General features: G+C 42.7%; 50 protein-coding genes and 2 tRNA genes. 13 read left to right on the plus strand and 39 right to left on the minus strand.

What is annotated here, in order from left to right; genetic code table 11:
• The coding region (locus N2317_07135) for an indolepyruvate oxidoreductase subunit beta (GenBank protein ID MCX7817267.1) at nt 1–520 on the plus strand (520 nt) is incomplete at its 5' end.
• Between the two features lie 63 nt (nt 521–583).
• Nucleotides 584–1,522: a DnaJ domain-containing protein gene (locus tag N2317_07140; protein ID MCX7817268.1), complete on the plus strand. Its 939-nt coding sequence runs from the start codon at nt 584–586 to the stop codon at nt 1,520–1,522.
• Between the two features lie 45 nt (nt 1,523–1,567).
• On the opposite strand, the gene N2317_07145 is transcribed toward N2317_07140, so the two are convergent.
• The 6 genes from N2317_07145 to N2317_07170 form a co-directional block, all read right to left on the minus strand.
• Entirely contained in the window at nt 1,568–2,311 is a 744-nt protein-coding gene (locus tag N2317_07145; GenBank protein MCX7817269.1) for a UPF0280 family protein, read from the minus strand.
• A complete protein-coding gene (locus tag N2317_07150; protein ID MCX7817270.1) occupies nt 2,292–5,765 on the minus strand; it encodes a DNA polymerase III subunit alpha in 3,474 nt (1,157 codons plus the stop codon). Before N2317_07150 ends, N2317_07145 begins: the two co-directional genes overlap by 20 nt.
• Nucleotides 5,766–5,770: 5 nt before the next feature.
• The gene (gene guaB, locus N2317_07155; GenBank protein ID MCX7817271.1) at nt 5,771–7,231 is read right to left on the minus strand and encodes an IMP dehydrogenase; all 1,461 of its coding nucleotides are present in this window, start codon (nt 7,229–7,231) and stop codon (nt 5,771–5,773) included.
• Nucleotides 7,232–7,250: 19 nt separating this feature from the next.
• Nucleotides 7,251–7,733 carry a DUF1285 domain-containing protein gene (locus tag N2317_07160; GenBank protein MCX7817272.1) on the minus strand — a complete coding sequence of 161 codons (483 nt, stop codon included), beginning with the start codon at nt 7,731–7,733 and terminating at the stop codon, nt 7,251–7,253.
• Entirely contained in the window at nt 7,730–8,182 is a 453-nt protein-coding gene (gene dtd, locus N2317_07165) for a D-aminoacyl-tRNA deacylase (GenBank protein ID MCX7817273.1), read from the minus strand. Before dtd ends, N2317_07160 begins: the two co-directional genes overlap by 4 nt.
• 77 nt (nt 8,183–8,259) lie before the next feature.
• A complete protein-coding gene (locus tag N2317_07170; GenBank protein MCX7817274.1) occupies nt 8,260–9,222 on the minus strand; it encodes a MerR family transcriptional regulator in 963 nt (320 codons plus the stop codon).
• A gap of 308 nt (nt 9,223–9,530) precedes the next feature.
• On the opposite strand from N2317_07170, the gene N2317_07175 reads away from it, so the two are divergent.
• The 6 genes from N2317_07175 to N2317_07200 all read left to right on the plus strand — a co-directional run bounded on the left by N2317_07175 (nt 9,531) and on the right by N2317_07200 (nt 16,519).
• Nucleotides 9,531–10,919: an insulinase family protein gene (locus N2317_07175; GenBank protein ID MCX7817275.1), complete on the plus strand. Its 1,389-nt coding sequence runs from the start codon at nt 9,531–9,533 to the stop codon at nt 10,917–10,919.
• A gap of 11 nt (nt 10,920–10,930) precedes the next feature.
• The gene (locus tag N2317_07180) at nt 10,931–12,361 is read left to right on the plus strand and encodes an insulinase family protein (GenBank protein MCX7817276.1); all 1,431 of its coding nucleotides are present in this window, start codon (nt 10,931–10,933) and stop codon (nt 12,359–12,361) included.
• A 32-nt stretch (nt 12,362–12,393) separates the two neighbouring features.
• The gene (locus N2317_07185) at nt 12,394–13,638 is read left to right on the plus strand and encodes a M20 family metallo-hydrolase (GenBank protein MCX7817277.1); all 1,245 of its coding nucleotides are present in this window, start codon (nt 12,394–12,396) and stop codon (nt 13,636–13,638) included.
• Nucleotides 13,639–13,670: 32 nt separating this feature from the next.
• Nucleotides 13,671–14,645 carry a PhoH family protein gene (locus N2317_07190; GenBank protein ID MCX7817278.1) on the plus strand — a complete coding sequence of 325 codons (975 nt, stop codon included), beginning with the start codon at nt 13,671–13,673 and terminating at the stop codon, nt 14,643–14,645.
• A gap of 3 nt (nt 14,646–14,648) precedes the next feature.
• Nucleotides 14,649–15,113 (plus strand): rRNA maturation RNase YbeY, encoded by a 465-nt coding sequence (gene ybeY / locus N2317_07195; GenBank protein ID MCX7817279.1) that lies wholly within the window; start codon nt 14,649–14,651, stop codon nt 15,111–15,113.
• A gap of 125 nt (nt 15,114–15,238) precedes the next feature.
• The gene (locus N2317_07200) at nt 15,239–16,519 is read left to right on the plus strand and encodes an MATE family efflux transporter (protein MCX7817280.1); all 1,281 of its coding nucleotides are present in this window, start codon (nt 15,239–15,241) and stop codon (nt 16,517–16,519) included.
• On the opposite strand, the gene N2317_07205 is transcribed toward N2317_07200, so the two are convergent.
• From N2317_07205 to N2317_07350, 30 genes are all read right to left on the minus strand, one after another.
• Nucleotides 16,497–17,534 (minus strand): ATP-binding cassette domain-containing protein, encoded by a 1,038-nt coding sequence (locus N2317_07205; protein MCX7817281.1) that lies wholly within the window; start codon nt 17,532–17,534, stop codon nt 16,497–16,499. The two genes, N2317_07200 and N2317_07205, sit on opposite strands and share 23 nt — an antisense overlap.
• Entirely contained in the window at nt 17,494–18,483 is a 990-nt protein-coding gene (locus tag N2317_07210; protein ID MCX7817282.1) for an ABC transporter ATP-binding protein, read from the minus strand. The genes N2317_07205 and N2317_07210 overlap by 41 nt, the downstream gene beginning before the upstream one ends.
• Entirely contained in the window at nt 18,473–19,993 is a 1,521-nt protein-coding gene (locus tag N2317_07215; GenBank protein MCX7817283.1) for a leucyl aminopeptidase, read from the minus strand. Before N2317_07215 ends, N2317_07210 begins: the two co-directional genes overlap by 11 nt.
• A gap of 75 nt (nt 19,994–20,068) precedes the next feature.
• Nucleotides 20,069–20,144, minus strand: a tRNA-Cys gene (locus N2317_07220).
• A gap of 8 nt (nt 20,145–20,152) precedes the next feature.
• A tRNA-Gly gene (locus N2317_07225) sits at nt 20,153–20,227 on the minus strand.
• Between the two features lie 71 nt (nt 20,228–20,298).
• A complete protein-coding gene (locus tag N2317_07230) occupies nt 20,299–21,084 on the minus strand; it encodes an alpha/beta fold hydrolase (protein ID MCX7817284.1) in 786 nt (261 codons plus the stop codon).
• Nucleotides 21,085–21,097: 13 nt separating this feature from the next.
• Complete coding sequence (gene pgsA / locus N2317_07235) at nt 21,098–21,706, minus strand: CDP-diacylglycerol--glycerol-3-phosphate 3-phosphatidyltransferase (protein ID MCX7817285.1); 609 nt, start codon at nt 21,704–21,706, stop codon at nt 21,098–21,100.
• A 7-nt stretch (nt 21,707–21,713) separates the two neighbouring features.
• A complete protein-coding gene (fsa, locus tag N2317_07240; GenBank protein MCX7817286.1) occupies nt 21,714–22,361 on the minus strand; it encodes a fructose-6-phosphate aldolase in 648 nt (215 codons plus the stop codon).
• A gap of 284 nt (nt 22,362–22,645) precedes the next feature.
• Complete coding sequence (gene folK, locus N2317_07245) at nt 22,646–23,161, minus strand: 2-amino-4-hydroxy-6-hydroxymethyldihydropteridine diphosphokinase (GenBank protein ID MCX7817287.1); 516 nt, start codon at nt 23,159–23,161, stop codon at nt 22,646–22,648.
• A gap of 6 nt (nt 23,162–23,167) precedes the next feature.
• A complete protein-coding gene (gene dapB, locus N2317_07250) occupies nt 23,168–23,977 on the minus strand; it encodes a 4-hydroxy-tetrahydrodipicolinate reductase (GenBank protein ID MCX7817288.1) in 810 nt (269 codons plus the stop codon).
• A 10-nt stretch (nt 23,978–23,987) separates the two neighbouring features.
• Nucleotides 23,988–24,863, minus strand: a complete 876-nt coding sequence (gene dapA / locus N2317_07255; protein MCX7817289.1) for a 4-hydroxy-tetrahydrodipicolinate synthase — start codon at nt 24,861–24,863, stop codon at nt 23,988–23,990.
• A gap of 21 nt (nt 24,864–24,884) precedes the next feature.
• A complete protein-coding gene (gene lysA / locus N2317_07260) occupies nt 24,885–26,147 on the minus strand; it encodes a diaminopimelate decarboxylase (GenBank protein ID MCX7817290.1) in 1,263 nt (420 codons plus the stop codon).
• 273 nt (nt 26,148–26,420) lie between these two features.
• Nucleotides 26,421–27,800 (minus strand): argininosuccinate lyase, encoded by a 1,380-nt coding sequence (argH, locus tag N2317_07265; protein MCX7817291.1) that lies wholly within the window; start codon nt 27,798–27,800, stop codon nt 26,421–26,423.
• Nucleotides 27,801–27,826: 26 nt separating this feature from the next.
• Nucleotides 27,827–29,050 (minus strand): argininosuccinate synthase, encoded by a 1,224-nt coding sequence (locus tag N2317_07270; protein MCX7817292.1) that lies wholly within the window; start codon nt 29,048–29,050, stop codon nt 27,827–27,829.
• Nucleotides 29,047–29,967: an ornithine carbamoyltransferase gene (gene argF / locus N2317_07275; protein MCX7817293.1), complete on the minus strand. Its 921-nt coding sequence runs from the start codon at nt 29,965–29,967 to the stop codon at nt 29,047–29,049. The genes N2317_07270 and argF overlap by 4 nt, the downstream gene beginning before the upstream one ends.
• 5 nt (nt 29,968–29,972) lie before the next feature.
• Nucleotides 29,973–31,154: an acetylornithine transaminase gene (locus N2317_07280; GenBank protein ID MCX7817294.1), complete on the minus strand. Its 1,182-nt coding sequence runs from the start codon at nt 31,152–31,154 to the stop codon at nt 29,973–29,975.
• Nucleotides 31,151–32,041 carry an acetylglutamate kinase gene (gene argB / locus N2317_07285; GenBank protein MCX7817295.1) on the minus strand — a complete coding sequence of 297 codons (891 nt, stop codon included), beginning with the start codon at nt 32,039–32,041 and terminating at the stop codon, nt 31,151–31,153. Before argB ends, N2317_07280 begins: the two co-directional genes overlap by 4 nt.
• A 15-nt stretch (nt 32,042–32,056) precedes the next feature.
• Nucleotides 32,057–33,442, minus strand: coding sequence for an ATP-dependent protease ATPase subunit HslU (hslU, locus tag N2317_07290; protein MCX7817296.1), 1,386 nt, complete (start codon nt 33,440–33,442; stop codon nt 32,057–32,059).
• Nucleotides 33,443–33,444: 2 nt separating this feature from the next.
• On the minus strand, nt 33,445–33,981 hold the full coding sequence (hslV, locus tag N2317_07295) for an ATP-dependent protease subunit HslV (GenBank protein ID MCX7817297.1): 537 nt from the start codon (nt 33,979–33,981) through the stop codon (nt 33,445–33,447).
• Between the two features lie 13 nt (nt 33,982–33,994).
• A complete protein-coding gene (xerC, locus tag N2317_07300) occupies nt 33,995–34,888 on the minus strand; it encodes a tyrosine recombinase XerC (protein ID MCX7817298.1) in 894 nt (297 codons plus the stop codon).
• Between the two features lie 29 nt (nt 34,889–34,917).
• The gene (locus tag N2317_07305; GenBank protein MCX7817299.1) at nt 34,918–35,418 is read right to left on the minus strand and encodes a bifunctional nuclease family protein; all 501 of its coding nucleotides are present in this window, start codon (nt 35,416–35,418) and stop codon (nt 34,918–34,920) included.
• Nucleotides 35,419–35,428: 10 nt separating this feature from the next.
• Nucleotides 35,429–36,745 carry a tRNA (N6-isopentenyl adenosine(37)-C2)-methylthiotransferase MiaB gene (miaB, locus tag N2317_07310; GenBank protein ID MCX7817300.1) on the minus strand — a complete coding sequence of 439 codons (1,317 nt, stop codon included), beginning with the start codon at nt 36,743–36,745 and terminating at the stop codon, nt 35,429–35,431.
• 149 nt (nt 36,746–36,894) lie between these two features.
• Nucleotides 36,895–37,473, minus strand: a complete 579-nt coding sequence (locus N2317_07315) for a helix-hairpin-helix domain-containing protein (GenBank protein MCX7817301.1) — start codon at nt 37,471–37,473, stop codon at nt 36,895–36,897.
• On the minus strand, nt 37,470–38,693 hold the full coding sequence (locus N2317_07320; GenBank protein ID MCX7817302.1) for an aspartate kinase: 1,224 nt from the start codon (nt 38,691–38,693) through the stop codon (nt 37,470–37,472). Before N2317_07320 ends, N2317_07315 begins: the two co-directional genes overlap by 4 nt.
• Nucleotides 38,694–38,702: 9 nt before the next feature.
• Nucleotides 38,703–39,188 (minus strand): tRNA (adenosine(37)-N6)-threonylcarbamoyltransferase complex ATPase subunit type 1 TsaE, encoded by a 486-nt coding sequence (tsaE, locus tag N2317_07325; GenBank protein MCX7817303.1) that lies wholly within the window; start codon nt 39,186–39,188, stop codon nt 38,703–38,705.
• The gene (gene acpS / locus N2317_07330; protein ID MCX7817304.1) at nt 39,185–39,562 is read right to left on the minus strand and encodes a holo-ACP synthase; all 378 of its coding nucleotides are present in this window, start codon (nt 39,560–39,562) and stop codon (nt 39,185–39,187) included. The genes tsaE and acpS overlap by 4 nt, the downstream gene beginning before the upstream one ends.
• Nucleotides 39,563–39,565: 3 nt before the next feature.
• Nucleotides 39,566–40,777, minus strand: a complete 1,212-nt coding sequence (folP, locus tag N2317_07335) for a dihydropteroate synthase (GenBank protein MCX7817305.1) — start codon at nt 40,775–40,777, stop codon at nt 39,566–39,568.
• 4 nt (nt 40,778–40,781) lie between these two features.
• Entirely contained in the window at nt 40,782–42,611 is a 1,830-nt protein-coding gene (gene ftsH / locus N2317_07340; GenBank protein MCX7817306.1) for an ATP-dependent zinc metalloprotease FtsH, read from the minus strand.
• A gap of 60 nt (nt 42,612–42,671) precedes the next feature.
• A complete protein-coding gene (gene tilS, locus N2317_07345; GenBank protein MCX7817307.1) occupies nt 42,672–44,081 on the minus strand; it encodes a tRNA lysidine(34) synthetase TilS in 1,410 nt (469 codons plus the stop codon).
• Nucleotides 44,066–44,701 (minus strand): HAD-IA family hydrolase, encoded by a 636-nt coding sequence (locus tag N2317_07350; protein MCX7817308.1) that lies wholly within the window; start codon nt 44,699–44,701, stop codon nt 44,066–44,068. The genes tilS and N2317_07350 overlap by 16 nt, the downstream gene beginning before the upstream one ends.
• A 108-nt stretch (nt 44,702–44,809) precedes the next feature.
• On the opposite strand from N2317_07350, the gene N2317_07355 reads away from it, so the two are divergent.
• The 3 genes from N2317_07355 to N2317_07365 all read left to right on the plus strand — a co-directional run bounded on the left by N2317_07355 (nt 44,810) and on the right by N2317_07365 (nt 47,631).
• Nucleotides 44,810–45,706, plus strand: coding sequence for a DUF2520 domain-containing protein (locus tag N2317_07355; protein ID MCX7817309.1), 897 nt, complete (start codon nt 44,810–44,812; stop codon nt 45,704–45,706).
• Nucleotides 45,703–46,521, plus strand: a complete 819-nt coding sequence (gene panB / locus N2317_07360) for a 3-methyl-2-oxobutanoate hydroxymethyltransferase (protein ID MCX7817310.1) — start codon at nt 45,703–45,705, stop codon at nt 46,519–46,521. The genes N2317_07355 and panB overlap by 4 nt, the downstream gene beginning before the upstream one ends.
• Nucleotides 46,522–46,626: 105 nt before the next feature.
• Entirely contained in the window at nt 46,627–47,631 is a 1,005-nt protein-coding gene (locus N2317_07365; GenBank protein ID MCX7817311.1) for a M28 family peptidase, read from the plus strand.
• On the opposite strand, the gene N2317_07370 is transcribed toward N2317_07365, so the two are convergent.
• Nucleotides 47,603–48,403 carry an alpha/beta hydrolase gene (locus tag N2317_07370; GenBank protein MCX7817312.1) on the minus strand — a complete coding sequence of 267 codons (801 nt, stop codon included), beginning with the start codon at nt 48,401–48,403 and terminating at the stop codon, nt 47,603–47,605. The genes N2317_07365 and N2317_07370 overlap by 29 nt on opposite strands.
• Nucleotides 48,400–49,362 carry an asparagine synthase-related protein gene (locus N2317_07375; protein ID MCX7817313.1) on the minus strand — a complete coding sequence of 321 codons (963 nt, stop codon included), beginning with the start codon at nt 49,360–49,362 and terminating at the stop codon, nt 48,400–48,402. The genes N2317_07370 and N2317_07375 overlap by 4 nt, the downstream gene beginning before the upstream one ends.
• Before the next feature lie 390 nt (nt 49,363–49,752).
• On the opposite strand from N2317_07375, the gene N2317_07380 reads away from it, so the two are divergent.
• On the plus strand, nt 49,753–51,633 hold the full coding sequence (locus N2317_07380; GenBank protein ID MCX7817314.1) for a GNAT family N-acetyltransferase: 1,881 nt from the start codon (nt 49,753–49,755) through the stop codon (nt 51,631–51,633).
• 61 nt (nt 51,634–51,694) lie between these two features.
• On the opposite strand, the gene N2317_07385 is transcribed toward N2317_07380, so the two are convergent.
• Nucleotides 51,695–52,399, minus strand: a complete 705-nt coding sequence (locus N2317_07385) for a cytidylate kinase-like family protein (GenBank protein MCX7817315.1) — start codon at nt 52,397–52,399, stop codon at nt 51,695–51,697.
• Between the two features lie 105 nt (nt 52,400–52,504).
• Between N2317_07385 and N2317_07390 the strand changes: the two genes are divergently transcribed.
• On the plus strand, nt 52,505–54,552 hold a 2,048-nt coding region (locus N2317_07390; protein ID MCX7817316.1), incomplete at its 3' end, for an acetate--CoA ligase family protein.

A 54,552-nucleotide genomic window follows, 5' to 3' on the forward strand; every position in this document is an offset into this window, starting at 1 on the left:
CCTTTCTACGGTGTTGATGGCATGGGGTATGGATGTCAAAAAAAGTGAAGTGCATGGCATGGCGCAACGTGGTGGATGTGTTACAAGCCACGTGCGATTTGGTAAAAAAGTTTATTCTCCTTTGGAGAGAAAAGGTAACGTGGATATACTCCTAGCTTTTGAGAAACTAGAGGCAATCCGGTATTTGGACTTTCTGAAACCCAACTCGAGGCTAATTTTAAATGATCTTTCCATTTACCCACCTGCAGTCAATATGGGAGAGATGGATTATCCTGCGAACATAATCGATTTTTTGAAGGGGAAGTTCGAAGAAGTTGTGGTTGTCCCCGCACAGAGCCTCGCATCGCAAGCTGGTCATACGAGGTCAGAAAATGTAGTTTTACTTGGGGTTTTATCGCGGTGGCTGGAACCGGAAGAGAAAGTTTGGGAGGAAATTCTACAAAGCTTTTTCCCAGATAACCTTGTGGAGGCAAACATAACTGCCTTTCGTCTGGGTAGGTCCCTTTTTGATAAGTTCTGAAGCCTTGACTGAGATTCTTAAGCGCTTAAATTATTAAAAAATCTTGGACTTTTATAGGAGGTTATGGCTGAGGACTATTACAAGATTCTAGGTGTCGACAAAAATGCCACTTTAGATGATATAAAAAAAGCCTACCGTAAACTCGCCCTAAAGTGGCATCCAGACCGTAATCCCGATAATAAAGCTCATGCTGAGGAGATGTTCAAGAAGATCTCCGAGGCATACGCGGTGTTAAGCGATCCTGAAAAGCGTGAACAGTATGACAGATTCGGTTCTGCTGATCGGTTCCGACAGGCATACACGCAGGAAGAAATTTTCAGGAATTTCGATTTGGGAGAAATACTGCGGAGTTTTGGATTTTCCTTTGGAGGAGGCAGCTTCTTTACAGGAACAGGTAGGAAAAAAACTGGTACGCGCACAGGATTCGATATATTTGAAGAATTTTTCCGGGGTACTGGTGAAGACTATACTGTTCCCCAAAAAGGCCAGGATCTTCACTATAACCTTTCTATAACACTGGAAGAATCGGTTTTTGGAGTGGAAAAAAAACTAGCCATTCAAAAAGAAAATCGTGTTGAAGAAATCACTGTAAAGATCCCGCCAGGCATAAGCGCAGGGAAAAAACTCAGAGTAGCCGGCAAGGGAGGACCGGGCTACAACGGTGGTCCTCCTGGAGATCTATACCTAAACATAAACATCTTACCGCATCCCGTTTTTGCCAGAGACGGTAACGATATTTATTTAGAAAAGACCATCACTTTTTCCCAAGCAGTTCTCGGTACAACAATCGAGGTTCCCACAATTGATGGATCTATAAAACGCTTAAAAATACCCCCGGGAACACAGAACAACACTAAGCTCAGAATGAGGGGACTGGGTGTACCTTCACTCAAGGATGGGACAAGAGGCGATCAGTACGTAAAGATAAATGTTGAAATTCCAAGGAAATTAACAGACAAACAGTTAAAGCTGATCCGGCAACTCCAGGAGGAAGGCCTATGAGGTCAGTTATCTAAAATGTCGCATAAGAAATGTTATGTAAACTTTCTATAAAGCCCATTCAATTAACACATCTCCCCACATCCCCACCGCATCACCTATTACTACAACGACACCCATAATCCCTTCTATTTTTTTCGCCTCATTCAAAGTCTTTGTTATATCCTTTCTATCCTTAACCATGTTACCTAGATATGAAGCAACCGCATCAGCCAAAGCAGCGGACTTAGATATAACACTCACAGCGTCTGCTTTTCCAAAGCTCAGAGAATGTCCAACTGTCCCAGATGAGGTACAAACCCCCACAGGCATGTGCTCTTTTTTTATCGTTATGTTCAATCTATTGCTTAGAGGTGATTCTCCCGCATAAATACCGACTTTTGTTTCCCTCTGACAATCTATATATATATCACCACCATTCTCTACAATAACCTCTCTGCTGAACCTCCTCAGTTCTCGACCTACAAATTCTGCTATGGCACCTGCAACTGCTGCCATAGGACCCACTGAGGCTTCAATTCCCGCTCTTAGCATAGTTCTCACAATTTCAGGCGCGATAGGGTCGTATGGCAAAGGAGACAGAGAGGTCAGAAACAACGGCTTTTCCTTTATATACTCTTCTATCTGTCTCCTGTAGAAAAAAATGGCCTCTTGAGCTTCGCTTTTCAGATAGCTCTCAGCCGCTATCCAAAGATCGGTCTCTTTCACACACGCTTCGAATGTTACAAGGTGGCTGGGTGATAAGTGCCTACGGTATATCCGTTCACGATAATCAGTGGATGTGCGTTTCATCAAATCTCACAACAAGGTTTGAAATCTCTCCTTCAGATAAACAGTTCTTCACATGAGAAACGTCAAAATACAAACTATTACCCAGAAAAATGACAATCTCCGTTTCGCCATTCAGAAGATGGAGATATCCGAGATAAACCCCCCCTTCTTTTTCGGAAAGATCCTTAATTTTTTTCAGTATAGCAGTGTTTACATCTGGAGCGTTAATGTAAAAGTGTACAGCTCCAACGCCTATATTCCTTAAAGCTGAAATTAATGGCATTGCTTCATCCACCACCACATGGGTTGCTTCTTCCGATACATCAAGGGTTCCTCTAACAAATAAAGGTTCATCGAGATTGAAAAGATGTCGGGATTTTCTATATACCTCCGGAAAAAATATAAGCTCAACTGTCCCCTGGAGATCCTCAAAGCTCACATAAGCCATAACCTCCATTTTCCTTGTTGTTATCTCCCTTACATTCGCAATAATACCCACCAGACAAACTTCCTGTTTATCCTCCATAGTTTGAAGCTGAGAGGTATCGGCGTTCTTAATCAAAGGCAACCATTCTTTAAAACGAAGCAACGGATGGCCAGTAATGTAAAAACCCAAAGTTTCCTTCTCGAAAGATAAAAGCTCTCTGTAGTCCCATTCAGGAAGATTTTCAATTTCATACAATGGATTAACCGAAGCACTTTCAGGCTGCTCATTTAGATCGTCAAAGAAGCTCACCTGTAGACCTTCCCGCGGCTTGTTATGGTTCATGTGCATGATTCTCTCATACGACGCCAGCAGTGAGCGACGAGTATACCCGAGAGAATCAAATGCCCCGCATTTAATCAAACTTTCCATTACTCTTTTATTTACCCGACGAAAATCCACGCGGGAACAAAAATCAAGGAAAGATTCGAACTTTCCGTCACGCTCCCTTGCAGATATAATAGCCTCCACAGCGCTACTACCCACGTTTTTTACCGCTGCCAATCCAAAACGGATACTGTCACCAGAAATGGTAAAATCGATGTCCGACTCGTTTATATCAGGAGGAAGTACATTTATTCCCATTTCTTTACACTCGTTTATGTGCTTTATCATTTTATTCCTATTGTCCTTCTCACTTGACAAAAGAGCTGCCATAAATTCAACTGGATAGTGAGCTTTTAAATAGGCGGTTTGATAAGATATCATGGCATAAGCTGTGCTATGCGATTTGTTAAATCCATACTCAGCAAACGTTTCCATTTGTTCCCATATTTTTAAAGCCTTGCTCTCAGGTATCCGGTTCCTCTTCGCTCCAGCCAGGAAACGAGGCTTCTCTTTTTCCATCTCCTCCGGCTTTTTCTTGCTCATTACCTTTCGCAAAGTGTCAGCTTCAGCCATAGTATAGTTACCTATGGTAACAGCTATCTGCATAACCTGCTCTTGATAAACAATTACGCCATACGTCTCCTTTAAAATGTCCTCAAGTTGGGGAACCTCATAGGTTATGGGCATCTTCCCAGATTTTCTAGCAATGAAATCCGGTACCATTTTCATCGGTCCCGGTCTGTAGAGGGCAATGAGAGCTATAAGATCCTCTATGCAATCCGGTTTCATATTCACAAGAATCTCTTTCATTCCTGCACTTTCCAGTTGAAATATGCCATCCGTACTCCCATTCTGGAGAAGTTCGAAAGTTTTTTTATCATTCAGAGGGATCTTATCGAGATTAAGAACTATCCCCTTATTATTCTTTATGAATTCCAGTGCTTTGTTAATAACTGTCAATGTTTTCAAACCAAGAAAGTCAAATTTCGTAAGTCCTACTGCCTGCAGATCGTTCATTGCGTACTGCGTTATAATTTCATTCTTAGAACTTCTAAAAAGGGGAACTTTTTCCACGAGTGGTACATCCGATATTACCACCCCAGCTGCATGTTTAGATGCATGTCTGTGCAATCCTTCGAGAGCCTTGGAATACTTTATGAGTTTTGCTATTTTTTCACTCTTAACCATTTCTTCACGTAGACGAGGTTCCGCCTCAATGGCTTCGTCAAGGGTTATATCAATCCTGTTGGGGATCAGTTTCGCTATCCCATCGACTTCACTATAGGGGATGTTCATCGCCCTGCCCACATCTCTAATCACAGCTCTCGCCTGCATCTTTCCAAATGTTATTATCTGCGCAACATGATCACTGCCGTATTTTTGCGTAACATAATTAATGACCTCATCCCTGCCCTCCTGACAGAAATCGGTGTCAATATCAGGCATGCTGATGCGATCAGGATTTAGAAATCTTTCAAAAAACAACCCGTACCTGATGGGATCAATATTGGTTATACCTAAAGCATACGCTACCAGACTTCCCGCCGCTGAACCCCTCCCCGGGCCTACAGGGATTCCTCTTTTCTTCGCGTAATTTACAAAGTCAGCCACTATTAGAAAATACCCTGAAAACCCCATATCTTTTATCATCTCAAGTTCTTCATGTAAGCGTCTTTCGTATTTTTTGCGCAAGTCAGGCTTCTCTTTAAACTCGGATTTCTCATTAAACAATCTTTCCAGTCCTTCACGGGCAAGTTTCACTAATTGCTCATCTAATGTTAACCCCTCTTCTGATTTAAACTTTGGTAACTGGTACCTACCAAACTCTAAACTGAGATTACATCTCTCTGCAATGTAGACAGTGTTTTCCAGAGCCTCTGGACAGTACGAGAAAAGACGCTTCATTTCGTCGGGAGAACGAAAATAGAATTGATCGGTTTTGAACCTCAAACGATCTTCGTCCTCCACTGTCTTCCCCGTTTGAATGCATAAAAGGATATCATGTGCGACAGCATCCTCTATGTTCAAATAATGACAATCATTAGTCGCCACAAGGGGTATCCCCGTTCTACGACTGATTTCAATCAACCCCTCATTAACCTTCCTCTGTTCTGGGATACCATTCTCCATCACTTCAAGGAAAAAGCAATCATCTCCGAAAATTTCTCTGTAATATTCGGCACATGTAACAGCTTTTTCATGTTCACCTTTAAGGATTAAATCAGGTATTTCTCCGTGCAAGCACGCGCTTAAAGCGATGAGACCTTCACTGTGTTTCTTTAGAAGCTCTTTGTCCACACGGGGTTTATAGTAGAAACCTTCTAAATATGAGGCTGTTGTAAGGCGGATGAGATTTTTATATCCCTGTTGATTTTTAACCAGAACCACGAGGTGTCTCGATGTTTCGTTCCCCTGGGGTACGTTCCTGTCAAACCTGCTTCCCGGGGCTACATAGAGCTCGCACCCAATGATAGGCTTCACACCAGCTTTGTAAGCCTGCTGATAAAAATCAATGGCACCAAAAATATTGCCATGATCTGTGATTGCACAAGCAGGCATTTGATATTCTCTGGCCCTTTGGAAGAGATCTTTAATTCTGATCATCCCGTCCAGAAGACTGTACTGTGTATGAACATGAAGATGTACGAAGTCTGCGTGTTTCATATTGATCAATCCAGCCAATAATTGGGGGCTTCCTTGGTTATAATAACATCGTGAACGTGGCTTTCTCTCAAACCTGCCGATGTTATACGTATGAAACGCGCTTTTTTGTGCATCTCCTCGATTGTACGACATCCTATGTAGCCCATGCCAGCCTTCAATCCACCTACCAGCTGGTGAATGCTAGCCGACAGAGACCCTCGAAAGGGAACTCTCCCTTCAATTCCCTCAGGAACAAGTTTAACTGTACCTTCCAACTCATCTTGATAATAACGATCCCTGCTTCCAGCTTTTAACGCTTCCAGAGAGCCCATTCCCCTGTACACTTTGTAGCTCCTTCCCTGGTATAGCACCGTCTCCCCAGGACTTTCCTCTGTTCCTGCAAATAATGCTCCTATCATTACTGAATGGGCACCTGCTGCCAGAGCTTTGGTGATGTCCCCAGAAAACTTGACACCCCCATCAGCTATTACCGGTATGTTGTATTTTGAAGCGACTTTGTAGGCGTCCCTTATGGCTGTCATCTGTGGTACACCTACACCTGCGATGATTCTTGTTGTGCATATAGATCCGGGTCCAACACCCACTTTTACAGCATCAGCCCCCGCTTTGATTAAAGCCTCGGTTCCTTCTGCCGTAGCAACATTTCCGGCGATAACATCTACTTTCGGAAAATTAATCTTGGTGTCTCTTACAGCATCAAGAACCCTTTTCGAATGTCCATGGGACGTATCTATAACGATGACATCCACCCCTGCGCTGATAAGAGCTTGAATACGCTCCTCTCTATCGAGCAAACCCACAGCTGCTCCTACCCTCAGTCGACCTAATGCATCCTTACAGGCATTGGGATACTGCTTCAATTTCTCTATATCCTTGATAGTAATCAGCCCTTTCAGATTGAAATCATCATCCACAACAAGGAGTTTTTCTATTCTGTGCTTATGCAGCAACGCCTTCGACTCCTCAAGGGTTATGTTGCTACGCACGGTTACCAGATTTTCCTTCGTCATTACATTAGCCACCGGCTGATCAAGATCAGTTTCAAATCGTATATCTCTGTTTGTGAGAATACCAACTAACTTTTTACCTTTTACAACAGGTACTCCCGAAATCCTGTATTCGTTCATCAACCTCAGTGCTTCGTATACCTTCTGCTCCGGTTCCACCGTGATAGGATCCACTATCATACCGCTTTCAGATTTTTTGACCTTGTCTACCTCTAGCGCCTGGCGTTCTATACTCATATTCCTGTGGATAATACCTATACCACCCTCGCGAGCCATACAAATCGCCGTTTTCGATTCCGTGACAGTATCCATGGCAGCGCTAATCAATGGTATACGGAGGATGATATTATTGGTCAACTTAGTAGTAGTATCAACCTCTCCTGGAAGAACATCACTCTCCGCTGGAACAAGGAGTAGATCATCGAAAGTAAGGGCCTCCCTTATTGGTTCTTCAAACATTTTTTCACCTCAAAGTTTTTTACTGATTTTTCTGTTTAAGATAGAAGCGTTGACCCTTTATCTGAAGATAAAATCGATTTTCGTCCGCATCAAATTCAATGAAATTCGCTATTTGATAGTAGGCAGCTCGAGTGAACCTGGCCGGAAACTTTCCCGGACAAACCTTACAATACAATACATTATCTTCTCCAATCTCCAGAGTTTCTGGATCGAGTGTCTCTATAGTATCGTCAGAGAGCAACACCCTAAATCCCTCAACATACCCATCCCCTTTGCCAACTTGATACACAGCCTTTACCACATACGCCGTATCCTCCACATCTATGTAACAACGATCATTAGGAAATTCAATTAAGTAGCGACCACACTCATCCATTTTGAGATGTTTGTAGAATAGGTTCACTATATCTTTCCGAAACATCTCGGCTCCTCTGTAGTACCAAACACCATCTTTATCAATTCTTATATCACTTTTTGTAACATCCACCATTTTTCCACTCAAAAACTCCTTCTGCTATCCAAAAGGATCGTGACTGGACCGTCGTTCACAACATCTATCTTCATATCTGCCTGAAACTCACCCGAACCTATCCTCCCTGGCAAACTATTCTCCGCACGTTTCAGAAAGTACTCATAGAGCCTTCGAGCAAGTTCTGGCTCCTCTGCTTTAATAAAGGATGGGCGTCTTCCCTTACTGCAATCGGCCAGCAATGTGAATTGTGATATAATCATCATTTGGCCATTCATGTCAAGGAGCGAAAGGTTCATTTTTCCACCTCTGTCTTCGAAGATCCTCAAATTCAAAATCTTCTGCAGTAAATAATCAGCATCAGTTTCTTGATCACCTTTCTCAACACCAAGAAAAACAATAACACCCCTTCCTGTCTCGGATATCAAAGATCCGTCCACATGCACACTCACTTTATCAACTCTCTGGATAACCGCCCTCATAAAGCCTTACACCTTCCAAAATTTTCTATACATGTTAGCAAATAACGTTTTCCGCATTCAAGCAACCATTAGTTCCACTATTCAGTCAAGGGATAACCATCAAAGAGGGGATACCGGTAGTCTACAAGGCAGGTTACCCACACATTTGCCAGTTCGTCTTTCCATATCTCAGGTACAGATTTCTCTACGGTTTCTGTTGAACGCGCGAAAACATCATCAAACAAAGTTATTTTACCTTTTTCACTCTTTTTTATACCATATTTAAAAATGTTCCTTCTTTGGGGAGAGATCTCCATAATTGTCTCTCTTGTAGCAAAGATTTCACTATTGTTCGCCAGATGAGACAGATAGATCACATGGCTCATAATACCTCCACTACAGTTAACATCTGATGGTAAAAAATTTCTTCCATCCAAAGAAATGTATTTTCCATGGGAAATCGCTATACCAAAAAATATATCATATCCGATTTTTTTTCCCCATTCCTCAAGGATACTCATAATGTTCTGCCTGAGAGCAAATGCACACCTCAATGTCCTCTCTACATATTCATCACTTGAAAAAAACACGGATAAAAAAGTGTGCATCATATCCTTGATAAACAGACCCCCAAAATTAGCAACTGTGCTCTCGAAACTTTTTCGCACAGTATTCATAATCGAGACATAACCCTCAGGTAATACCCTACGACAGACTTCATCTCCATTCTGTATCGCTAAACCGAGCACACAAATGTTTACCCACTCTCCCGCCAAAAAACAAGTCGATGCTTCTTTAGCCTCCCAGGGAGTTATTTTGTTGAATTTTTCCACTATTTTGTCCATAGTTAAACCTTTTCTTTTAAGGTCCCTAATCTCTTTAATGCGATCAATTACCCAAACGGGAAAATAACCAAGTCTCCTAATCTGACCATGTCCCTTCACGCATTTCCTAACGTCGGGCACCGGAACCAAACCAAACTTAATGTAATTGTTTAATGTGGACCTAGATATACCCGTAATTGCTAAGACTTCTCTGCTCGAAATAAAATATCTATCCATAAATTGATCACCCAATTTGATTGTCCAATTAGAGTTTTCAAACATATTTTTGATTAAAAATCAATCAATTAGACTGTCTAATCTAAGGTAATAGATGAAGAAAAAATAATTCTTGCTGAAGATTTGTTTCTTGTATATAATATGAGTCTAATTTTCTGGATTAACCATTAATGATTTCTGCCGCCCAGTTAATGACCCATTCCCGAACTGTTATAGTACTTCTTTTTTTACTATTTTTCTTACCCTCACACTCCTATGGAAATGACAGATACACGTTAAAACTTTTAGAAAACGTTGAGGTCTTCACTTTGAAGAATGGTATAAAAGTCATTCTTCTGGAACGGAATACATCTCCAACAATCTCCTTCTACATCAGGTTCAAAGCTGGAGCGGCAAACGACCCTGCGGGAAAATCAGGAATGGCGCATCTCCTTGAACACATGTTGTTCAAAGGTACAAAAAGTATAGGTACTGTAAATTATAAAAGGGAAAGAGAGGTTCTTAAGAAAATATATAAAGTTGGGAGCGCTATCGATCGAGAACGCATGAAGGGTGAGCTGGCAGACAAAGACAAAATAGTCCTATTGCAAAGAAAACTTGAAAAATTGAATCAAAGGCACAGGAAACTCTACCGTTCAAACGAAATCGACCGAATATACACGGAGAATGGAGCCGAGCATTACAATGCAACCACAGGCCAGGACCTCATCACTGTTCATGTCAGTCTCCCCTCTAATCGTATGGAGGTATGGGCGCGTATAGAGTCCGATCGTATGTTCAACACTGTTTTCAGAGAATTTTACCAAGAAAGGAACGTCATACTCGAGGAACGCAAACAAAGAATAGAATCACGACCAGAAGGCAAATTGATGGAAAAATTCTACGCAGAAGCTTTCACTGTCCACCCATACAATAGGCCGATCATAGGCTACCAAAATGAAGTTGCATTCATTACACCCCACGATCTTCAAAACTTCTACAGAGAAACCTTATCTCCAGAGAAAACGATAATCACTGTCGTAGGAAATTTCAAATCATGGGAAGCTAAAAAAATAATACACAAATACTTTGGAAACCTAAAGACGAGTTCAGTAGTGGAAAAATCAGTAATTCTGGAACCTCCCCAGAAGAGTGAGAGGAAGTTTTGCCTGAATAAAATAGATGCAAAACCCCTTCTCGTCATAGGTTATCACAAACCAAACCCACCTCACGATGATGATTGTGTTTTTGATGTAATATCGACCATACTTTCAAGGGGAAGGTCTAGTCGGTTCTTTCAGGAAATCGTAGAGAAGAGAAATCTCGCAGAATCGGTAATAGCCATAAACGGCCTGCCAGGAGAGAGATATCCAAACTTATTTGTCATCTACGCCCAACCGCGAAGTTCCACAAAAATAGATGATCTCGAGAATGCTATATACTCCATTCTAGAAGATTTAAAAAACGGAAAAATCTCACAGGAGGAACTCAACAAAGCAAAAAATTATCTCCGGGTCGATGTCCTCCGATCACAAACAACAAATGAGGAAATTGCTGACATGCTCTCGTATTATGAGGCTCAAGTAGGCGATTTCAGGTACATCGAAAGATACCTACGTAGACTCGATTCAATTACACTAGAGGATTTGAGACGAGTTGCCCATGCTTATCTAAAGCGAGATAACAGAACAGTGGGGATGATCGCACAACGTAACTGAAGAAAATCATTATGACAACACGCAAGATCTTATTGATGACATTTGTGTCTGTTCTCTTCTCCCTTATTGGTACTACAGAAACCTTCCCTTGGATGGAACAGTACCGCCATCCAGACACGTTCTCCTTCAAACCTTTGAATTTCGTCCCCCCTAAGCCACACAGGTTCGTTCTAAAAAATGGTCTTACTATTTTTGTTATGGAAGATCACACCGTACCTCTCGTAGATATTCAGATTACCATAGGTGCAGGTTCATATTTTGAGCCAATCGGCAAAGAGGGTCTAGCCGAACTTACAGCGGAGGCGATAAAAACTGGGGGAACCAAAACGTTACCTCCACGCTCAGTAGACGAATTTCTCGATTTCACTGGAAGTACTCTTAAAACATCTGTGTCATATGAGATGGTAACATTTTCACTGAACTGTCTCCGCGAGGAATGGAAAAAGGGGATTCAGTTACTCTATGATATGATGAGTGCCCCCCTTATGGATGAAACACGTATTAAACTATCAAAAGAACTAATGATAGAAGATTTACTGCGTTTAAAGGATGATCCCTGGAGATTATCGTTCCGAGAATTCACTTGTGCACTATACGGATCAGACCCCAGGGGCAGAAAATCAACCCCAGAATCTATCAAAAACATAACGAGGGATGATCTTCTCAGTTTTCATCAGGAGTATTTCTATCCTGAAAACATGATCATTGCCATAACAGGTGATGTGACTGTATCAGAAGTCGCTACCGAATGTGAACGTCTTTTTGGTGGTCTAAAGTTGACAGGAAAGAGCAGAAAAGTGACTCCTCCCCCAGAAAAGACAAAACCTGGCATTTACTATGTAATAAAAGAGCTACCTCAATCAATCATAATAGCCGGTCATATTGCACCCGGCAAAAGTGATTCCTATTACTTCCCATTTAAGATACTCGACTTAATAGTTGGAAGTGGAGGTTTCACATCAAAGCTCACCCAAGAAATAAGAACGAGCAAAGGACTGGCTTATTCTGCTGGAAGCTTCTATAAAACCCGAGCTCATCACGGTGTATTCGCAGTATATGGCGCCACATCAAATGATAACACAGTAAAGGTGTTGCGCCGTATTATAGACATTCTTTCAGCAATAAAAGCAGGGCAGATCTCAAAGGTCGAAGTAGAAAAAACAAAAAAAACTTTTTTAAACAGATTTATTTTCGAGTTTCAGACTCCGAACCAGATCACTTACAGAGAATTAGTGCGAGAATTTTATGGACTTCCCGAAGATTTTTATAAAGTGTATCCCCTCCGCATTGAATCGCTGAATTTAAACGACATTATAAAAACAGCACAAGTTACAATAAAACCCACTGAATTAACAATACTCGTATTGGGTCCTGAAAGATACCTAAAACACCTCAAGGAGATTTTTAAAAACACATATGAATGCAGGGTTGTAGTACCTTGACAAACTGAACAAAAAGAGGGTAAAAGCAAAACATGTTTGATTACAATGTGTTCCGTAATTTATCAGAAAAAATTGAATCATACAGGAATGAAATGATCGACCTCCAAATTGCTTTGACTGCTATACCGGCTATTTCACCGGATAACGGCGGTGAGGGGGAGTATGAAAGGGGAAGGTTCATAAAACATATACTCGATACTATCCCCTTTGATCAGTGTTTTGAGATAAATGCCCCCGATCCCAGAGCAAAAGGGGGGTACCGTCCCAACATAATCGTGCGGCATAACGGCAGAAACAAAAGAACAGTATGGATTATAACTCACATGGACGTAGTTCCTCCTGGAAACCTAGATCTTTGGAAAACTGACCCTTTCAGAGCTGTTATTCAGGATGGAAAAATCTATGGTCGGGGCGTGGAGGATAATCAGCAGGACCTCATATCTTCACTTTTTGCAGCTCGGGTATGCTGTGAAGAAAAAGTGACTACACCTAACGCTGTGGGTCTTATTTTTGTCTCAGATGAGGAAACGAGAAGTCTGTATGGACTGGACTACGTATTGATTAATGAGAAAAATCCTATTCAGAGTGATGATATAATATTAGTGCCCGATGCAGGAAACAGCGATGGCACACTAATAGAGGTCGCCGAAAAAAGTATCCTATGGCTGCGTATTCATACCAGTGGAAAACAGTGTCATGGGAGCACTCCCCATCAAGGAAAGAATGCACATTTGGCAGCCTCACATCTTATTGTGCGTCTTCACAATGAACTCCATAAGTGTTTTGATGAAATTAACACCCTTTTTGATCCACCGGCGAGTACGTTCGAGCCCACAAAAAAAGAAGCCAATGTACCAAACGTGAATACAATTCCTGGCGATGACGTGTTTTACATGGACTGTCGGATACTACCCCAGTACGACCTGAAAATGGTTCTGGCGAAAATAAAAGAGGTCGCAAAAGAAATCGAAACGATCTTCGGAGTCTCAATTGAGGTAGAACCAATCCAGGAACTTCAATCCCCACCACCAACTTCTACCGATGCGCCAGTGGTAAAAGCCTTACAAAAGGCGATCCGAGAGGTGTACTCTGTTGAAGCCAAACCGCGAGGTATAGGTGCAGGAACAGTGGCTGCGTACTTGAGGAAAAGAGAATTTCCCGTAGCTGTGTGGTCCCGCACTGAGCATACCGCTCACCAACCAAATGAGTTTTGTTTAATTGACAATATGGTAGGAAATGCAAAGGTTTTTCTCCATTTATTCCTTCAGGATTATTAGAAAGGAGGGAGACTGTTACTAAAAAAGGAACTATGTGTGTAGAAAAGATTGTTTTCTCTGACCACACATTACTCAAAGTTCTATACGGTGAACACGACAAAAATCTACGTCTTATTGAAAAGCTAGATGGCGTAAGTATTGGGGTAAAAGGCAACGTTCTATCCATAAGTGGTGACCTCCCTTCTGTAAAACTCGCCAAAAATCTCCTCATGCAACTTTATCATATAGTTTCCAGGGGTTACCCTCTTTTTCATCAGGACGTGGATTTTGCACACCGGATGCTGGCTGAAAACAGCGAGGTGAACCTTGAGCAGATATTTCTAGATAAGGTCTTTATCTCATCGAAAAAACGAATAATTACACCCAAAAGTTTAGCACAGAAAGAGTACATTGAAGCCATACGAACCTGCGATATGGTTTTCGGAATAGGGCCAGCTGGCACTGGAAAAACTTATCTAGCTATGGCCATGGCCGTTTCCTATCTCATGGATAAAAAAGTGGACAGGATCGTGCTCGCAAGACCTGCAGTTGAAGCGGGCGAAAAACTTGGGTTCCTTCCAGGTGACTTAGCGGAAAAGGTAAATCCATACTTGAGACCCCTTTATGATGCCCTGTACGATATGATTGACTTTGACAAGGCAACCTCTCTAATAACCAGAGGAGTTATAGAGGTAGCACCCCTTGCTTTTATGAGAGGACGAACCCTCAATGATGCTTTCGTTATACTAGACGAGGCTCAGAACACGACGTCTGAACAGATGAAAATGTTTCTGACACGCCTCGGTTTCGGATCCAAAGCTGTGATTACTGGAGATGTGACTCAGATAGATCTGCCAGTGGAGAAACAGTCAGGGCTTATAGAGGCGGAACAAATATTAAAGAACACTAAGGGGATACGCTTCGTGTACTTCACAGAGGTCGATGTAGTTCGTCATCCTTTAGTACAGGAAATAATAAAAGCTTATAACAACCTTGATAAACGGCGACGTAAACGCGACGAGGGTTAATATTTGGGGTCAAAAAACAATATTTTTATAGCCAATTATCAACGGAAATTCAAGCTTAACAGGCGCAAGATCCTAAAAATCATCGACCAAATCCTCAATCTACTCCAGATCAGAAATAGCGAAATAAGTGTGCTTTTCCTTGATGACGAAAAAATAAGAGAGTTGAACAGATCATTCCTAGGTCGTGATCGACCCACAAACGTTATGGCTTTTCCTCAAAAGGAGGGCGAATCGCCGGAGACACAGTACAATCTACTGGGCGACGTGGTCATATCCGTGGAAACGGCATCAAGAGAAGCCCATGAAGCAGAGATACCTCTTGAAGACGAGTTAACATATCTGCTGATACACGGTATTCTACATCTTCTCGGTTATGATCACGAAAGTGGAGATGAAAAAAACGCCAAATTGATGAAGGACAAAGAATTTGAACTTTTCTATATGATCAAGGGATACGAACTGGAATAACCCACAGGATCATATCAACAATGCCTCCTAAACACTGTAATTTGGGATAAATGATTGTTCAGAGCAGGTTGAATCTTGATGAAGGCCCTATCCTCCCCTTGCTTTTAAAGATGAGCTGGCCTTCCATGATGGCTATGTTGTCTCTTGCTATCTACAATATTATGGACACCATCTGGCTCTCATGGATAAACCCTTATGCTGTTGCCGCATTTACAATCACATTCCCTTTACAGATGACCTTGGCAGCCATAGGTATTGGCACTGGAGTGGGTGCCGGCTCACTTGCGGCTCGGATGTTTGGGGCAAAAGACGAAAAAACACACATCATCGCAGGCCAAACAGTTTTTCTCTCAGTAACTATCTCATTACTTGTAATTCTAATAGTTCTCTTTTATGGAAGAGAGCTTCTAACCATATTTGGCGGTGAAGGTATAACCTTAGAGCTTTCCCTCAAATATCTTAACATAAGTATTATTGGTTCCCCATTTTTGCTTCTAATTCTAACTGGTACAAATCTTCTTCGAGCTGAAGGACGACCGGAACTAGCCATGTTTACCATTATAATCTTTACCATAACAGGGGCTGTATGCGATCCACTGTTTATTTTCGGATTGGGCCCTTTTCCTCAAATGGGCATCGTCGGCTCTGCGCTGTCTGCCGTACTAGGACAACTCACAGGTGGACTTCTTTTGCTTTATTTTTTGTCCAACCCTACATCACGATACCAAATGCGGTTACAACATTTACGTCCCAATCTCTACTTAATCAGAGAAATTTACAAAACCGGATTTCCCTCCGTCCTCATGAACCTGCTTGTAAGCGGGGTTATAACCGTTTATACAAACCTTCTTTCACATTACGGCCCGATGGCTCTTGCAACTCTAGGTATATGCTTCAGGGTCAATGGTCTTCTAGTTATGATGCTCTTCGGGATAGGACATGGCGTACTGCCGATCGTGGGTTTCAATTACGGGGCTAAACTTTATAAACGGCTGGTAACAACCATAAAAGTCGCGATTATCAGCTCAACAATTTTCGCCTCCTTCACATCCTTCATCGTACTAATACTAGCTGATTACATCGTTCTTATTTTCACGCAGGAAACCACCCTTTTTGAAATGTCTCGTATCGCCCTTCGCCTGTATATCTCATCCCTTGTATTCGCAGGACCCAGCATCGTTTTGATCAACATGTTCATCGGATTAGGCAAAGGAACTACATCAATGTGGCTCATGTTCATCAGAGACGGCGTATTACTCATACCTTTCCTTTACCTGTTTCAGTTTTGGATGGGATTCTGGGGGATATGGATCGCGCAACCTGTAGCCGCTGCATTAGCTTTTTTAATCATTTACAAACGAGCAAGAATGGAATTGGAAAATTTTAAGCAAATTGCAAATCGTTAATCTTGTGACAGGCCACATAATGCCCCTCCTGAAATTCTCTTAACGGAACCTCTATGAAAAGACAAACATCCTCTCGATAAGGACATCGATTAAAGTAAGGGCATGCAGAGCTATGCATAGCAACATCGTTGAAAAACATCTTTTCTTTTGTTCTTTTCTCCATTCTCTCCATCGAGAATGGAACAGGAACTGAATCCAAAAGTGTTTGTGTATAAGGGTGGAGGGGGTTCATAAACAGAACATCGCTTGTCGCCACTTCCACAATCCTTCCCATATACATAACAGCTACTCTATCGCTAATGAATTTTATAACACTCAGATCGTGAGAAATAAAAAGGTATGTCAGAGAAAATTTTTCCTGAATCTCTTTCATCAAGTTAAGAATCTGCGCCCTTATAGAAACATCTAGAGATGACACAGGTTCATCGGCAATAATAACCTTTGGTTCTAGAATCAATGCCCTGCCTATACACAGCCGCTGTCTCTGTCCTCCACTGAATTCATGAGGATAACGATCCAAAATTTCTCTTGGCAATCCCAGATCTTCTAGGAGAGCATAAACGCGCTCCTTTCTTGATTTATTATCGCCTATTTTATGGACGATTAGAGGTTCCTCTAGAGCCTGTCCGGCCGTTTTCCGAGGATTCAAAGATGCAAAAGGGTCCTGAAAAACAATTTGCACCAACCGTCTGTATCTCTTTAACTCCTCTCCGGTCAAAGTTTCCAAATCCCGACCCTCGAATAAAATCTGACCCGAGGTAGGTTTCTCTAAAAAGGCGGCAATTCTTGCTAGTGTAGATTTACCCGAACCACTCTCACCAACTACTCCAAGAACTTCTCCCTCGAATAGTTGAATATCTACACCATTGAGGGCAAACACTTTTCCTTTTCTGCTGAAAATACCAGTGTTTAAAGGGTATATCTTCCTGAGTTTTCTAGTCTCTAGAATAGAAGAGCTGAACATCCCCAAGCTGTCAGTTTGTTTTCCAGCAACGAACCATATGCCCGTCGCCACAATCTCTAAGAACCTGATTCTCTATTTTACAAGAAAGGGTAACCATAGGGCAACGATCTTGAAAGCGACAACCAACAAACTGGCCAACAATGGACAGTACATATCCATTTATTGTTTTGAGTCGATCTCTTTTCCCATATTTTCTCGTCCAAACGGGTATGGATTCCATTAATCCTATGGTATATGGATGCTTGGGGTTCGAAAACAGTTCTTTAACCACAGCGTATTCAACAACTTCACCAGCGTACATTACTGCTACAGCATCTGCCATCTCAGCGACAATACTCAAATCGTGGGTTATAAGTATAATTCCCAGTTCGGTTTTCTTCTGTATTTCCGCAAGCAAATCTAATATCTGTGCCTGTACAGTTACATCGAGAGCTGTAGTTGGTTCATCAGCTATGAGCATTTTAGGGGTGCATGCAATTGCCATTGCAATCATAACTCTTTGACGCATCCCCCCACTCAACTGATGGGGATAATTCTTTATTCTCTTTTCCGGCATAGAAATACCCACTCGTTTTAGTAGCTCTACGGTTATATCGGTGGCCTCCTTCGAACTTGCTCTACCATGAACTACTAATACCTCTTTTATCTGTTCTCCCACCGTTAAAACAGGATTCAACGCATTCATTGGTTCCTGAAAAATCATGGAGATCTCTTTCCCTCGTATCTCCCTCATAGACCTCTCATCCAGTCGAAGTAAATCTTTATTCTCAAAAAGAACAATTCCCGAAACTATTCTTCCGGCGGGTCTCGGGACCAGCCTGAGGATGGAGAGCGCTAACACTGTTTTTCCACAACCGGACTCTCCTACAACCGCTGTTGTTCCTCCTTTTGTTACTGCAAGATCGACCCCGTCGACAGCACGAACTACACCCCATGGGGTATCAAAATACGTCCTCAGATCATGAATTTCCAATAAAGGTGACGGAAATTCACGTCCCATCGGCCGCTTTTCTTTGCCACTCGGTAATTAATTCCACAAGCAAACGCACTCCTACACCTGATGCCCCTTTGGAAATATAACTTTTACCCTTTGAACGCCAAGCTGTACCCGCAATATCAAGATGAACCCAAGGGACATCACCTACAAAATGTTTGAGAAACAACGCTGCTGTGATTGCGCCTGCTTGCCTACCCCCGGTGTTTTTGACATCTGCAACTTCACTTTTGATGAGTTCCTCATAGGCATTCCAAAGTGGAAGTTCCCATACGAATTCACCCGTTTTTTCACCTGCCATTTTTATCCGACTTTTCAGTCTCTCATCGTTACCAAACATTCCCGTAAGGTCTTCTCCCAAAGCAACCACGCAGGCACCCGTAAGTGTCGCAATATCTATTATTGCCTGTGGTTTAAAACGATGCGCGAATGCAATTGCATCTGCAAGTGTTAGTCTACCCTCCGCATCGGTATTTATCACTTCAATCGTCTTTCCTGATAGAGACTTAAGAATATCACCTGGTTTGAGAGCACCACCTCCCGGTAAATTTTCAGTGGCCGCTATAAGACCAACTACGTTCACAGGAAAAGACAAATCTGACAATGCTCTTATCGTTCCAAGAACTGCGGCAGCACCTGCCATGTCTGATTTCATCTCTTCCATTTTTTCCGCCGACTTGAGAGATAATCCTCCACTGTCAAACGTAAGCCCCTTACCTATAAGGACAATTGGATCCTTATCCTCCCCCACCCCTCTATACTTAACAACTATAAGTTTTGGGGGCTCATGACTTCCCTTTGCTACACCCAAGAATGCATTCATGCCTAATTTTTCAATCTCATCTTTCTCAAGTATCTCAACCTCAACTTCCTTTCTGGACTTAGCAAGATCAATGGCCACATCAGCTAAATCTCTCGGTTTCATAAAATTTGCAGGCATGGACACCAAATCACGGGCAAAGTTTGTGGCTTCACATACTATTTCCGTTTTTCTTACCAGTGCTCTCAATTCGTCTAGAAAACTTTTCGTACCTGAGTAGACTGTAAGTTCCTCAATTTCATGTGTTTTATCTTTATCAGTTGTCTTGAATCTATTGAATGAATAGAACCCTAGACAAACACCTTCAACCAAAGCGACCAAAGCTTCGGCACGGGAAAGTTTACATAGTTCCTCATCAATCTCTGTTCCAACGTTTCTCGCCTTAAGATCTCTTGCTAGATTTACACCTTTGGCAAATACACCTCTTATCTTTTCCAGATCTATCTCGCTTTGTTTCCCCAATCCTACGAGGATTATGCGCTTTGAAAAATGCGAATCTGGCAGGTAAATCACAGCCGTTTCAAGAAACTTTCCCTGAAAATCACCCAGTTCGAGAAAATTACTTATTGAATTTGAAGTTGCATTATCGAAAAGTTTTGCAAACCCGGAGAGAGGGAGGGGATTTTCAGGCAAAGGAATAATAAAAGCATCCACAGGCTTTTCTGGATATAGGAGTGAGGAGACATTTATATTCATACGGGACCTCACTTTTCATAAACATAAAATAAAAAAGGGTTGTTCCCTTTGGGAACAATCCTCAAAATTTTCACATGGAGGCGGCAACCGGATTCGAACCGGTGAATAACGGTTTTGCAGACCGCTGCCTTAGCCGCTTGGCTATGCCGCCCTTTTCTCTGGAGCGGGCGAACGGATTTGAACCGTCGACGTCCACCTTGGCAAGGTGGCACTCTACCGCTGAGTTACGCCCGCTTGAAATTCAATTTTTAATTATAATAGACCTTTCTCTTTGTCAATAGGAAAAAAGTTAAGCCTTAGCAAGCTCAACTGCTTATTTTTTCAACGAGAGATGTCAAAGCTCTCAGATATTCCCCCATTCCGACAAAAAAGATATCATTATGATTTGCACCCATGATCTTAATCAGTACTTTGTCTAGTGCTCCACTTGCTTGAAACAGAGTCTCACCCTCCGAAAAAGGTATAATATGATCGTACTGAGCGTGAATTATCAGGGTGGGCTTCTTAAATAGGGCGATTTTCTCGGTGTGTTTGAATGGGTCTCCCAGTTTTTTTTCAAGTTCTCCCAAACCAAGAACTCGAAGTAGAGAAAAAAAATGGGCAAATCCACTCTCAACAACAAGAGCATCAACCATCTCTTGGTGAACAGAGGCGATTTCTAGTGCAGAAATCGATCCCAGTGATCTACCGTATACAATTATCTTTCTGGAAAAACTCTGTTTTTCCAGAAACTTCAATGTTTGGTTGAACACATCGTTGGAATCCCGCATCATGGAACTTACACTAGGCAATCCTCCTGACCTGCCATAACCTCTGTAATCAATTACTAAAAGATTTGCCCCTGCCTGTTTGAACATCAAAGCAATGTCGTGATAGTCCGCGGCTATTTCACCATTTCCATGGAAAAATAGCACTGTGGGACTCTGAGGCGAAAATATATGAAAGTACCCACAAAGTGCGACTCCGTCAGACATGGTAAACGATACCGACTGGCTTCCCTCTGGTGGTCTTAAATGAGGATATTCAGGTCGTGGATAGAATAAACGGACCAAAATCTCAGGTTTATCAAGTAGCGTGTAATTATCTTTCACCGTCCACCAAAACCTAACGTTTCACTTTTAGCGTACTGTTCCAAAACTTAACCATATAATCAACACCGGAGTAAATGCTGAGTATCAGTGCGAGGTAAAGAATTACTGTACCAACCACATGGGCATTTATTCCAAAAACGGGGTAGTGTATTATTAAAGCTGTTACCGCAACTACCTGACATAGTGTCTTTTTCTTACCCAGCGGACTTGCCTGAATTGTCACTCCTTCTGAAGCGGCAAAACTACGGATCCCATCAACTGCAAAATCTCTAATTATTATGAGAGCGACGATCCAAGCTGGGATTCGCTCTATTGGGATCATAAGTATCATAGCGGTATTTATAACTAACTTATCAGCTATGGGATCAAACAACTTACCCATAGGGGTCACGATATTGTAATACCTGGCCACGTACCCATCGAGAAAATCAGTCAGGTAAACCATTACAAACGCCAGCGCTATGAGGAGACTCGTAATCCTATCCGGAGAAGTAAGCAACAAAAAAAGAACAGGGATAATAAAAAGTCTAAAAAGTGTTATCGCATTTGGTAGATTCAAAATCCTTCTATTTTCAGGACTTATGGGGAGACTGTCGAAATAGTTTTTAAGTCTATCAATCATAAAAACATCACTTCTCTGGCACACGCTTCCAATCAGTTAGAAAGGTTTCTATACCTTTATCTGTCAGAGGATGATTTGCCAATTGCATGAGAACTTTAAATGGAATTGTTGCCACATGAGCCCCCAGTAGAGCTGCCTCCAAAACATGTTGTGGATGACGAACGCTGGAAACTATCACTTCGGTGTTATAGCCGTAACTATTAAAAATCTCTAATGTTTGTTCTACAATCAGCATACCACGATGTCCTACGTCGTCCATTCTACCCACAAAGGGACTCACGTAAGCAGCTCCTGCTTTTGCTGCAAGTAATGCCTGTAGTGGTGAAAACACTAGGGTTTGGTTAACAGGAATACCTTCAGCAGCAAATAGGCGGGTGGCCTTAAGACCTTCCGTCGTTAGTGGGACTTTAATCACCACTTGCTTGCCCATTTTGGCCAATTCTCTACCCTCTTCCAACATACCCTCCGCATCAGAACTTATAACCTCCACACTAACCGGTCCTTCAACAAGAAGAAGAATTTCCCTGATGAGATCTTTAAAACTCTTTCCTTCCTTGGCGATTAGTGTAGGATTGGTTGTCACACCATCAATGAGACCAAGACGTAACCCCTCCTTAATTTCTTCAATATTTGCTGTGTCGAGAAAGAATTTCATGATTACCTCCTGTTCTCAAATGTTCATCAACTTTCTAAAGCTTTCAAGACAACTTAAACTACAAAAGTAGTATCTTTTACCTCCAAAATCAAAGGAGTATGCACTGCTTATAGGTAAATAAGTATGACAATACGGATCCTCAACCAGATCTTCCCCATCGGTGCTTGTCTGTATCGTATAAGGAGGGGTATAATAACTCACCCTATCATGAGGAATAGAGAAGATTAGACGGACCAACCGGTACAGAATGTATAAAAGCAAAACACCAACTATGAGACGAATAATCAACATACTGCACAAGAACCCAGTCTTTGTACTCTCTGGGTCTCCCCAAGCTGGTCAAGCAACTCCTTTACGGTTAAACCAAATACAGGATGAACCAGTCCTGGCTCAATCTCACAGAGAGGCTCCAAAACAAATCTACGTCTGTGGCATTCAGGGTGAGGAATAACTAGTTGTTTTTCTTCAATAATGGCCCTGCCATAAAAAAGGATGTCCAGATCCATATACCGCGGACCCCATTTTATAGCCGTTCTCTCACCAAACGATCTCTCGATTATTTTCAACATGTTAAGTAGCTCTATAGGTTTGAGAGTAGTTGAAACTTTCAATACTCCATTTATGAAATCGTTTTGAGGTACACCTCCTACGGGCGCCGTTAAATACCATGATGACTGGGCTAAACACCTAATCTCTTCAACACGCCTAATAGTTGAAACAGCCTGTTCGCATTGCGCAAGCGGATCACCCAAGTTTGACCCTATACCTATAAACGCAATTTCCGAATCATCGTTTGCCATACTATCTTACCTTTGTCTCAAACCTAAAACATCCTGCATATCGTAAAGGCCATTTTTCTGGTTTACAACCCAGCGCGCCGCCTTTAGTGCACCACGAGCAAAATTGTCACGACTATGCGCCCTGTGAGTGAATTCCAATCTCTCACCATTTGTTACAAACATAACGGTGTGCTCTCCAACTATATCGCCTCCCCTGATGGTCTGGATACCAATTTCCTTCTTTGTTCGCTCACCGATAATACCCCTACGCAAATACACGGCGCATGTCTCCAGATCTCTGCTCAGACTTTTAGCAATGATCTCTGCCATTCGCATCGCCGTACCACTGGGGGCATCCTTTTTGAGGTTATGATGAGCTTCGATTATCTCCACATCATAGTCATCACCAAGTACACTTGCAACCTCGCCTAGTACCTTAAACAACAAGTTCACCCCAACACTCATATTTGGTGAAAGCACACAAGGAACAGAATCCGAAAGCTTCCTTATTTTTTCCATTTCATCCGCGGTGAATCCTGTAGTCCCTATAACAATAGGTTTCCCCTTCTCTGCAGCAACCCCCATATGGTAGACTGAAGCCTGATGATGGGTAAAATCTATGACCACATCTCCGTCATCAATGACTTTACTGATGTCGTCCGCTACCAAAACACCCATCTTACCAAGACCAAGCGCTTCACCCACGTCTTTGCCCACAAGATGATGGTCTTTCCTTTCAACCGCCCCGGCAACCTTCATATCATCAGACGCTGCAATGAGAGAAATTATCCTCCCCCCCATCCGTCCACCTGCACCAGTAACAATGGCCCTGATCATCTTCTGCCTCCTATTTTATGAGTCCATAATTGATCATCGCCTGTCTCAACTTATCATAGTTCGCATCGGAGAGTTTGCAAAGTGGCAGGCGAATCTCGTACTCAATCTTACCCATCATCGCCAATGCTGCCTTTACAGGCGCAGGGTTTGTCTCTATGAAAAGCATATCAATGAGGGGCACCATCTTGTAATGCAACTCTCTTGCCTTATTTATATCACCTGCCTCAAAGGCATCAATCATAGCCGCCATATCTGCGGGCGCTACGTTAGAAATCACAGATATTACGCCGTGGCCACCCAGACACAGCAAGGGGAACGTGAAAAAGTCATCACCAGAAAGAACAGAGAATTTATCCCCACAGAGGGCAATTATGTCATGCATCTGTTTAAGCGAACCTGAAGCTTCTTTCGTTCCAACTATGTTGGGAATCTTCGCCAGACGGGCGAGAGTTTCAGGTAGTAGATTTACGCCGGTTCTACCCGGTATGTTGTATATAATTATCGGTATAGGAACACGTTCGGCAATATACTTATAATGCTGATAAAGTCCCTCCTGTGTAGGACGGTTGTAATAAGGACACACCATTAACGCACCATCAGCACCTACCTCATAGGCATGCCGCGTAAGTCTCAATGCCTCCTCAGTGCTGTTGGAACCAGTTCCCGCTATTACTGGCACTCTCTTCTTAACAGCATCAACGGTAATTTCTATCACCCTATCATGTTCTTCGTGGGAGAGCACGGAGGACTCTCCCGTCGTGCCACAGGGAACTATGCCGTCCGTACCGTTTTCGATCTGAAATTCGATGAGTTCCCTCAATCTCTCTTCGTCAATCTGTCCATTTTTAAAAGGGGTAACAATAGCTACAATAGCTCCTTTAAACATACTTACCCTCCTTCATTTTTTTCAATCTTTACCTAGAAATTTAGGGATAATCTCCCCTCTCACTACGTCCTCATAGGTCTCCCTCTTCCTTATAACGTGAAAATCACGACCAGAAACAAGCACTTCTGCAATTCGTGGTCTAGAATTGTAATTTGATGACATCGAGAATCCGTATGCCCCAGCGCTCATAATAGCCATGAGTTCATCCCTATCAAAACGAGGAATTTGTCTGTTCTTAGCTAGATAATCTGCCGATTCACAAATAGGACCAACAATGTCAGCAACTATACTCTTTCTCCTTTTTTGCACCACTGGCTGAATAGCATGATAGGCATTGTACAAACTTGGGCGCATTAGGTCATTCATACCCGCATCGACAATTATAAAATTCTTTCCCTCTTTCTCCTTCGTATACAGCACCCTTGTCACAAGAATCCCCGCGTTTCCCACAATTACCCTGCCAGGTTCAAAGATAAAAGTAACAGGAAGATCACCAGCAGTTTCAATAATAGCTTGCGCGTACTCCTCAGGATGGGGTGGTTTCTCATCTCCGTAGGTTATACCCAGTCCACCACCAAAATCGAGGAACTTTATGTCAAATCCTTCGTTTTTCAGAATCAAGATCAGCTCTTTCAACTTTTTAAGAGCGTCAACAAAGGGAGATATCTTAACCAACTGAGAGCCGATGTGACAACTAACACCTATTATGTCTAAATTAGCCATTTTCCTAGCTTTTCTATACGCTTTAAGAGACGAAACCACATCAATGCCGAATTTGTTCTCTTTGAGGCCCGTGGATATATAGGGATGAGTTTCAGGGTCCACGTCGGGATTTATCCTAAGGGCAATTCCGGCTTTTTTCCCCATCCTCTTTGCACAGTCATTTATAACTTCCAATTCTTGAAAAGATTCCACATTGAACATAAGAATATCTTTCTCTAACGCTAACTCAATCTCATCCACTCTTTTGCCAACTCCCGAGTAAACCACCTTCTTCGGGTCAACACCAGCCTGCAGCGCCCTATAAAGCTCACCACCCGAAACAATGTCTACCCCACCCCCCTCCTTAATGAAAATCCTGAGGATCGCGATGTTTGAATTTGCCTTTGCAGCAAAACAAACAATATGGGGTATTTTTCTGAAAGCGTTGTCAAAAACGAGGAAATGATTTCTAAGGGTTTGATAACTGTAAAGATAAAAAGGTGTTCCTATTTCGGTTGCTATTCTCGAAACTGGCACCTCTTCACAGTAAAGCTCTCCGTTTACATACTTGAAATCATGCACAGGCCAAACTCCCTGTTCAATGAGTAGTTAATCATTTTCAAAAAATCCCGATTCAACGTCCACTATGTATAAATACGTCCACCCCAATAGATCCAACACAATCATTGAGAATATTGCACAACTAAAGGGCAACCCTTTGAACCTTCCCTCCGCCAACGATCTTCAACGATAATGACTTTTCCAGACCTTTCGGCACCGGATCAGCCTTTTTCCCACAGAACACCAAAAAAAACATTAACATAAATGCTAAAATAAAAAAGAGCGTTCTTCTCTTCATGAAAACAGCTTTCTCTCTTGTTCTTCTATGTAAATCCTCACTTCTTCCGGGGATGTTGAACCCTCGGTTACCTTTCTCCTAACTGAATCATCAGGAGAAAGATTTTTCAAAGCATCCTCATCAAAACAGTTATGGAATTCTTTAAATTCTTTCAAATCCAGTTCTGACAATGACTTTCTTTTTTCCAGACAGTAAGCCACTATTTCTCCAACAATTCTATGGGCATCACGAAAGGGCACACCCTTCATAACGAGGTATTCGGCAATGTCCGTAGCTATTGTAAAACCATAAGCAGCCTCTTTCATCCTTTCTCTGTTTATCTTCATGCCGTTTAGCATCCCTTTTGCGTTTTTAATCGAAGATTTAACTGTATCTACGGTGTCGAAAAGTGGTTCTTTATCCTCTTGCAGATCCCTATTGTACGTCATTGGCAAACCCTTTAGGGTAACAAGTAAAGACACCAAATTTCCGTAAACCCTACCCGTCTTGCCACGAATTAACTCAGCCACATCAGGGTTTTTTTTCTGCGGCATCATGCTACTACCGGTAGAATAGTCGTCAGAGAATTCAACAAATTTGAACTCATCAGTTGACCAGACGATAAGATCCTCGCAAAGGCGACTCAGATGCATCATGATCAAGGCACACGAGAATACGAACTCTACCACAAAGTCACGATCAGCTACGGCATCCATGCTGTTTTTTGTGATTTCCGGAAACTTTAGAATTTTCGCCAGGTATCTCCTGTCAAGGGGAAGATTTGATCCTGCTATAGCCCCCGACCCCAGTGGTAGAACATTAGTCCTCTCTCTACAATTCTCAAGCCTTTCAAGATCACGTGCAAACATACAATCATAAGCCATCAGATAGTGGCTAAAAAGCACAGGTTGAGCCCTTTGCAAATGAGTATATCCCGGCATAACAGTATTCAATTCTCTCTTAGCCAGTTGAATGAGCGTCCTCCTCAAATCTTTGAGTGTAACAATGATCTCATCGATTTCTTCTCTAACAAACAAACGCAAATCGAGGGCAACCTGATCATTACGACTCCTCCCCGTATGAAGTTTTTTCCCGACCTCACCAATACGAGCTATAAGCGCCTTCTCCACAGCCATATGTATATCTTCATCCCCTGGGTCAAAGTTGAATTTTCCCACTTCAATATCTTCAAGAATGGAATCTAACCCGGAGAGAATGATCTTCATTTCATTTTTGTCTATTAAACCCACTCTACACAGCATCTTTGCGTACGCTTTACTTCCGAGGATGTCTTGTCTGTAGAGTCGACGGTCAAAACTTAAAGAAGAGGTGAATATTTCAACCTCCCTTTGCGGTCTCTGAGTAAACCTTCCCCCCCACGGTTTATCTATCGCCATTTTGACCTCATTATTATCATCCCATATTACAACAAACCCGCCGCTTTCAAAGCCTGTATACGCAGCCGCAAAGCGTTTATTTTAATAAACCCAGAAGCATCTCTCTGGTCATAAATTCCTGAATCTTTTTCAAAGGTAGCCACACCCTCACTGTAGAGCGAAAAAGGCGACTTCCTACCAACAACTGTACAGTTACCTTTGTACAGCTTAACCCTAACAGTCCCGGTAACGTTCTCCTGAGTTGAGTCTACGAATTGTTGCAAAACTTTCATTTCAGGGGAAAACCAGAAACCATAATAAACAAGCTGTGCGTATTTTGGCATCAGCGTATCTTTTAAAAACATTACCTCTCTATCAAGTGTGATCGATTCCAGAGCCCTATGTGCAGTCCACAGCACCGTTCCGCCTGGTGTTTCATATACACCCCGGGATTTCATACCAACAAATCTATTCTCCACCATGTCAACTCGACCCACACCGTTTTCACCAGCTATACCGTTAAGGACATCCATCAGTTCTGCCGGGGACAATCTTTGTCCGTTTACGGCTACAGGATTTCCCCTTTCAAAATCAATTTCCAAATAAGTAGGCTTATCAGGTGCCTTTTCCGGTGCCACAGTTAGCACATAAATGTCTTCAGGAGGCTCCATCCAGGGATCTTCTAAAATACCACCCTCATGAGATATATGAAGGGCATTTCTGTCACTACTGTAAGGTTTCTCTCTGCTTACAAGGGGTACAGCTATACCGTGTTTCTCTGCGTACTCCAGTAGAGATTGTCTGGAGTCAAACTTCCAATTTGGATCTTTCCAGGCAGCGATAATCTTAATCTGTGGAGCTAAAGCTATGTACGTCAGCTCAAAACGCACCTGGTCGTTACCCTTTCCAGTAGCCCCATGACATACAGCATCCGCCCCCTCCATCTTCGCTATCTCGATTTGCTTTTTAGCAATTAGAGGACGGGCAAGAGACGTGCCTAGTAGATACATCCCTTCATATACCGCATTTGCTCTCATGGCGGGAAATACATAATCACGGACAAACTCTTCCCTTAAATCCTCTATGTAAACTTTACTAGCACCTGTGGCTAAGGCCCTTTCCCTTATCCCGTTGAGTTCTTCCTTCTGTCCCACATCCGCTACAAAAGCAACAACTTCACAGTCGTAAGCTTCTATAAGCCACCTGAGAATGACAGATGTGTCCAAGCCACCAGAATATGCCAGTACCACTTTCATCTTTTCATGTTTCATAAATTGTCCTCCGTCAGAAGCATTTCCAGAATAGCCTTCTGCATATGCAGGCGATTCTCGGCCTGATCAAGCACCACGGAATGTCTACCATCAAGAACATCGGAGGTTATTTCTTCGCCTCTATGAGCGGGTAAACAGTGCATGATCATAACATCCCGAGAGGCGTATGTTAGCAACTTAGAATTAACCTGGTACGACTGAAAAACCTGTATTCGTTTTTCATATTCTTCCTCTTTACCCATACTCGTCCAAACATCAGTATAAATTACATCAACATCCTGAACAGCTTCTTTAGGATCTCTACAAAGGACTATACCCTCTATAGCTTCACGTTGGGCCCTTCGAAAAATTTCTTGATCAGGTTCATACCCTTGGGGACACGCAATCCGAACATGAATGGGCAATATCGTTGCTACATTTAACCAAGAGTTTGCCACATTGTTACCATCCCCGATAAAGGCCAACTTCAACTTTTCATATGAACCCTTTTTTTCAACAATAGTAAATACATCACTTAACACCTGACAGGGATGCAAAAGATCTGTCAAACCGTTGATAACGGGTATGGTTGCATGTCTTGCGAATTCCTCTATAATCTCCTGAGCAAATGTTCTTATCATAATGGCATCCAAGTAGCGCGACATTACCCGCGCAGTATCAGCTATACTCTCCCCCCTTCCCATCTGAGTATCTCGACTGTTCATATAAATGGCATTTCCACCCATTTGAATCATAGCAACCTCAAAAGACAATCTCGTTCTTGTGGATGCCTTTTCGAATATCATACCCAAAACTTTTCCCTTTAAGGGCTTATACTCCCTCTTTTCTCGAAACCACTTCTTAAGCGTTCTAGCCCTCTCCACAAGATAATCAAATTGGGCTCGATTTAAATCTCGCTCACTCAAAAGATGTTTCATACCTTTTACTCAAGGGCCTGTTGAAGAACAGACACTGCTCTGTTACAATCACTCTCACTAATTATAAGAGGGGGAACAAGACGCACAACAGATGGACCCGCAGCTGCTACAAGCAGGCCTTTTCTAAAGCATTTTTCTACAACGCTAAACGCATCTCCATCTATTTCCACACCTATTAGAAGACCTAAACCTCTTACTTCTTTTACAATCCCATTTTTCTTCTGTAAGGAGGTGAGGCAATCCTTAAGGTAAATTCCCATTTTTCTTGCGTTTTCCACCAAGTTTTCCCGTATAAGCGTCTCTAATGTAGCTTTTGCCGCCGCCATAGCTAGAGGGTTACCCCCAAAAGTTGAGGCATGACTGCCCGGCTCAAAAGCTGAAGCTACCTTTTCTGTAGCAAGTACAGCACCGACAGGAAAACCGTTACCCAAAGCTTTGGCTAATGTTAATATATCAGGAGTTACCCCACTGTGTTCGTAAGCGAACAACTTCCCCGTTCGACCCATTCCAGTCTGAACCTCATCAAGTATCATGAGAACACCCTTCTCATCACATAGCTCTCTGACTTCCCTTAAGTAACCTTCATCAGGAACTTGAACACCTCCTTCAGCCTGTACTGGTTCTAACATTACTGCACATGTCTTATCCGTAATTGCATTACGGAGAGCGTTCACATCATTGAATATCACATAACGGAACCCAGTAGGCAATGGCTCGAACCCACGATGAAACTTATCTTGTCCTGTAGCAGCTAGAGTAGCCAGTGTCCTCCCATGGAAAGACCCTTTCATTGTGATAATCTCGTACTTCCCACCCAGTATCTCGTTACCGTATTTGCGTGCCAGTTTAATAGCTCCTTCATTGGCCTCTGCACCACTATTGCAGAAAAACACACGATCGGCGAACGAATGGGTAACTATAATCTCAGCTAATCTTATCTGAAGCTCGTTATGATAAAGGTTAGATACATGGCACAGTTCAGAGGCCTGCTCCTTTATAGCCTCAACTACAGTAGGATGGCAGTGACCGAGGCTGCAAACCGCAATACCCGCAACAAAATCCAAGTATTCATTACCCTCGATGTCCCATACTCTTGCACCAAACCCCTTCACAAGAACGACAGGAGTTCGCTTGTAAGTATTCATCAGATAAAGATCCGAAATTTTTATCAGCTCCTCGTTCTTCACATTACTATCTCCGTTCCAATTCCTTTGTCAGTGAATATTTCAAGTAGTATGGCGTGTTTGAGTCTCCCATCTATGATATGAGCCTTACCAACGCCACTCCTCAATGCCTTTAAACAGGATTTTATTTTGGGAAACATTCCACCGGAAATGGTACCATCCTCAATCAACCTTAAAGCCTGTTCATTGTTCATGGTGTGAATGAGTTTTTTGTTTTTATCCATAACACCAGCCACATCGGTTAATATTATTAGTTTCTCTGCCTTTAGAGTCGCGGCTACGGCACTCGCCACAACATCGGCATTTATATTATAGGTTTCTCCATTTTCGCCCACACCTGTGGGCGCAATTACCGGTATGAAACCACTACTCACAAGTGAAAGTATCAAACTTCCATTAATCTCCTTAACCTTCCCCACTAAACCTAAATCAATAATTTCAGGTGGTGTATTTTTTGCCTTCTCGGAGGTAAGATAATATTTTTCACCTTTTATTAGATTACCATCTTTCCCACTTAAACCTACGGCTTTGCCACCGTGGCGGTTTATAAGACCTACAATATCTTTGTTCACCCTTCCCACCAAAACCATTTCCACGATATCCATCGTTTCTTCGTCAGTAACTCTCATACCTTGAATGAACTTCGATTCCTTACCCAATGTTTTAAGCAAATCTCCAATCTGAGGTCCCCCTCCGTGAACAATCACAGGATGAATACCTATATACTTCATCATGACCACATCCTGGGCGAAGAGATCCTTCAGTTCTCCATCTACCATAGCATGGCCACCGTATTTTATCACCACAACGCGATCGTAAAATCTTTTTATGTACGGAAGCGCTTCCAAAAGAACGTTTGCTCTCTCCACTGATGCTTGAATATCTTCCATTTCTTTATGCTCTCCTTAAAGTACGTACCTGCTTAGATCCTCGTCTTCGATTATATCCGCAAGTTTCTCCTCAACGTAAGCAGCATCGATTACAATATTCTTCTCCTCGAGATCAGGTGCATTAAATGATACATCCTCAAGAAGGGTTTCCATTATGGTGTAAAGGCGCCTTGCACCTATGTTTTCCGTCCTTTCATTTACCATTGCAGCCATCTCCGCTATTTTTTCGATAGCGTCCTGAGTGAACTGAAGATTTATACCTTCGGTGGAAAGCATCTGTACGTACTGCTTTATCAATGCATTGTGGGGTTCTGTGAGGATCCTGACAAATTCCTCCTTACCTAAAGGAGCGAGTTCCACCCTTATAGGGAATCTACCTTGAAGCTCAGGAATGAGATCTGATGGTTTACTCGAAGTAAAGGCACCTGCGGCTATGAAAAGTATATGATCTGTTTTCACCATACCGTACCTTGTATTTACTGTAGATCCCTCCACAATAGGCAGCAAATCCCGTTGCACACCTTCCCTAGACACATCAGGTCCATGCGGTGAATCGGAACCAACTATTTTATCGATTTCATCAAGAAAGATAATACCAGATTGCTCCACCCGATCTATCGCCGTTTTTATAACCTTGTCCATATCCACTAGCTTCTGTACTTCTTCCTGTGCAAGCAGTTCTAGCGCCTCAGGTACTTTCACTTTTGTTTTTTTCTTCTTTTGAGGGAAAATGTTGCCTAACATTTCTCTAATATTTAGACCTAGATCCTCAATCCCCGCAGTGGAAAAAATCTCTATCATAGGACCAGGACGATTCTCAGTTATTTCGATTTCCACCTGACGATTATCCAGTTTCCCCTCCCTCAAAAGTTTTCTCAATTTTTCCCGAGTACTATCCTGCTGAAGCGCTCTTATGTCATCATCGTAGTGCTCCTGCTTTTGAAAACTTACAAACTCAGAAACTGATCTCTCAATAGGTTTCGGAGGAAGAAGAATGTCCAACAAACGCTCCTCTGCCAATTCTGCAGCTTTACCTTTAACTTTTTCCTGCTCTTCCGCTTTGACGATGTTAATAGCAATATCAACAAGGTCCCTTATCATGGACTCCACATCTCGCCCTACATAACCTACCTCTGTAAACTTCGAGGCTTCTACCTTGAGAAATGGGGAATTGTCTAGCTTAGCCAGTCTTCTTGCTATCTCTGTTTTTCCTACACCTGTAGGCCCTATCATAATTATGTTTTTAGGGGCAATCTCTTCGGCCATCTCCTTCGGAAGATTCTGCCTACGCCAGCGATTTCTTAGGGCAATTGCCACTGCCCTCTTAGCATCATCCTGGCCAATTATGTATTTGTCCAACATTTCAACGATACGACGCGGCGTGAGATCCTTCGAAGACATAACTAGAGATCCAGTTCCTCAACCGTTATATTGTCATTGGTGTAGATGCATATTTCAGAAGCAGTTTTAACCGCCTCTTTTGCGATTTCTGGCGCGGATAGATTGGAATGACGGACAAGAGCCCTTGCAGCAGCAAGAGCATAAGGCGCCCCAGAACCTATAGCCATAACCTCATCGTCTGATTCAATAACATCACCATTACCAGAGATCATTAGAAAGTGATCTTTGTTAACTGCAATCATCAATGCCTCAAGGTGTCTCAACACCCGATCCGTCCTCCAATCCTTCGTTAACTCCACAGCAGCCCTGAGCAAATTCCCGTTGTACTGTTCTAGCTTCGCGTCGAAACGATCGAAAAGAGTAAATGCATCCGCCGTTGCACCTGCAAAACCCACGATCACCTGATTGTGATACAGACGGCGGACTTTCCTAGCCCCATGTTTCATAATTGTTACATCAAAAGTTACCTGACCATCACCAGCAACTGCCACTTTTCCACGATGGCGAACTGCAACTATTGTGGTTCCGTATATCTTCATTACAGTTTCTCCCTTAATGCGCCCTGGGGTGAGCCTTATCGTAAATTGACATGAGATGATCTACACTGACAGACGTGTATTTTTGCGTAGTCGAGAGCTTTTCATGGCCAAGCATTTCCTGAATTGTTCTCAGATCAGCTCCCATATCGAGCAGATGAGTGGCGAAAGAATGGCGAAACGCATGAGGGCTCACCTTTTTTTCCAGACCTCTCAATCTTATATAACGATCAACTATACGCTGCACAGTCCTAGCACTTATACGCCTACCCCGTCCACCGACGAACAAAGGATCAGAATCTCGATTCTCTCCACTGTTCAGTACACCCCTCGCTCCAAGGTATTCATCTATTGCCCGAAGCGCAGGGCTTCCCACCGGAACAACCCTTTCTTTACCCCCCTTACCCTTAACTTTAATCATTCCTTTTGCAAAATCCACATCCCCAATGTTAAGTTCTACGAGTTCACTAAGTCTGATGCCCGATGAATACAGTAATTCCAGGAGTGCTCTATCCCGTTTACCCATCCTGTTGTTAGGAAAAGCACCATCAAGTAAACAAAATATCTCATCAACTGAGAGCAATCTGGGAATTTTTTTTTCAACTTTTGGTGTAGTTATTGTTCCTGCGGGATCTCTGGATATTTTCCCCTTTCCATTAAGGAATCTGAAAAATGTCCTTATCGCTGCAAGTTTCCTGTTTATAGAGGCTCTTTTTAACCCCCGACGGTGTAGATCGGCAAGAAAAAACCTCACTGTTGATGTGTCCACCTTGGACAAATCTCCGATGGAATTTACCTCAAGAAACTTGAAGAACTGCCCAACATCTGAAACATACGCCTTTAATGTGTTTCCCGAAGAATTCTTCGCCGTTTTAAGATACGTGTGGAATTCACTTAGTAAAATATCCACAACAGTGCACCGAAATTCAGGATTGCAAACTACATTTTGTATTTTCCAAAGTCCTCAGGCGACAAATTCTCAAGAAACTCTTTCAGCTTTTCTTCTTTCATCTTTTCCAAATCCGTTGTTTTTTCAGCAAAATCCACATTTCTCGACTTTTCAATAACAGTCTCTTCAGCGTATATGGGTGCCCCGGCACGCAGCGCTAGAGCTATAGCATCACTTGGTCGAGCATCGATTGCTATAACCTCACCATCTTTTGACAAAAAAATGTTGGCATAAAAGGTGTTGTTTCTCAAATCGTTGATCTCTATTTTCAGAACATTTATGCCTGTACTCTTCAATATCTCGTTCAAAAGATCATGCGTCATGGGCCTCGAAAAAGTAATTCCTTCCAGTTTAGTGGCGATGGCACTGGCTTCAAACAACCCAATCCATATGGGAAGCACTTTTTTTTCCTCAAGATCCTTCAGTATAACAATAGGTGTCCCCGTTACTGGATCCAGTGTTATTCCCGCTACTCTCATTTCTATCATCATATTTCTCTCCTCAAATAATTTCTCCTCTCAGTGAATGGAGAAACGCTTCAGTTATTCTTACATTCAACAATTTTCCCCTAAGCTGGGCGTCTCCTGGAAAGTTCACTATCTTGTTCTGCCTCGTTCTTCCCGTAACCTCTTTAGGATCGTTCTTGCTCGTACCCTCCACAAGTACTTCTACAACACGTCCTTCCCATGCCTTATTGCGCTCCATTGTATGACTGTCCTGAAGTTTCTGAAGCATGGAAAGCCGCCTACTTTTCGCCTCCTCGGGAACTTGATCATCCAGAGAAGCCGCAGCTGTCCCTTCCCTTCTTGAATACTTGAAAGAAAATAGGTTGTCAAACTTGATTTTTTCCATGAGGTCCAACGTAAGCTCGAAATCTTTCTCTGTTTCTCCAGGAAACCCAACAATCACATCCGACGATATCGCAATTTCTGGGCACACATCGCGCAACCTATTAACTTTGTCCAAATAGTCCTCGCGTGTATACTTTCTATTCATCCTCTCCAGTATCCTGTTGGACCCTGACTGCACTGGGAGATGTATATGTTCGCAAAGAGGATGCAATTTACCGAAACAGTTTATCAGCTCGGCCGAAAGATCCTTAGGATGGGATGTAGTAAACCTTAAACGTTCTAAACCTTCTACCTCGCAGATTCGCTTCAGCAAACCTACGAAGGTTTCCCTCTCCCCTAAATCACTACCGTAAGAATTCACATTCTGACCGAGAAGGGTAACCTCCTTCACTCCATGTTTGACGAGGAAACGTACTTCATCAACTATATCCCTCCAAGGACGGCTCATTTCTCTTCCCCGCAGATACGGAACAACACAGAACGTACAGAAGTTATTGCAACCTTGCATAATTGTAACGAAGGCCGTAACTTTTCCGTCCACAGGACAAGCTACATTTCTCACAGCAGGAAGTGTGTCGTAGAGCTCCGTTTTTACCACTTTACTCTTATTTTCTTGCACCTCAGCTATCACGTCCGGCAACTTATGAATGTTTTGCGTTCCGAGGACAAAATCAAGATGGGGCATCCTTTCCAAAAAAGAATAACCAAGTTTTTGTGCGAAACATCCACTAACCCCCACAATCAAACGATGATTTCTCTTCTTCAGATATTGAAAACGACCCAGAAGACTCAAAGCTTTTTGCTCTGCCTTTTCGCGAATGGCACATGTATTTACAATAATCAAATCCGCTCTCCTGGGATCATCAGCACACTTGTACCCCATATCTGCCAATAATGCAGCCATTTTCTCAGAATCCTGAACGTTCATTTGACAACCAAAAGTGTGTATAAAAAAGGATCTCACCATAGTTCAATTAATAATAATACTTTGGATATTTTAACATACTATTATAGCACTTCTTTCAAGTCAATAGGTTCTATAGATGCTTAACTCGATGAGTTTTTATGACGGATCTTGTACAGATAAGTAGCTAAGAGATGGAATACCGTAATTTCCTAGGGCTCCCTTATTTGTAGATATCTTTTTATGTCCGCTAGTCTTTTTTCCTTTATGCCACGTATTGCAAGAAGTTCGGACATTGAAGAGAACTTTCCTTTTTTTTCTCTCATTTCTATGATCCTCTTTGCCGTTACCTCTTTAATCCCCGGGACAAGAATCAGATCTTGGTATGATACATTGTTTATATCAAGTGGAATGCCGAGAGCAAGTTTTTTAGTTGCTGACATCTCACCGATCATAACCTGTCCATTTTCCAGTGAAATGAGCGTACCGTCTCTTAAAGAAAAAGTTAGGACATTCAAGTCACACGGCCAATCCTTACATAGATCCAAGTCATTGAAAAACGTAAACAACGTCGTATTCGGATGGACACAATAAATCCCTTCCAGCTCATCAATCCCTCTTAGCTCCACAGCAACACAATTTTTGTTAAACTTTGCGTACTTGAGATCGATCCCTGAGAAATCACGCTTGAAACAAGTGTCTGCAACAACCGTAACTATAGTACTTATAAAAAGGATATAAACCAGACCCTCAATCTGTTTATAGATAGTGATTTGACGGTTCTCTCTCAAGATTCCTTATCAAGCTCGAAAGCATCATGGAGGGCCATAACGGCAAGTTCCGTGTACTTTGCCTGTATCACACAGGAAATTTTAATCTCAGATGTGCTTATCATCAGTATGTTTATCCCTTCTTTGGCAAGTGTGGCAAACATCTTTGCCGCCACTCCAGCATGACTCACCATCCCTACCCCGATAATCGATACCTTTGCCACATTGTCGTCAATCTCAACTCCCGTGGCTCCTATATCTTTAGCCACCTCACCCACCAGACGAGCGGCTTCACGCACGTCTTTCCTGGAAACTGTAAAACTGAGATCCGTAAAGTTATCAACACTTGCATTCTGAATGATCATGTCCACAACTATATTATGCTCAGCCAGAGGGGTAAAAAGACGAGCCGCAATGCCTGGTCTGTCTGGCACATGCATTACGGTAATTTTCGCCTGATCACGATCGTATGTAACACCAGAAACAACAACCTTCTCCATATCTTTATCCTCCTTGGTTACAAGCGTTCCTCCGTCATCGTTAAAAGATGATTTTACATATATAGGCACCTGATACTTCTTGGCGAGTTCCACCGAGCGAGGATGAAGCACCTTTGCACCAGCTCTAGCCATTTCCAACATTTCATCGTAAGATATACGTTTGAGTCTCCTCGCTTTGTGGTAAACGTTAGGATCAGTGGTATACACCCCATCAACGTCCGTATATATGTAACACATATCCGCATGTAGGGCAGCAGCAAGAGCAACCGCACTTGTGTCCGATCCTCCCCTTCCCAGAGTGGTAATGTTGTTCTCTAAATCAACCCCCTGAAACCCTGCTACTACCACTATTGTTCCCTTTGCCAGTTCATCACGGATTTTCTCAGTATCTATCTTGAGAATTCTTGCTTTCGAAAATGATTGGTCCGTAAGAATTTTTACCTGATATCCGAGAAAAGATTTAGCTTTGTAACCCATATCGTTCAAAACGATGGCCAGGAGAGAAACTGCAACCTGTTCTCCTGTGGCTACCAGGCAGTCTAATTCCCTCTGATTGGGGGGATTATTGGCCGCCTGATGGGCCAAGTTTATCAGACGGTCCGTTTCACCAGCCATTGCAGATACAACAACAACAATGTCATTTCCCAACTCTTTTTCCCTTATAACCCTTCTTGCTACATTTTTGATCCTATCGATGTCCCCAACGGAGGTTCCCCCATACTTATGAACAACAAGACCCATACTTTAACATTATCCTCCTAAATAGATGTCTTGTATTAATCGCTTTACATTATCTGTTTTACCAGAGATAATCAAATCTCTGCTGTTCTCATCAATATAAATTAGCTCAACGTATATTGCATTTTCAGGGAGAATACTTATTATCTTTTCTGCCCATTCAATAACTACAACACCTTCACCATAAAAATACTCTTCATAACCTACATCTTCAAGTGCACGGTGATTATCCAGTCGGTAAACATCAAAATGATAAAGAGGTAATCTGCCAGGGTATTCGTTGATGAGGGTAAATGTAGGACTCGCAATTGGATAAATATCAGGCACGTTAAGACCTCGAGCTATACCAGACGTAAGAAGAGTCTTCCCCGTTCCAAGTTCCCCTATGAGCGCAATAATATCGCCCTTTTCCATTCTGGATCCTATTTTCTTTCCTATCTCAAATGTGTCCCCGGGACTGGCTGAGAAGATGGCTACTCTAAACTTTTCTCCAATCATGCTTCTAGTATCACCATTGCCACTGCAAATTCCTCTGTGTGGGTCAAACTTAAATGTATAAATGAAACACCGCTCTGCTCCACTATCATTGAAGCTCTTCCGTAAAATACAAGAAAAGGTTTACCTCTCTCATCTCTCATCACCTCAATTTCTCTCAAACTGATGCCGCTTGAGAACCCCTTTCCTAAAGCTTTCATGAAGGACTCTTTAGCTGCAAAGCGGGCTGCATAATGAACCGCAGGACGTTTTCGACTTCTGCAGTATCTTATCTCATTCTCTGTAAAAACTCTCTCAACAAATTTTTCACCCCAGTGAGCGATAATTCTATCTATTTTACGTACACTTACAATGTCTATCCCACTGCCCACTATCATAACCTACGCTGCCCTTATCGCATCAGCCACACCAACAACTCTTTTCATAAAGGCCACATCATGAACTCTTACTATGTTACACCCCTGAAGAACCGCAGCAGTTACCGATGCTGCCGTACCTTCAATCCTCTCCTCAGGCGAATCCTGCCCTGTGATCTTAGCAATAAATGATTTCCTTGATGTACCAATCATAACTGGTCTACCAAGTGACTTAAACTCCCGCAAATGTTTCAATATTTTCAGATTATCCTCCGGCTTTTTCCCAAATCCAATACCGGGATCGACTACAATGTTATCCTCTGGTACCCCAAAACCTTTTGCTTTCTCGACCGCTTCACGAAGATACCCAAGTATTTCACCAATGAGATCGAAGTATGTAAGATCACCCTTCTGCATATCTTTGGGTCTTCCTCGCATGTGCATGAGAATCACCCCAGCTCCGGTATCATGGATAACCTTTACCATTTCTGGATCAAAATTCATGGCACTTATATCATTAACAATTTCCGCTCCTGCATCGATAGCTGCTTTCGCTACCTCACTTTTTGTAGTGTCGATAGAAATAGGAACGTTTACTTTCTTTGCTAAAGCTTCTATTATTGGCAATACTCTCCTCTTCTCTTCTTCCGCCGTAACAGGTTCCGCCCCTGGTCTTGAAGATTCGCCACCAACATCTATAATATCTGCACCCTCATCCGCCATCCTCAACCCATGACGAATTGCATTCTCAGCGCTAAGGTATTTGCCACCATCAGAGAAAGAATCTGGGGTCACGTTAAGAACACCCATTACTAGTGTCCGACAGCCAATCTGAATTTCCCTCCGTGAAGTTTTAAAAACGAACTCTTTTCTATCAACATTCTCAAGCAACTGTTTCACTTCTTCAGCAACCCCCCTAAGAAAAGAAGGCTGCAACATAAGCTTCTCAATAAGGCGAACCAACTGTTTTCGCGTTCCCATGATGAGACAATCGGTTTTTTCAACCTTGCAGGAAACCGATTGTCTATTAACAGCGGCATCACCGCCTATGGAGAGCATTTCCTGTTTCAGGATGTTAGCAACATAGCAGGGAATACTCTCTATGAATATATTAAAATGGGATGTCTTAGGCATCATAGCTGATATGCCATACGAGTCGACCCCTATACGCTCAAAAATCTGAAGGGATTCCTCTTGTGATGTAAAGAAAATCAAGCGGGAATTAAAGACTTTCAAAATATCAACTCACAAGCTGTTGTTCTCTCACTTGGTCTTGCTCATGTTTATGAGCATATATAATTCTGTCGATATCCTCCGCGTTAAGAACTTCTTTTTCAAGGAGTTCCTGGGCAAGGCGATGAAGTACATCGATGTTTTCCTGGATAATTCGCTTTGCCTTCTCGTAACCCAAATTAACTAAACGTGTAATTTCCGCATCGATCTTCCTTGCGGTTTCTTCACTGTAATCCTTGTGAATAGCCAGTTCTCTTCCAAGGAATATCTGCTCCTCCTTCTTGCCGAAACTAAGCGGCCCCATGACCTCACTCATACCCCATTCACACACCATCTTACGAGCGAGATTTGTAGCCCTCTCAATATCATTACCAGCCCCGGTAGTAAAATCTTTTAGCACCAATTCTTCTGCAGCCCTACCGCCAAGGAGAATGGCAATGTTATTAAGAAGATACTCCCTTGAATATGTATGCTTCTCATCAAGGGGAAGTTGCTGTGTAAGTCCCAAAGCCCTTCCCCTGGGAATAATTGTTACCTTATGAATAGGATCCGTACCTGGAAGTTTCCGCGCAACTAGCGCATGTCCTGATTCATGGTAAGCGGTGTTTCTCTTTTCCGTTTCATTAATAACCATGCTCCTTCTCTCTGTCCCCATGAGAACTTTATCTTTTGCATATTCAAAGTCACTTAAGGATACTTTATCCTTGTTTTCCCTGGCCGCATGAAGCGCTGCTTCGTTTACCAGGTTTTCTATGTCAGCTCCCGAAAACCCCGGTGTGCCCCGGGCTATCAACTTTAGATCCACATCATCCGCAAGAGGAAGTTTCCTCGCATGAACTTCAAGGATCTTTTCTCTACCCTTTACATCAGGCAGTGGAACAACTATCTGGCGATCGAAACGCCCTGGGCGTAGTAAAGCGGGATCCAACACATCCGGTCTGTTTGTAGCTGCGATTACAATTATGCCTTCATTTGACTCAAATCCATCCATTTCCACAAGGAGCTGATTCAAAGTCTGTTCTCTTTCGTCATGCCCACCCCCAAGACCTGCACCTCTCTGCCTACCGACAGCGTCTATCTCGTCGATAAAAATGATACATGGTGCGTTTTTTTTCCCCTGGTTAAAAAGATCACGAACACGAGAAGCACCCACACCCACGAACATCTCTACAAAGTCAGACCCACTTATCGATAGAAACGGAACATTCGCCTCCCCTGCAATAGCACGGGCAAGCAGTGTCTTTCCCGTACCCGGAGGCCCAACGAGAAGCAGACCTTTTGGAATTCTCCCTCCAAGACGGGTAAATTTCCTGGGGTCTCTAAGAAACTCAATAACCTCTTCCAGTTCGGCCTTTGCTTCATCAATACCGGCCACATCGTCAAAGGTAACCTTTTTTGACTTGTCTACTAACAACCGAGCACGACTCTTCCCAAAAGCCATCGCTTTGCTTCCACCACTTTGCATCTGTTTCATGAAGAAGATCCAAACCCCAATGAGGAGCAACATAGGAAACCAAGAAATTAGGATTGTCATGTACCAGGGGGAATCCTCTGCAGGTTTCGCTGCGATACGGACTTTCTTATCCAAAAGGGTCGGTATAAGATCAGCATCGCGGGGCATAAAGGTTTTGAAATTCCGTCCATCGATAAGTTTGCCAGAAATATTTTCCCCTTGAATGGTTACTTCCCTGACCTGACCTCTTTCAACAAAGGCAAGAAAATCGCTGTAAACAAGGTTTTCCACCTTTTTCCTCGGTTGACTAAACATGTGATAGATGAGCACGAACACGAGACTAATGACCAACCAGAGAGCTATATTCTTTTGCAAGGTATTCACCTTTTTCTCCCTCAAAAATTTATTACAAATATGATTTACTACAACAAACCAAGCAATTATTCAAATAATTTCTGCTTTAAGTACGTTCTGTGTGGTATCACGGATACGAACTCTTTCATCAATTCTTAGTCCCCCCACCCATACTATACCTTTCATATCTGTTAACAACGGAATAAAGTTTCTCTGCAGCTTATCTATTTTCTCATCTATAAAAAAATCTTTTAGCTTTTTTCGCCCTTCCATACCCAGAGGATGAAATACATCTCCGGGTCTTCTATTCCTCACTTTTAGAGGTGGGTCTATTGAATCAAGATCCATATAGGCCAACCTTTTGTCTCTTTTCATTTCCTCCGCTGAAACTTTTCCCTTAAATATTCTAAGACTCATTTTTACATTTGCTTCAGGTATAAAAATCTCGCAGGGTAAGTCTACAGAGTATTCGTAAGGTAAACACTCACCTTTAAATTCCTGTCCTGGAGGTATAAAAACTAGTGAACCACGGCGCTTTTCCACCGTAATACCATGAGGCATGTTCAGAAATCCGCTACATTTTTCTGCTAAGGCAAGTTTCTTAACAGAATTCACATGAATCCAATAAATACCCTTACCTCCTGGGCTCATATTTTCGAGAATCAGACGAATCACACCTCCTTGAATAGCCTCGTGAAGCTTAGCCAGTCCCTCAGTTGATATAATTATGGCTGATTCTTCTGTTTTCACACGTACTTTCTCGAGTGCCTCCAGAGAACAACTCCTGATAAAATCATCCTGGGATGCTGCTATTCGGGAAAGTCTATAAAGCGCTTCTTCTATTCTGGGGTTGATATTCTGTTTCATCACCGGTATTAGTACATTTCTTATACGATTCCGTGTGTATCTCATATCTCTATTCGAGGAATCAATCATGTAAGAGATACCGAGAGACTCAAGATAACGTTGGATCTCCATTTTTGTGCAAAAGATTAAGGGACGTATGATCATTCCATCCCGAACGGGCTGGATACCTCTCAAACCCTCTATACCACTCCCCCTCGTCAAATTAAGTAGTATGGTCTCAACGTGATCATTCTGGTTGTGACCGAGAGCTATTTTGCTGGCACCGTAACGAGAAGCAAGCGCCAGCAAAAATCGATACCTGAGTTCTCGTCCCGCCATCTCCACGGACAATCCATGATCCTTCGCATAACTTATTACATTTACCCTTTCGACCTCATAGGGGAGCTCTAGAGAACGTGCAAGGTTACGAACAAAATCTTCTTCTACTTCAGACTCTTTACGAATCCCATGGTTCAGGTGTCCCACGATGAGGAACAAATTCCAGTCGCTTGAAAATTCGTACAGAATCCGCAGAAGAGCCACTGAATCACACCCCCCCGAAACGGCCACAATTATTCGATCGTTTTTCTGCAACATCGAGTACTTTTCTATCGTTTTCCGGACTTTTATCGGCAACTTCACTGAATCAACCACCGTAACTCTCCAAGATTTTCACACGTAATATCTGGATCTAAAGAAAGCAAATCCTCCCTTTTTGTTAGCCCATTCAAAAAAGCACAACACAACACTCCGGCATTTTTTGCCGCAATAATGTCATTGGGACCATCACCAATAATGATGGCCTTTTTTGGCTCAATTTTGAACTTTGCCAGAATGTACTCAACAACACGAGGATCAGGTTTTCTGTAGGGGAAAGTATCACCACCTATAACATCATCAAAAAAACTTTTTATCCCCAACCCTGCTATAACCCTATCAATAAAAGACACATCTTTATTGCTTAATATCACCTTTATCTTATCCCTGAAAAACTCCAAACACTCCCTCGCTCCAGGCGTAAGAACAGTACTGTCAAGAAGATGTTCAGAATAATAACCTTTAAATATACGCAAGGCTTCATCGAGAAAATGGATGTGTTCTTCCGTCAGTGAACGAAGCAACAGATTACGCACACCATTTCCGACGAAGCTCAAGATCTTTTCCTCTTCTATCTCCCTTAAGCCCAGTGATCGTAGCGTGTAATTAACACTCTTCGCTATGTCCCTCCCTGTATATGCAAGGGTTCCATCTAAATCAAAAATAAGAAGATCCACAGACCTCATATTTGAATTGTTTTAAAGTTTTCTTTACTGTATATACAAATAGCATTTCAATTGGAAGCTAGTAAATAGCTGATCCAAAGTCGTTATTTGGATACAAAGGTGAATACGAACACTTCTAAAAAAGAATTAATTTCCATCATAGGTTTGGGTAAAGTAGGACCTGCAATGGGTTTTCTCTTGAGAAATGCCGGGTACGAAATTGCAGCTGTCTACAGTAGATCAACCCAATCGGTAATGAAGGCCCTGCCCTACACCGGTGGAACGGTTGCCACAAGCGCTGCCGAGGCCGCAAGTCGCGGGGAAGTTGTAATTATTGCCACACCTGACGATGAAATCGAAGGGGTATGTAAAAAAATCTCATCCTCAGGCGCAATAGGCAAAGGTAATAAGGTTATACATCTAAGTGGTGCTGGATCTCTATCCCTTCTACAAACAGCAAAAAACAGTGGTGCAGATATAGCTTGCATCCATCCACTTCAGGCATTTGCAGATGTAGAAACAGCGATAGCTAACCTGCCTGGAAGCACTTTTGGAATAACTTGTGAAGAACATCTCAAACTGTGGGCAGAGGCGTTCGTTAAGGATCTGGGAGGGGTACCTTTCTACGTATCCGATGAAAACAAACCACTGTACCACGCTGCTGCATGCATGGTGTCCAATTTTCTCGTAACGTTAATGCATGTGGGAGAGAGCATATATAAAAAGCTGGGTTTAACAGAGGAAGAGGCTCTGCGTGCTTTCTGGCCCCTTGTTAGGGGGACTGTAAAGAACATAGAGACATGGGGAACTGTTAAGGCCCTCACTGGACCAATTGCCCGTGGTGATACAGGTACCGTAGATAGGCATATTAGGGCGCTTCAGGAAAAATTGCCGGCTTTCCTAGAAATTTATCGGATTCTTGGGGAGCAAACAGTTGATGTGGCACTCAAAAAGGGGTCTATCTCTCAAGAGAAGGCCACCCTTTTGAAAAGAAAACTAAAAGGAGAGGTACTATGAGTACACAAGCTAAAATCACAAGGGTAACTACGGCCACAGTACGGGAGATGAAGAGAAAAGGTGAAAAAATCACCATGCTTACAGCTTACGACTATCCAACTGCCGTGGTGCTCGATGAAGCCGGCATAGATATACTCCTTGTAGGTGACTCACTCGCAATGGTGGTACTCGGTTACGATAGCACCTTACCTGTTACAATGGACGAGATGATACATCATACAAAGGCAGTTGTCAGAGGGACCAAGCGTGCTATGGTTGTGGGTGATATGCCTTTTATGTCTTACCAGGCTTCCGTTGAAGACGCTGTTCGCAACGCCGGTCGTTTTTTACAGGAAGGTGGTGCTCAGGCGGTAAAACTCGAGGGGGGCAGAGAGGTGGCGGAAACGGTACTCAAGATCACCCAAGCGGGCATACCCGTCATGGCTCATCTGGGTTTGACACCCCAGTCAGTACATCAGCTGGGGGGATATAAAGTACAGGGCAAAGAGGAGAAAGTGGCGAAAAAAATCATGGAGGATGCTAAGATACTTGAAGAAGCGGGCGCATTCTCCCTCGTCCTGGAATGTGTGCCAAAGGGATTGGCAGAAGAGATTACGAAAAATATCGGCATCCCCACAATTGGCATAGGTGCGGGCGTTCACTGCGATGGGCAGGTTCTCGTTGTCCATGACATGTTAGGGTTGTTTGAAAGGTTTACACCAAAATTCGTTAAAAAATATGCCAATTTGAATATCCAGATAAAAGAAGCGGTGAAAACATACATCGATGAGGTAAAAAGGGGGACATTTCCGGATGATGCCCACTCATTTCTGTAAATGATTAACCACTATTGTTTCTTGTGCGCTTTTGGAGTGAATGATTATCTCTCCATAGAAAAAGGGTAACAGAACTTTCAGTTACAGGGCAATGGATGGGGGTGTATGAGGGTTATACCCTCTTACAAAATCTTTATATTTATTTTCTGTTCCATTTTTGTCATCCTGCTTTTCTATCTCTTATACTCACTGGGCAAAGTGAAGTTCAAACCCGCTCCTGTTACAACTACCAACGAGTATGTTCGACACCTTCACATATACCGTCATGTGAGTGTCCTCGCGGAAAAAATAGGTTCTAGGAGCGTTTATGAATACGAAAAACTATGTCAAACCAGAGATTACATCACCAAAGAACTCGAACTTATGGGCTATAAGGTTGAATTGCAGACTTTTTATTACAACGAATTGCCTTTTAGCAACATCATAGCAACAATACCTGGGACGGTTTTCAGAGATGAAACTGTTATCTTCGGTACTCATTACGATACCGTATACGGTACCCCCGGGGCTGATGATAACGCCAGTGGTGTGGCGGTTCTCCTGGAGATATGCCGTCTTCTCAAGGGATTCTCACCCAAAAGAACCTTAAACTTCGTATTCTTTGCCCTCGAGGAACCTCCTGTTTTTCGGTCCGAGCATATGGGCAGCTTCATCTACGCGAAAAGCCTAAAGGAACGTGGAGAAAACGTAATAGCAATGATTTGTCTGGAAATGGTGGGCTATTTTCGTGACGATAAAGGTGGTCAAAGTTTCCCTCTTCCTTTCATGTCCTATTTTTATCCTTCTGAACCCAATTTTATCGCTGTTGTCGGTAATCTTAAATCTCGTCTGCTAGTTGAAACAGTAAGTAACCTTTTAGAAGAGAGGAAAACACTGCCCGTAGCAACATTAAGTACATTGAGCATCATACCGGGGGTTGACTTCTCGGACCACCGTTCGTTCTGGAAGTTCGGATATCCCGCATGCATGATAACGGACACAGCCTTCTATCGGAACCCCTATTACCACACGCCCGGTGATCGGATAGAAACGCTTGACTTTTTCAGGATGGAGGTACTGCTTCATAACCTGGTACACCTGGTCAAGAGGCTTTCAGAATCCTTTCGATGAAGCCACACATAGCATTAAGAACTATATCTCTAGCTTCGAAATGGGGAATATGCCCACACCCACCTATTAGCAATGGTTCCGCCATTCCGGATACCCCTCGGACAATTGCCTCTACCTGAGAAGGTGAACCGTATTGATCATCCCTTCCCTGAATTACGAGAAGAGGAGCTTTTATACTTCTAAGGAAATTCTCAATATTCCAATCACGAAAATCAGAGGACAACCAGGTTTCCGACCAACCACGGAAGACTACCTCTGCTTTCTCTCCGTGATACTTAGCAAGTTTCTTCTTTAAATCCGTTTTCTCATAGATCTTAACCGCCTCTCTTATTCCATTAAGGGTTACTTCCTCCACGAAAACATGGGCAGCTTCCGTGATTACACCCTTTACAGCATCAGGATAAACCCCACTGTAAATAAGTGCAATAGAACCACCATCACTGTGACCTATAAGGATGGGCTTTTCGATGTTCACTCTATTAAGCACAACGGGTAGAAAGTCGATCGCTTCTCTGTGAAGATAATCTACCGTTCGGGGTGCCGGACAGTACGAGGATTTCCCGTATCCCCACCGGTCATAAACAAAACCGGGAAGACCTGTTTTTTCACAAAGCTGATCAGGGAAATCCTTCCACTGACCAACACTACCCAGTCCTTCATGGAGAAAAACTAAAAATGTCTTTTTCTCGTAGCTGAGATCATCTTCCGGTAACAGAAATTCACCGTAAAGCTCAATCTCATTTACCGAGAATCTCAGTGCTTTCCTTCTCATACCGCTTCAATGGTGGATGGTGGTTTCGGGGCAATGTTGTAGGTCACACTCACAACCCCAGGTATACTGCAAATAATCTCTGAAGCTACTTTCTCAAGTAAATCAAAAGATAGTCGAGTGGGGTTCGCCACCCTAGCATCTAAACTGTCCCAGCAACGGACTTCTATCTGATACCCGAATTCTCTCTTACCATTGATCATACCTGTTACCTTGTCCTCATGAAGGATGGCCATGTACTGAAAAGCTTTGGTCTCTCGGAGTATACTCTCAACAATGGCCGTTGCTTTTCTTACTATCTCTACCCTTTCCGGTGTGACCTCTCCTATGATCCTCGCCGCAAGGGCTGGGCCTGGGAAAGGTATCCTCTCAAAAATGTCCGGTGGAAGTCCGAGGGCCCTACCTACTTTTCTAACACCATCCTTTCTAAGTTGAATCAGAGGTTCTATTATTCTATATCCAAATTCCTCTTCTGGATTTATACCCAATTGTTCAAAAACGTTGTGCTGTCTCTTGATGCCCGCCACAGTTTCCTCCACATCAGTCAAGATCGTGCCCTGAAGAAGAAATTTTGCCCCGGATTCTCTTACAATTTTCCCAAAAACTCGACGATAAAAAGTTTGGGTTATCGCCTCTCTCTTTTCTTCTGGATCCTTAATGCCTCGAAGTGCGTCAAAGAATTTGTTTTTTGCTTCCACAACTTCAACATTAACGCCTAATGCTGAAAAGAGTTGGACAACTCTCTCACTTTCGCCTTCCCTCATTAAGCCGTTTTCAATGAACACCGTCCGCAATTGACTCCCCAGAGCTCGATGACCAAGAAGGGTAACCACCGATGAATCCACTCCACCTGAAAGGGCGTTTATTGCCATTTCATTACCCACAACAGCTCTGATTTCCTCAATTTTCTCCTTTATAAACTTTTGAGGATCAAGTCTATCTGCTGATATCTCGGTTATCATTTCTGTTTTTTTCCTCCGTAGTCGTACTTCACTTCATACACATGGGATACACTTAAAGAAGTTTTAAAAGTATGGCAAGATAAAAAAAAGTTTAGTCCACTGCATTATATCCCCTACTCACAACTCTCCCGAAACCCTACTTGTGATGAGGCACGATTTCCCCTACTCTGGTTTTTCCCACACAGCGCAGTAACTCGTTGTCGTGATTGACACCTAAACACGCACATGACACTAGCAAGCATTAATCACAAAGAGCAACACAGTATTATTTCTGCAAATGTTCTACGTATGATACATTCTCAAAAAATTAAAATCCCCACCATTTTTTTGCTTTTTTCACTCGCATTTGCTATTCTTACACTAGATTAGCTTCATTCGGGAGTATTGATCATGCCGATGGATTACTGGCGAAAAGTCTATCCCCACAAATTTGCCAGTGAGGATGAAATATTCAGTCATATACGCAGGGGTAATACTATATTTATAGGTTCGGCCTGTGCAGAACCCCAATACCTCGTTAATCGCTTGGTAAGTTATGTAGAGTCTAAACCGAAAGCTATTTTTGATGCCGAGGTTATCCACGTTCGTACCCTTGGTGTAGCACCGTACACACAGGAAAAATTTAAAGCGAACTTTCGCCACAACTCCTTTTTCATAGGAGATACTACCCGGGAAGCTGTTAACCGAGGGTTAGCCGATTATACCCCCATTTTTCTCCATCAGGTTACAAGTTTGATCTATCAAGATCTGCTTAGAATTGACGTGGCCTTAATTCAAACTTCCCCTCCAGACTTTCATGGATACATGAGTTTGGGGATAAGCGTGGATATAGTAATGGCTGCCGTGGAAAAGGCCAAACTCGTCATTGCACAGGTCAATTCTCGTATGCCTCGGATTCATGGAAATACATTTATCCACATAAACGATGTGGATTTCATTGTCCCTCATGATGAAGAGCTCCTCGAATACTCCCCAAAAGTTGAAACAGAAGTGGTGCAAAGGATAGGCAAGCATATCGCAAAGCTCGTTGAAGATGGTGACACTCTACAAATAGGCTATGGAAGTCTGACAAATGCCATACTAACAAATCTTACCGATAAGAAACACCTGGGAATTCACTCCGAGCTAATTAGCGACGGTGTAGTAGAGTTAATGAAAATGGGTGTTATAGACAACTCCCGTAAAACAATCGATCGCGGAAAAACAGTGGCAACGTTCTGTATGGGTAAACGTTCCACGTATGATTTCCTGCACGACAACCCCGCCGTTGAGTTCCACCCGATTGATTACACAAACAACCCACTAATTATAGCTCAGCAGGAGAGAATGGTGGCCATAAATGCCGCTTTGGAGATTGATCTCACGGGACAGGCAACGGCCGAATCTATAGGAAAAGTGTTTTACAGCGGTATTGGAGGACAGGCGGATTTCATGCGCGGTGCCACTATGGCTAAAAAAGGAAAAAGTATTCTCGCCATTCAATCTACAGCAGCAGACGGTAGTGTGTCTCGCATCGTTCCCTACCTAAAGGAGGGGGCAGGTGTGACATTGATCCGGGGAGATATTCATTACGTAGTTACAGAATTTGGTATTGCCTATCTACACGGTAAAAATATCAGAGAAAGGGCGATGGAACTCATCGCCATAGCCCATCCCAAATTTCGTCCATGGCTCATTGCAGAGGCAAAGAAAGCCGGTCTAATATTCCGTGATCAAGCATTCATCCCTGGAAAAAGGGGGATGTACCCAGAGGAGCTGGAAACTTACAGAACAACTAAGACGGGTTTAACACTGTTCTTCAGACCCATAAAGATAAGCGATGAACCCCTTTTAAAGGACTTTATTCATTCCCTTTCTGATCTGAGCCTCTACCGGAGATTTATGACAGCAAGATACGACATGCCCCATGAGAGATTACAAGATTTGGTAGTCATAGATTACACACGGGAAATGGCAATCTTGGCCGTTATAGGTGAAACGGGGAAAGAAAAAATCGTTGGTGTGGGCAGATATTACATTGACGAGGAAACCCACACAGCAGAAGTAGCCTTCGCAGTAAGAGATGATTACCAGAACCAGGGCATCGGGACAGAATTACTCTCCTATCTTACTTATCTGGCAAAAAGACAGGGTTTGTTGGGTTTCACAGCCGAGGTATTCTCCGACAATCTGCCAATGTTGCACGTCTTCGAGAAGGGCGGGTTCATAATTGAGCGCAGAACCATGGCGGGCATAACAGAACTTAAAATGATGTTCAGAGATCAGCAGTAAAAAATAAAAAAGAAACCGCTATGGGTACTGCGGTTTCTCGAATACAAACTCTAAAACATCATCACTTTCTTAGGTTATAATTGTACCACTGACGGGAATTATAAGCCTCTTTGATTACCTTGACCGCCGCATCGAGCTGCAGGTTTTCCGTGTTAACTACAAGATCGTAGTTCGTTGGTTCTGTCATCTCAGCATTAAAATATTTCCTTATAAAAGCTCTGCGATTAGCCTCCGTTCTTAAAACTTCCCTCCTGGCTTCGGCCTCGGATACATTATATTTTCTCATTACATTTTCAATACGAACGGAGAGTGGCGCTACGACCAAAACCCGGAGACACACCTCTTTCGGTAGGATAAAACTTGCCCCGCGCCCCATGATTAAGGCATAACCATGCGTTCCAATGCTGTTGACTACCCTAGTTAATTGATCGAAATATTCATCGGACCACAGGTGTCTCTCACTGAGGGCATGGATCCACTCGTCAAAGATCGAGCGATCTTGCTCGTCAAGTGTGCGCACAATTTTCTCACTCACCTGGGCGTTCTTGGCTATCATTTCCACAATTTCGCTATCAAAAAAATCTATTTTTAAATCTTCTACCAGGAGTTTAGCTATGTTTTGCGCTCCCGCACCTGGAAGTCTTGACATAGTAATGACTGGTCTTATGGGTTTCTTGTATTTTTTCTTCTGCTCCACCTGCCATCTCTTTACCTGTTCTTCTACAATCTTTTCCAGGGAACGTGCGGCTGAATGGATTCTCTCCATTTTAAACCTCCTCTTGCATATAATAAATCGCCATCTGGGCGTCTCTATATACCAGCTCAGTGCGAAAAGCAAAAAGAAAAAGATTTTGGTAGACCTGAATATCGTTTGCATGATAAAAAAATCTTGCTTTTGAAGAATCCTTTTTATGCTTTGGTTATTTCCGTGAATAGCGATATTAGATTTTTATTCGAACCGAGAAATGTAGCGATAATTGGTGCATCACGATCAAGAGGAAAGATCGGTTACAATCTCGTAAGGAATATTTTGTCAGGGGGTTTTAGAGGTAAAGTTTTTCCTGTTAACCCCGCTGGGGGGACACTTCAGGGAATTAAGATGTTCAAAACAATTGAGGATATTGAAGAGGAAATAGATCTTGCATGCATTTGCATTCCTGCACCTAAAGTTTTCAATGCCATTCAAAGCTGTGCCAGAAAAAAGGTCAAATTCGTAGCCATAATAACATCAGGGTTTTCTGAAATCGGAAACACAAAAGAAGAGGAAAAAATTGTTTCCTTCGCCAAAGATCATGGCATGGGGATACTTGGTCCCAATATTTTTGGTCTCTACTCAGCCGCATCCTCTCTCAACTGCACATTCGGTTTTGAACATATCACTCCCGGAAGTGTAGGTATCATCACCCAAAGCGGTGCAATCGGGCTTGCTATTAGTGGTAAAGCGGCCTCTGAAAATATGGGGCTTTCTGCGATGGTTTCCATCGGTAACAAAGCCGATATAGATGAAGCAGATCTTTTGGAGTATCTCATATACCAGGATCAGACAAAAGTGGTTTTAATGTATATCGAAGGTATAAAGAATGGAGAAAAGTTTATTCAAAAGGTGAAACGGGCTACTCTAATAAAACCGATTATAGTTATAAAATCAGGCCGCTCTAAAAAAGGTGCAATTGCTGCAGCCTCTCATACCGGTTCCCTTGCCGGTTCCGATGAAGTTTTTAACTGTATAACAAGGCAATGTGGTATTTTGCGCGCCGAGAGCATCAAAGATGCGTTTTCGTGGTGTAATTTCTTCTCACATAATCCTCTCCCCAAAGGGGAAAACACGTTAATCGTCACGAATGGCGGTGGCATTGGTGTGCTTGCCGCCGATGCCTGCGAAAAATACGGAGTGCACCTCTATGATAACCCTAAAGTCCTCAGAGAGGCGTTTTCTACCATAGTTCCTCCTTACGGTTCCACAAAAAACCCCATTGACTTGACTGCAGAAGCAAAATCTAAAGACTACGACGCCGCATTTGAAAAAGGAAAAAGCCTCGAAGAAATTCATGCCATTATAGGACTTTATTGTGAAACTGCTGTTTTCGACAAAGAGAATCTCGCAGATATGATTCTATCCAATGTTACACAAACTAGATCAGCGGGAAAACCTATGACTTTCGCCTTACTGGGAGGAGAAAGTACGGCACGCGACATCAGCACCTTAAAAAGAAGAGGGATTGCGGTTTATGACGATGCGTACGAAGCTGTAGCACCCCTTGGAGCGATGTTCTCCTATTGTCGCCATCGTGGTGATCCACCTGGTACAGATGACATAAAAGAAATAGATGTTAAAGCTATAGAAAATTTATGTTTCGATGCAAACAAAAGAAAAGGTTCATTACTTTTACCGGTAGAATCCCGGGAAATTATGAACATAGTGGGCATAGACATCCCTCAGAGTTTCGTTGCCCGGAACATCGAGGAAGCCGTAAAATACGCCGATTTGATAGGTTATCCTGTTGTTTTAAAAGTTATATCCCGCGACATCATTCACAAAAGTGATGTAGGAGGCGTTGCCCTCGACCTGCAGAATGCTCAAGAGGTAATAAATGGTTATGAAGCCATCATGAGAAACTGTCTGTATATAGAACCTCAGGCTATTATTGAAGGGATAGAGGTCACCAAGATGGTAAGGCAAGGCATCGAGATGATTGTGGGAGCTCGGAGGGATAAAATTTTTGGTCCAATAGTTATGTGTGGTCTGGGTGGTATCTATGTGGAAACAATACGGGACATTAGCTTCAGATCTTTTCCGGCAAATAAGAAAGAAATCATCCGCATGATAAGAGAGTTGAAGTCTTACCCTCTTTTGCTCGGTGTTCGCGGGGAAAAAACAAAGGATATAGACACATTAGTAGCTGTCTCTTATACACATCT

Source organism: Syntrophales bacterium (assembly GCA_026417625.1).
Lineage (GTDB): Bacteria > Desulfobacterota > Syntrophia > Syntrophales > UBA8958 > JAOACW01.

Coding starts and splice junctions, on each gene's coding strand:
- argF (MCX7817293.1), bottom strand. CDS start 29,967: ATGAAACATCTTTTGAGTGAGCGAGATTTAAATCGAGCCCAATTTGAT.
- N2317_07210 (MCX7817282.1), bottom strand. CDS start 18,483: ATGGGACGTGAATTTCCGTCACCTTTATTGGAAATTCATGATCTGAGG.
- N2317_07180 (MCX7817276.1), top strand. CDS start 10,931: ATGACAACACGCAAGATCTTATTGATGACATTTGTGTCTGTTCTCTTC.
- fsa (MCX7817286.1), bottom strand. CDS start 22,361: ATGAAATTCTTTCTCGACACAGCAAATATTGAAGAAATTAAGGAGGGG.
- hslU (MCX7817296.1), bottom strand. CDS start 33,442: ATGTCTTCGAAGGATCTCACGCCGCGTCGTATCGTTGAAATGTTGGAC.
- dapA (MCX7817289.1), bottom strand. CDS start 24,863: ATGTTTAAAGGAGCTATTGTAGCTATTGTTACCCCTTTTAAAAATGGA.
- N2317_07190 (MCX7817278.1), top strand. CDS start 13,671: ATGTGTGTAGAAAAGATTGTTTTCTCTGACCACACATTACTCAAAGTT.
- panB (MCX7817310.1), top strand. CDS start 45,703: ATGAGTACACAAGCTAAAATCACAAGGGTAACTACGGCCACAGTACGG.
- N2317_07370 (MCX7817312.1), bottom strand. CDS start 48,403: ATGAGAAGGAAAGCACTGAGATTCTCGGTAAATGAGATTGAGCTTTAC.
- tsaE (MCX7817303.1), bottom strand. CDS start 39,188: ATGATTGGAGAAAAGTTTAGAGTAGCCATCTTCTCAGCCAGTCCCGGG.
- N2317_07365 (MCX7817311.1), top strand. CDS start 46,627: ATGAGGGTTATACCCTCTTACAAAATCTTTATATTTATTTTCTGTTCC.
- N2317_07170 (MCX7817274.1), bottom strand. CDS start 9,222: ATGGATAGATATTTTATTTCGAGCAGAGAAGTCTTAGCAATTACGGGT.
- N2317_07140 (MCX7817268.1), top strand. CDS start 584: ATGGCTGAGGACTATTACAAGATTCTAGGTGTCGACAAAAATGCCACT.
- guaB (MCX7817271.1), bottom strand. CDS start 7,231: ATGTTTGAAGAACCAATAAGGGAGGCCCTTACTTTCGATGATCTACTC.
- N2317_07185 (MCX7817277.1), top strand. CDS start 12,394: ATGTTTGATTACAATGTGTTCCGTAATTTATCAGAAAAAATTGAATCA.
- N2317_07385 (MCX7817315.1), bottom strand. CDS start 52,399: ATGGAGAGAATCCATTCAGCCGCACGTTCCCTGGAAAAGATTGTAGAA.
- N2317_07320 (MCX7817302.1), bottom strand. CDS start 38,693: ATGGGTCTTGTTGTTCATAAGTATGGGGGAACCTCCGTTGGGGACATC.
- dapB (MCX7817288.1), bottom strand. CDS start 23,977: ATGATCAGGGCCATTGTTACTGGTGCAGGTGGACGGATGGGGGGGAGG.
- argB (MCX7817295.1), bottom strand. CDS start 32,041: ATGGAAGATATTCAAGCATCAGTGGAGAGAGCAAACGTTCTTTTGGAA.
- pgsA (MCX7817285.1), bottom strand. CDS start 21,706: ATGATTGATAGACTTAAAAACTATTTCGACAGTCTCCCCATAAGTCCT.
- N2317_07305 (MCX7817299.1), bottom strand. CDS start 35,418: ATGATGATAGAAATGAGAGTAGCGGGAATAACACTGGATCCAGTAACG.
- N2317_07150 (MCX7817270.1), bottom strand. CDS start 5,765: ATGAAACACGCAGACTTCGTACATCTTCATGTTCATACACAGTACAGT.
- N2317_07200 (MCX7817280.1), top strand. CDS start 15,239: ATGATGGCTATGTTGTCTCTTGCTATCTACAATATTATGGACACCATC.
- miaB (MCX7817300.1), bottom strand. CDS start 36,745: ATGGTGAGATCCTTTTTTATACACACTTTTGGTTGTCAAATGAACGTT.
- N2317_07215 (MCX7817283.1), bottom strand. CDS start 19,993: ATGAATATAAATGTCTCCTCACTCCTATATCCAGAAAAGCCTGTGGAT.
- N2317_07145 (MCX7817269.1), bottom strand. CDS start 2,311: ATGAAACGCACATCCACTGATTATCGTGAACGGATATACCGTAGGCAC.
- argH (MCX7817291.1), bottom strand. CDS start 27,800: ATGGCGATAGATAAACCGTGGGGGGGAAGGTTTACTCAGAGACCGCAA.
- N2317_07380 (MCX7817314.1), top strand. CDS start 49,753: ATGCCGATGGATTACTGGCGAAAAGTCTATCCCCACAAATTTGCCAGT.
- folK (MCX7817287.1), bottom strand. CDS start 23,161: ATGGCAAACGATGATTCGGAAATTGCGTTTATAGGTATAGGGTCAAAC.
- N2317_07270 (MCX7817292.1), bottom strand. CDS start 29,050: ATGAAACATGAAAAGATGAAAGTGGTACTGGCATATTCTGGTGGCTTG.
- acpS (MCX7817304.1), bottom strand. CDS start 39,562: ATGATAGTGGGCAGTGGGATAGACATTGTAAGTGTACGTAAAATAGAT.
- N2317_07375 (MCX7817313.1), bottom strand. CDS start 49,362: ATGATAACCGAGATATCAGCAGATAGACTTGATCCTCAAAAGTTTATA.
- hslV (MCX7817297.1), bottom strand. CDS start 33,981: ATGAAGATATACGGAACCACAATAGTTGCAGTTCGCCATCGTGGAAAA.
- dtd (MCX7817273.1), bottom strand. CDS start 8,182: ATGAGGGCGGTTATCCAGAGAGTTGATAAAGTGAGTGTGCATGTGGAC.